We start from the raw sequence: 50,658 nt of genomic DNA on the forward strand, positions 1-50,658 counted from the left end.
ACGGCGAGGGTGGCCACGCCCACCAGCGCCAGAAAGGCGCCCAGGCCGGTGGCCACCGGCTGGCCGTAGCGCGCGACCAGGCCGGCAGTGGCCAACTGCGAGGCGTCGCCCCACTCGGCGGCGAAGAGCACCCCGAAGGAGATCCCGAAGACCCGTCGATCGCTGACATCCGGCTCGGACGGCCCGCCGGCGCCCAGCTGCTCGTCGCCGCCGGCCACGCTCTCTCTGAACAGCAGGACCGCCCCGACGGCGAACAGCAGCGCCACGGTGGCCTCGAGGATCCGGTGCGGCAACAGGTGCAGCAGGCCGCCGGCGGTGACGGCGAGCACGCACTGCACCCCGAACGCGGCGGCAGCGCCGGCCAGCACCGGACGCCGGCGGTACCGGGTCGACAGCACCAGCGTCGCGAGCATGGTCTTGTCGGGCAGCTCGACGAGCACGACCGCGGCGAAGGCGAGAGCGAACGCCCCGAGGAAGGAGGTCATCTTGACGTCCATTCTGCCTGCCGCCGGATCGGGGACGTGTCCCCTCCCCTCGCGGCTCGGCGGTGACGGAGAGTGTCGGCGCCCGCGGGGACCGGCCCACGTCATACCCTGACCAGCGATGAGTACCTGGCTGGCGGTCGGCGCCATGATCTTCGGACTGGCCGGTCTAGTGGCTGGCGTGCTGGCCCTGCGCACCCTCAGCAGGCTGCGGCGCTCGGTCGCGTTGCTCTCTCGCGGCGCCTCGGGTCGCGAGACCATCCTGGAGATCGCCGACAAGCACATGGCCGCCAGCGAGGCGGTGCGCAAGGACATCATGGAGTTGCAGCGCGACCTCGCCGCGGCCCAGCAGGAGCTGGCCTCCGGGGTGGCGGCCGAGCGGCAGGCCCTGGCCGAGACGGTGCAGAACTTGACCAGCTCGGTCGGCACGGTGCTACGGCGGGTCGCCCTGGTGCGCTTCGACGCCTTTGAAGACCTCGGTGGGCGGCTGTCGTTCTCGCTGGCGCTGCTCGATGACGGCGGCAACGGCATCACGCTGACCTCGATCGCCAGCACCTCCGACACCCGGCTTTACGCCAAGGCGCTGACTGCCGGCGTCGGCGCGCACGCGCTCTCCTCCGAGGAGGAGCAGGCCGTCAAGGCGGCGCTGGCACGCTAGCCGATCACCGATCGGGAGTCCGCCGACCGATCCGGCACTAAACTGCGCCTTGTGGCACCCGCGACCACCGCTGCGCACGGCCCGTACGGCTTTCTGGGCCCAGAAGGCAGCTTCGCCCACGTGGCCGCCCAGGCGCTGGCCGGCGACGCGGAGCTGGCGCCGCACGCCAGCGTCGTCGAAGCCGTCGACGCGGTGCGGGCGGGGACGGTCCTGGGCGCGGTGGTGCCGCTGGAGAACTCCGTCGAGGGGTCGGTGCCGGCCACCCTGGACGAGCTGGCCGAACTGGCTGGCGGCTCGCCACTGGTGATCGCCGCCGAGACCTACCTGCCGGTGGTGTTCGACCTGCTGGCGCGCCCCGGAACCCGGCCGGCCGACATCAGCGCCGTGGCCACCCACCCGCATGCCGCGGCGCAGGTGCGCAGGTACCTGCTGACCCAGCTGCCCGCGGCGAAGGTGATCCCGGTGGACTCGACCGCCGGCGGCGCCCAGGCGGTGGCGGACGGGCGCTACGACGCCGCGGTGGCCCCCGCTGCCGCGGGCCAGCGGTACGGCCTGGACAGCCTGGCCCACGACATCGCCGACAACCCGGGGGCGGTCACCCGGTTCGTCCTGCTCCGGCGGGCCGCCGAGCCGCCGCCGCCGACCGGCAACGACCGGACCACGGTGGTGGCCTACCCCCAGGACGACCACGTCGGCGCCCTGCTGGAGATCCTGACCGAGTTCGCCACCCGCGGGGTGAACCTGACCCGTATCGAGTCCCGGCCCACCAAGGGCCGGCTGGGCCAGTACTGCTTCTCGATCGACTGCGAGGGCCACGTCCGCGAAGCCCGGGTCGGCGATGCCCTGGCCGCGCTGCGCCGGATCTGCGCCGACGTTCGCTACCTGGGCTCCTACCCGCGCCGCGACGGCCGGCTCGGCGAGGTTCTGAGCGGGCGCGCCGACGAGGATTTCAGGCAGGCGGCCGGTTGGCTGGACCGCATCCGCGGCGCCGGGACCGGGTAGCCGGCCTTACAGGTACAGACCGGTGTTGGACTCGATCCGCTTGGCCGCGACCGCGTGGATGTCGCGCTCGCGCAGCAGCAGGTAGTCCTCGCCTGATATCTCCACCTCGTGCCGGTCCTCGGGGCTGAACAACACGTGGTCTGCCAGCTCGACCGAGCGGACGTGGTTGCCGACCGCCAGCACCTCGGCCCAGATCAGCCGCTTGGCGACCTGCGCGGTGGCCGGGATCAGGATGCCGCCGGAGGAGCGCCGCTCACCCTCCTCGACCGAGACCCTGACCAGCACACGGTCGTGCAGCATCTTGATCGGAAGCCGGTCTGACGTGGTCACGCCGTCAGCCTAGATCGCCGTGCGACCTCACTTGGCCAATACCGCCCACAGACCGACGGCAATCGCGGCGAGCACCACCAGCAGGCAGCCGGCGGCCAGCAGCCGGGCCACCGCGGCCGGCTGGCCGGGTTGCTCGTCGGCAGTGGTCATGGCTCGCACCGCGACCGAGAACATCACCGTGATGCCGATTCCGGCGACCAGAGCCACCAGGGCCACGTTGCGCAGGACCGCCAGGTCCAGGTAGCCGCTCATCGCGCTCAACCCGCCGCCTGCTCCAGCACCGGGCGCTCGATCGCGCTGATCCGGCCGAAGCTGTCAGGGGCCTCGTTGACGTTGCCGGCGCCGACCGGGTTGCGCCGGGACCAGAGCCAGAAGCCCAGGAGCACCGCCACGGCGGCCACCGAGATGAGCAGGATCTGCCCCGAGCCGCCGCCGACGACGATCAAGGCGATGCCGGCCGCGATCAGGCCTGCCGCCGGCAGCGTCAGCATCCAGGCGATGATCATCGAGCCAGCCACCCCCCAGCGGACACTGCCGCCTCGCCGGCCGAGGCCGGTGCCGAGCACCGACCCGGAGGTGATGTGGGTCGTCGACAGCGGCAGCCCGCCCTGGGTCGCGGTCAGCAGCACCGCGACGGAGGCGGTCTGGGCGGTGAAGCCCTGCGGCGCCTCGATGTGGGTGAGCCGGTGGCCCATGGTGCGGATCACCCGCCAGCCCCCGAAGTAGGTGCCTGCGGCCAGTGCCACCCCACAGCTGACGATGACCCACATCGGCGGGTTGGACCCGGGCTGGAGTTGGTTGCCGGCGATCAGCGCGAGGGTGATGACCCCCATGGTCTTCTGCGCGTCGTTGGTGCCGTGGGCCAGCGAGACCAGCGAGGCCGAGGCCAGCTGGCCGTAGCGGAAGTACCGGTGGCTGCGCGGCCGCTCGTCGGGTTTGGCGATCGAGTAGCTCAGCCGGGTCGCCAGCATCGCCACCAGGCCGGCCAGCACCGGCGCGAGCAGCGCCGGGATGATCACCTTGGCGACGATCGACTGGCCGTGGATCGAGGAGGTCCCGGCCGCCACCAGCGCCGCGCCGATGACCCCGCCGATCAGCGCGTGCGAGGACGAGGACGGCAGGCCGATGCTCCAGGTGATCATGTTCCACATGATCGCGCCGAGCAGGCCGGCGAACACGATCGGCAGGGTGATCGCGCCGGAGTCGACGATCCCGCTGGCGATGGTCGCGGCGACCTTGATGGACAGGAACGCGCCCACCAGGTTCAGCACGGCCGAGAGCGCCACGGCGGTCTTCGGTTTCAGCGCTCCGGTCGCGATCGACGTCGCCATGGCGTTGGCGGTGTCGTGGAAACCATTGGTGAAATCAAAGGTGAGCGCGGCTGTGACCACGATGAGCAACAGAACGAAATCGTTCACGTCAATGACGATTCACGTTCACCCCCCCTTATGCAAACCCTCACCGGGATTTAACACACGTGTGTCCGATTTGTGTTTCCAGCGCCGATCCCGGGGGTGTCGCCAGCGGTGCACGTAGGCTCTTTGGAGTGACCCGACCGCACCTCGTCCCCTCCTCGCGGACCCGTCCGCGCCGCTGGCCGAACCGATCGGCTAGGCCGTGATCAGGCTGCTGGCCAGCGATCTCGACGGGACCCTGCTACGCAGCGACAACACCGTCAGCCCGGAGACCCGGGACGCTCTACAGGCTGCCGAGCAAGCGGGGCTGATCATCGCCTTCGTCACCGGACGGCCACCGCGTTGGCTGCACGAGGTGGCCGAAGCGACCGGTCATCGGGGGGTCGCGGTGAGCGCCAACGGCGCGTTGACCTATGACCTGCACACCGAGACCGTCCTGGCCGAGCACCCGTTGCCGCCGGAGATGCTGGCCGAGATCACCGGCGTGCTGCGTGCCAAGATCCCGCAGGTCCGCTTCGCCCTGGAGTACGCCCAGGACTTCGCCTACGAGCCGGAGTACCGCCACGACTGGGGCATCATGCCCGAGGCCGACCGGTCCGGCCGGCGACTGCCCACCCCCGCCGCGGTGGAGCTGTCAGGGCTGCTGGACAAGCCGGCCGTGAAGCTGCTGGCCAGAGGCCGCGGACTGGAGCCGGATGAGTTCATGGATCTGGTGGAAGCGCTGGTGGGCGACCAGGTGACGGTGACCCGGTCAGGGCACTCGCCACTGGTGGAGATCTCGGCCACCGGCATCACCAAGGCGTTCGGGCTGGCCGCGCTGGCCGACTCACACGGCATCAGCCGCCGCCACGTGGCGGCGGTGGGCGACATGCCCAACGACGTGCCGATGCTGGAGTGGGCCGGCCAGTCCTACGCGGTGGCCAACGCCCACCCGTCGGCGCTGGCGGCGGCCGGAACCGTGCTGGCCGAGACCAACGACGAGGACGCGGTGGCCAAGCTGATCTGGGCGCTGCTGGAGTCCTGAGCAGGCTAGAGGTACTGCCCGGTGCCATGCTCGCCGTCAGGGCCCGGACGCTGTAGCCCGGGGATGCCCGGCACGGCGCCCGGCCCCACCTGTCCGGGCAACGCCCGCCCACGCATCTGCTCCAGCTGGGCACGGGCGGCCATCTGCTGGGCGAACAGCGCGGTCTGAATGCCGTGGAACAGCCCCTCGAGCCAGCCCACCAGCTGCGCCTGGGCGATCCGCAGCTCGGCCTCGCTGGGCACGTGATCATCGTCGAAGGGCAGCGTCAGCCGGTCCAGCTCCTCGCGCAGCTCAGGCGCCAGGCCCTCTTCGAGTTCCTTGATCGAGGACTGGTGGATCTCTCGGAGCCGGGACCGGCCGGCCTCGTCCAACGGCGCCGCCCGCACCTCCTCCAGCAGCTGCTTGATCATGGTGCCGATCCGCATCACCTTCGCCGGCTGCTCGACCTGAGACATCAGGTCCTGCTCGCGGCCCTCGGACTCCTCGCCCGAGGCCAGCACCACCACCTGATCGCCGCCGGGCTCCGACGCCGCAGTGGGCTGAGCGCCCCGGAGGTAGGAGCCCGTGTCGCCGTCAGTCATGAGCACGTCCTGTCCTTGAGAAGCTTGCAGAAATCGTGGTTCGAGACTCGATCCTAGAGGCGTCCCGGCTCACCCGGTCGCCAGCACCAGCTTGCCGATATGAGCGCTGCTCTCCACGATCCGGTGGGCGTCGGCGGCCTGGGCCAGCGCCAGCACCTGGTGCACCACCGGGCGGACCGTCCCGGCCTCGACCAGCGGCCAGACATGCGCCTCGGTTCCAGCCACGATCGCCGCCTTCTGCTCCAACGGCCGTGATCGCAGGGCGGCGGCGTGGACCGTGGCCCGCTTGGCCATCAGGGCGGCCAGGCTCAGGGTGCCCGAACTGCCGCCGAGCAGGCCGATGACCGCGATCCGGCCACCGGTGGCCAGCACGTCCAGGTTGCCCGGGAGGTACTTGGCGCCGATGGTGTCGAGCACCACGTCGACGCCGGCCCCCTCGGTGTGCGCGCGAATCACCTCGACGAAGTCGCTGTCGCGGTAGTTGATCGCAAGCTCGGCGCCAAGCTCGCGGCAGGCTGCCAGCTTCTCGGCGGAGCCGGCGGTGGTGAAGACCCGGCAACCCTGCGCGGCGGCCAGCTGGATCGCCATGGTTCCGATTCCGGAACTGCCGCCGTGCACCAGAAAGCTCTCACCCGGAACCAGCGCGGCCGCCGGCGCGGAGTCCAGGACCATCGACCAGACGGTGCAGGCGACCTCAGGCAGCGCGGCGGCGCTGATCAGGTCCAGACCGGCCGGCACCCGCATCAGCTGCACGGCGGCCACGCAGACCCGCTCGGCGTAACCACCGCCGGACAGCAGGGCGCACACCTCGTCACCGACCTGCCAGCCGGTGACGCCCTCGCCGAGCGCGGCGATCCGGCCGCTGCACTCCAGGCCAAGGATCGGTGAGGCCCCGGCCGGCGGGGGGTACTTGCCGGCACGCTGCAGCAGATCGGCCCGGTTCACCGCGGTCGCGGCCACGTCCAGCAGCACCTCGCCGGCAGCCGGCGACGGGTCAGGCGCCTCGCCCAGCGACAGGACGTCCGGACCGCCGGGTTCGCAGGCCAGCACCGCTTTCATGCCCTCGAACCTACCCGGCGCGAGAGCCTGGGCGAGAATGGCCGCATGACAACGGTGTCGGTGGGCTCAGGTCCCATCTCCGAAGCAGAACTGGTCTCGGTCGCCCGTGGCAGGGCTCCCATCGAGTTGAGCGAGGAGTCGCTGTCGGCGATGGCGGCCTCCCGCTCGATCGTGGAGGCGCTCGCCGACGACGTGGAGCCGCACTATGGCATCTCCACCGGCTTCGGCGCGCTGGCCACCAAGCACATCCCCCTCGATCGGCGGGCCCAGCTGCAGCGCTCGCTGGTGCGCTCCCATGCCGCCGGCTCGGGCCCCGAGATCGAGGGCGAGGTGGTCCGGGCGTTGATGCTGCTGCGGTTGTCGACCCTGGCCACCGGACGCACCGGCATCCGGGTCCAGACCGCGCAGACCCTGGCCGCGCTGCTCAACGCCCAGATCACGCCGGTGGTGCGCGAGTTCGGCTCGCTGGGCTGTTCCGGCGACCTGGCGCCGCTGGCCCACGTGGCACTGGCGCTGATGGGCGAGGGGGAGGTGCGCGACGCCTCCGGCCGGGTGCGACCGGCCGGTGAGGCACTGGCCGCGGCCGGCATCGCGCCGGTGACGCTGGCGGAGAAAGAAGGCCTGGCGCTGATCAACGGCACCGACGGGATGCTGGGGCAGCTGCTGCTGGCCTGCACCGACCTAGACCTGCTGCTGCGCACCGCCGACCTGACGGCGGCGATGTCGGTCGAGGCGCTGCTGGGCACCGACCGGGTGTTCGCCGCCGACCTGCAGGCGTTGCGGCCGCAGCCCGGTCAGGCGGTGGCCGCGGCCAACATGCGGGCGCTGCTGGCCGCCTCGCCGATCGTGGCCTCACACGCCGGCCCGGACTGCGTCTACGTCCAGGACGCGTACTCGATGCGCTGCGCGCCACAGGTGGCCGGCGCGGCCCGCGACACCCTGGCGCACGCCCGGATGGTGGCCGGCTACGAGCTGTCCTCGGCGGTGGACAACCCGGTGGTCACCTCCGACGGCCGGGTGGAGTCCAACGGCAACTTCCACGGCGCCCCGGTCGGCTACGTGCTGGACTTCCTGGCGATCCCGGCAGCCGACGTGGCCAGCATGTCCGAGCGGCGCACCGACCGGATGCTCGACGTCTCACGCTCGCGGGGGCTCAGCGCGTTCCTCACCGACGACGCCGGGGTGGACTCCGGGCACATGATCGCCCAGTACACCCAGGCCGCCATCGTCTCCGAGCTCAAGCGGCTGGCCGTGCCGGCCTCGGTGGACTCCATCCCGTCCAGCGCGATGCAGGAGGACCACGTCTCGATGGGCTGGTCAGCGGCTCGCAAGCTGCGCCGATCAGTGGACGGGCTGACCCAGGTCTTGGCCATCGAGCTGCTCAGCGCCGCCCGGGCGCTGGACCTGCGCCGGCCGCTGCTGCCGGGGCCGGCCACCGGCGCCGTGCTGGCGGCGCTGCGCGAGTCGGTGCCGGGCCCCGGGCCCGACCGGTACCTGGCGCCCGAGATCGAGGCCGCGGTGGAGTTCGTCCGGTCGGGCCGGGCGGTCCAGGCAGCCGACACGGCGCTGGCCGAGCCGCTGCGCTGAGCCGCCGTCGCTGAGCCGCCGCCGGGGACGGCCACTGCTCAGACGGCGGAGCTGAAGGCCTGGCCGCGCAGGCTGTCCAGGCCGGCCCCGAGTTCGGAGACCCGGGCCCAGTCGACCTGGCCGCCGCACCGGATGAGCCAGTTGGCCAGGATCCGGTGACCGCCCTGGGTCAGCACCGACTCGGGATGAAACTGCACGCCTTCGATGGGCAGCTCGCGATGCCGCACCGCCATCACCACCCCGGAGGCGGTCCGGGCGGTGACCTCGAGCTGCTCGGGCAGCGTGTCCTCGCGCACCGTCAGCGAGTGGTAGCGGGTCGCGGTGAACGGCGTCGGCAGGCCGGCCAGCACCCCGCCTCCGGTGTGCAGCACGTCGCTGGTCTTGCCGTGCAGCAGTTCCGGCGCCCGCTCCACCACGGCGCCGAACGCCACGCCGATGGCCTGGTGCCCCAGGCAGACTCCGAACACCGGCAGTCCGCTGTCCGCGGCGGCGCTCACCACGGCCATGCTGACACCGGCGTCCTCGGGAATGCCGGGGCCGGGCGAGATCAGGACGCCCTCGATGTCGAGCGCCACCACCTCCTCGGCGGTGATCTCGTCGTTGCGGCGGACCACCACCTCAGCGTCCAGCTGCGCCAGGTACTGCACCAGGTTGTAGACGAAGCTGTCGTAGTTGTCGATGACCAGGATGCGCGTCATGTCGACCAGTGTGCGCTCTGGGACTACTCGTCGACGGTGACGGGTCCGGTCAGCGGGTTGGCAGGCAGCCGGGGCTCGAGGTAGGGAAACACCACGAACAGCAACAGGGCGGACACCAGGACCACCAGCAGCAGCGCCTGGGCCACTCGCAGGGCGGTGCCGCCAGGCAGCCGCCGCCAGATCCAGCCGTACATCTAGATCGTTCCTCCGGGCAGCTCTCGGGGCAGGGACGAGCCGGAGCGAGGCGCCGCGCGGCTCAACTGGGCGTGCACGATCAGCCGCTGGTCGGCGGAGTACTTGGGATGGCAGGTGGTGAGGGTCAGCAGCGCCCGGGCCGGGGTGGCCAGCGGGTGATTGGGCACCGGGGCGATCACGTGCACGGCCTCCGGGCTGACGATCTCCCGGCCGCGGACCCCTTGGCTGTCCAGCGCCGCCAGCGCGGCGACCTCGGCCGCCTCCCGCTTGGCCGGATCGGCGATCCCGCCGGCCGCGAGGTAGGCCGGCCGGCTGCCCAGCACGGCGTAGACGTACCAGTTGGCGGCGGTCTGCACCACGATCTTGTCGCCGGGACGCAACTTGTCCAGGTTGAGGAACGGCTGGCCCTTGCCGACCCGGTGCCCGGCGAGGGCGAAGTTGCCCAACTGCCCGGGCAGTTGGCTGCTGACGTAGTGCCCCGGGCCTGCGTCGAGGTCGCGGTCGCTGGTGCCCTGCACGACGGTCCGGGCGAAGTCCTTGCCGAATGCCGGGATGTAGAGGTTGGCAAAGCCCTGGCCGGCGGGCAGCACCACCTGCTTGCCGATCGGCAGGTTCATCCGGTCCTCGCCCTTGAGCGGGTCCTGACCGCGCTGCCAGGCGGTGGTCAACTGCTCGCGCGCCTGGGCCTGCTTGCGGTCGGCGAACAGGTTCGAGACCCAGACCTCATAGCCGATGAACAGCAAGAGGACGACGCCGCAGGTCAGCAGCACCTCGCCCAAGCCGCGGGCCAACGCCAGGCCGCCGCTGTCGGCGCGGCCACCGCTGTCGGCGCGGCCACGGGCGCGGCCGCCGCTGTCGGGGCGGTCTCGGGCGCCCAGACTCCGGATGGCTGAGCCCGAGGTGTCCGGGCCGCGGTCATCGACGTCGACGTCAGCGTCGACGTGGTGCTTGCCAGTCATCGGTTGCGTGAATCCCCATTCTCCCCCGTCTCCGCTGGGCGGCTCAGCTCGTGGAGTGAGCGCTCAGCCCGTGCGTGTCACTGCCACCCGCCTGGCTACTTCGCGCGGGGTCAATCACCTACTTCGGCGTAGCGCAGCCCGATCGGAGCGTCGTAGGCCGGCACCTCGATCTTCTCGCGCTCACTCACCTCGTATCCCAGGCCGTAGGCGTCGGCGTCCTCGCGGTATTGCTGCAGGCTGATCGACTCGTTCAGGGCGATCCGCATCTGCGCGACCGGGCCGATCGCGGAGACGGTGAAGGGCGGGGAGTAGACCCGGCCGTTGAGCAACAGCGTGTTTCCGACGCAGCGGACCGCGCTGGTGGCCGACAACCGCTGGTTCATCACCATCACCGCCTCGGCGCCGCCGGCCCACAGCGCGTTCACCGCGGCCTGCAGGTCGGACTCGTGCACCACCAGGGCATTGGCCTTCACCGGGTCGCTCTCCGGCTCGGCCGGGTGGGCGTCGTCAAGGGTGACGCTGAGGCCTGGGCCGGTCATCGCGACCAGCCCGGCCGGCATCAGCAGCGGCTGCGCACGGGCCTTGATCGCCGCGATCCGCTCGTCGGCTTGGGCCAGCCGGTCGGTGGCCGCGGCGACCTCGGCCTGCAGTTGCCGCACCAGCCTGTTGTCCTGGGCGGCTCTGGCCTCGGTCTGGCGGATCAGGTCGGTGAGGTTGCTGCGGCCGGCCGAGCGCAGGTCGGTGCCGCGAGCGGTGCTGGCCGTGGTGGCGGCCAGCAGCCCCGCCAGCAGCGCTACCACCGGCACCAGCGCCCGCCACAGCCCCGGGTTGGCGGGCCGGGGCAACCGCGGGCGCCAGCCGGCGCGGTCGGCGGACCCGCCGACCGGTCGCTTCTCAGTGCCGCCCCTCATGTGCCTACTGTCGCATTTCTGGGACCGGCGCACACCTAGGCGTGCGCTGCCGGCTGTGCGGCGATTAGGCTAGCCGCACCGTTGCCGGCCGGTCGGCGGGGCCGGATTCGGCTGACACCCGCCGGTCCACCAGGTCATGAGGAGACGTACGTGCCGAAGTCGAAGGTTCGCAAGAAGTCGAGCTACCAGCCCTCGCCAGCGACCGGCGCGCGCGCTTCGGCCGGCGGCGACGCCAAGATGGTCAAGCCGAGCCCTCCCTGGTACCCAGCCGTGATGGCGGCATTCTTGCTGATCGGGCTGGCCTACATCGTCGTCTACTACATGGCGGCCGAGAGCATTCCGTTCATGAACAGCCTGGGCAGCTGGAACTTCGCGGTCGGCTTCGGCTTTCTGATCGTCGGCCTGGGACTGGCGGTTCGCTGGCGGTAAGCGCCCGCCAGCGTTATCCACAGGTTATTGCACCGCTGTGATTACACCGCTGTAGTTCTCCCCAGGTTCGTCCACTCCTGTGGATGAACCTGGACGCGTCAGGTGACCCGGGGTGTGTGAGACGGCCATGCTCGAGGCCCGCAAGCCGTCCAGCTCTGCGAACAGGTCGTCGCGGATCTGTTCGGTGCGCCAGAGCGCCAGAGCCATCAGCACCACCAGCAGTCCTGCCAGGCTGGCCACCTGGATGGCGCGTAACCGGTCGGTCAGCGGCCCCCGGCGGTTCATGGTCCAGCCCAGCAGCGCCAGGCTGGCCAGGCCGCCGAGCACGAAGCCGCCGATATGACCTAGCTTGGAGATGCCGGGCACCGAGAAGGTGAAGATGAAGTTGATCCCGATCGTGATCACCAGCGACCGGGTGTCGAATCCGACCACCCGGGACAGCACCAGCGCCGCCGCGAACAGCCCGAAGATCGCTCCGGAGGCGCCCACCACCGGCTGGCGGACGTCGCCCATCAGCATGATGGCCACCGAGCCGCCGAGCGCGCCGAGCAGGTAGACGGCCAGGAAGCGCCACCAGCCCATCACCCGTTCCAGCGGCGGGCCGATGACGTAGAGGGCGAACATGTTGAGCAGCAGGTGCAGCGGGCCCAGGTGCAGGAAGGCCGCCGTCACCAGCCGCAGGTAGTCACGCTGGAAGCCCACCACATTGGGCACCAGCTCCCAGTCCTGGAACAGCTCGGTGTTGGTGTTGTCGATCAGCGAGCTGCCCGGGCCCAGGCCGGTCAGCAGGTAGATCACCACGTTCAGCGCGATCAGCGCCCAGGTGATGTACGGGGTCTGCGAGCCGACCCGGGCGCCCAGCACCGTCCGCCCCTGGCGGACCGTGGCCGCGCCGGCCTTGACGTCGTCCGGGCACTGAAAGCCCACCGAGGCCGCCCGCTGGCAGTCAGGGCAGATAGGACGGTCGCAGCGGACGCACCGCACGCCGGTGAGCCGGTCCGGATGCCGGTAGCAACCGGCGAAGCCGGGGTACGGGTCCGGTCCAGCGGGCGGTTGCGTCGGCTGCATGTCCCTTGCTCTCGTATCGGCCGAGGGGCCTAGGCGTCGGTGATGGTGATGGAGTTGATGGTGATGTCGGTGACCGGGCGGTCCGCGGCGCCGGTGCGGGTCTTGCCGATGGCGTCCACCACCGCCCGGCTGTCGGCGTCGGCGACCTCGCCGAAGATGGTGTGCTTGCGGTTGAGGTGCGGGGTGGGGGTGGTGGTGATGAAGAACTGGCTGCCGTTGGTGCCCGGGCCGGCGTTGGCCATCGCGAGCAGGTACGGCCGGTCAAAGCTCAGCTCGGGGTGGAACTCGTCGCCGAAGTTGTAGCCCGGGCCGCCGGTGCCCCGGCCCAGCGGGTCGCCGCCCTGGATCATGAAGTTGTCGATGACCCGGTGAAAGACGGTGCCGTCGTAGAGGTTGGCGGTGGTCTTCTTGCCGGTCCGCGGGTCGGTCCACTCCTTGGCGCCGGTGGCCAGCTCGACGAAGTTGGCCACCGTCTTGGGGGCGTGGTTGCCGAACAGCTCAACGGTGATGTCACCGGCCGAGGTGTGCAGGGTGGCCTTCTGGGTTGCTGCGGTCACGGAACTGACTCCTGTCGTCACTTGATTTTCGGGGCTATCGCCCGCGCGAGATTAAAGGCGTTCAATGCAGGGTATGGCTGCCGGGTTCGCACGGTGACCACCGAGGCGCCTTTGGCGAAGACGCACTGCCAGCTCGGACTGCCCTGCAGCGGGGTGGTGAAGGCCACCGCGCCGGCCCCGATGCCAGGCTCGGACTGCACTTCCGGGTGCCCCTGCGCTGATCCGACCATCGCGTTGTAGGCCTGGGTGGCCGTCGGAAAGCGGGCCACGGTGATCTCTCCCACCACGACGGCGGGATCGAAGGCGAAGTAGAAGCGGCAACCCGCCGGCCGGCTCTGCAGCACGGTGACCTGCCCTACCCGGTCGCCCTCGAGCTGAGCGAAGTCAGCAGCGCTGATGTACGGGCAGCTGCCAGGCGCCTCCGCAACGGCGCCCGGGGTGCTCAAGGTCGGCCGGGGGGTGCTGAGCACCGTGCTGGCAGGGCCGGTCCGCTCGCCGCCGCCGCCGTCGGCGAGCCCGGTCGACGACGCGGCTTGGGTAGCCCGGGGGCTCGCCGGGCCACCGCTGCCGGCACCGGGCTGGCAGCCGGTCAGCGCCAGCGCCAGCGCGACGATGAGCGCTCCCGGCACAGCTCTGCTCACCGGGGCGGCTCTCACCGCCTGCTCACCTCGGACGCCGGCTCGCCACGTCCGCGGCCGCCAGGGCGAGGGTGTCGTCCAGCGGCTCGAGTTCGGTGTCCAGGCCCCGGCGCGTGAGCGCCCGGCGAAGCAGCTCGTCGGCGAACTGCGGGCTCTTGGCCAGCACCGGGCCGTGCAAGTAGGTGCCGAAGACATTGCCGCGCACCGCGCCCTCGGTCTGGTCCCGGCCGTTGTTGCCGCGGCCGGCGACCGTCCGGCCGAGCGGCTGGACCTCGGGTCCGAGATCGGTGAGCCCGCTGTGGTTCTCGAAGCCGACCAGCCGTCCCCAGTCGGTGTCGATGTGGTTGTTGCCGATCAGTCGCTGGTCAGAGCCGGTGGTGCTGACGTCCAGCACCCCGACCCCGTCGATCGTGCGGCCGTCCTTGGTGAGGAAGTGGTGGCCCAGCAGCTGGTAGCTGCCGCAGATCGTCAGCATCACCACGCCGTCGTCGGCCATCGCCCGCAGCTCGGCGCCACGGCTGACGAAGTCCTGGCCGATGTCGCCCTGGGCCGCGTCCTGGCCACCGCCGCCGAGCAGGATGTCGGTGTCGGCAGGTAGCCGATCGCCCACCTGCACGCCGACGACGTCGGCGTCCAGGCCCCGCCACTGCAGGCGCTTGCGCAGCACCAGGACATTGCCGGTGTCGCCGTAGATGTTCATCTCGCGCGGGTACAGGTGTGCCAGCGTCAGCTTGCTCATCGGCTCATCCCCAGGCTCTTCGCGCGAGCGCGCATGGTCGACGCCCGCCTCATCGGACAGCCACCCCGGTCAGCTTGGCCAGCACCTGGTGCAGCTGCCACATCGCGGTGTACGTCGAGAACACCACGACCGTGTCACCCGGCGCGACCGCGGCGGTGGCCTGCTGGACGGCGCGGCCGAGGTCGGGGTCGACCTGCTCGACCGTCAGGCCGTCGTAATGCAGCCGCACCGCCATGTCGGCAGCCCGGGTTCCCGAGGTCACCAGCCGGCCGGAGATGTCCTGCAGCGCCGAGGCGAACTCCACGTCCCACAGCCACGACATGTCGCGGCCGTCGGCGTAGTCGTCGTTGATCGCGATCACCGTCGCGGCCGGACGCAGCCCGGTCACGGTGCGCAGGGACTGCCGGAAACCTGCCGGGTTCTTCACCAGCTGCAGCACCACCCGGCGGCCGGCGAGGTCGAAGGACTGGCCGCGGCCGAAGGCCGGCTGCACCGCGCGAAGGCCGGCCGCGATGGCGCCGGCGTCCAGGCCGAAGGTCAGCGCCAGGGCCGCCGCCCCGGCCGCGTTCTGGGCGTTGTGGGCGCCCTCGGCCAGCAGGGTGATGACCTCCTCGGCGTCACCGATCCGCAGCGTGAGCTCGGTGCTGACGCCCAGGTCCAGGCTCAGCAGCTCGACGGCCGCCTTCAGCTCCGAGATCTCCACCTGGCCGCCGTACATCTCCTCGTCGGTGGGGAACTGCTCCCGCAACGCCGGCGCCACCCCGAAATAGCTGACCTCGGCCGCCAGCCCGGCAGCCACCCTGACCAGCCGGGGGTCGTCCCGGTTGACCACCACGTGCCTCGTGGTCCGGGCCGCCACCTTGGCCAGCAGTTGGGCGGTGGTGTCGATCTCGCCGAATCGGTCGAGCTGGTCGCGCAGCACGTTGAGCAGCAGCAGCCGCTCGGGTTGGTGGACCTGGCAGAACCGGACCGCGTGCGCCTCGTCCAGCTCGAGCACCGCGACGTCGGCCGGTGTGCGGCCGAGCCAGGACGACTGCTGCACGACAGAGGTCAGCACGCCTCGGACGAAGTTGCCGCCGGTGTCGTTGGTCAGCACCCGGTGCCGCTGGCCGAGCACGGTGGCGACCATCTTGGTGGTGGTGGTCTTGCCGTTGGTGCCGGTGATGACCACCACGCCGAGCGGCAGCCGGGCCAGCCGGCGCGCCAGGAAGCGCGGGAACACCTTCTCCACCACCAGGCCGGGTAGCGCGGTGCCGCGCCGGCCGACGGCCCGCAGTGCCAGCAACGTCAGTTTGCCGAGCCAGATCGCGAGGATGTCCATGGTGCTGCCCAGGCTACCGACCGCCGACCACCGACCGAGCGACTAGCGCGTTCGACGCGAGCCCAGCTGGGCATTCTCGGCGAGGCCACGACTCGCCGCCGCGACCAAGCTGAACATCACCTAGGTCTCACGCGATGCTGTCACACTGAGTAACGATCTATTAGTATTAATGCCCTTAACCCCAGCCCTGAAAACACAGGGAGTCACCGATGGTTAGTCCACGTCCCTATCAGCTCAACACCGTCAGCCCGGTCGGCGGTCGAACATGGCGGTGATCCGGCACGTCGTCCAGGTCGTCGGCGGGACCATCCGCAATGACCTCTGGTGCGATGAGTGCCAGACCAGCGGCGGGTTCGAGATCGACATGCACGCGATGAGCAACCGCGGCATGCAGCCGATCGGCACCGTCAAGCAGTGCGTGCGCTGCGACTACGAAGAGCCGGCCAGCACCGAGGGTTAGATCCGCCCAGCGCCCGAAAGCTCAGCGGGTAGGCGGCGGCTGCGCGGTGCTTACCGGGACTGGCTGATGCCGCCGAGGATCCCCCCGCCGGCGATGGGGTCGGTGTCGCGGTTGTCGCCGGGATCCTCAGCCTCGGAGTTGTCCCGTCCGGCCTCGGCTGCCGCGTCGATGTTCTCGGTCTCGGGCAGCGGGCCGTCCTGGGCGGCCTCTTCGAGGCTGTCAGCGCCCTGCGAGCCCTGCGAGCCCTGCTTGCCGGAAGTGCTGTGCCCAGTGGGGTTCGAGTCGGTCATGGTGATCCCTCGTACCTGCTGAGGCGGTTCGGGTCTGAACTCGCCGGCTGCGTGAGCAGCTTCCTTCATCGTGCCCATCGCCTTCACGGACCGCAACACAGCTTGTCCGATGCTACATCTCTTACGTAAGGGTTTTACGCCCACGACAATGTGGGTAGTGGGACCCGGGCCCGCCTGCATATCTATCTTGACGGGATCGAGCTGGGTGATGAGGATGTGAAGTCCGCAGGTGGCTACCTGTACTTCTACCTCTACGCGGTGGGAAGCCGGATCGTGCTCCAATCCACTGATCCGAACCGGTCCTACGGCGAGGAGACCGTCGTGCAACAAATCTTTATCTCGAACCAGGATTATCAGGTCTGACCGGGTGGCGCGCCCAGGGGGAGACCGCTGTGGCCGTCGCCTGTATGGAAAGTCATGAGCTGAGTGATTTTGAGATGCGAAAACCTTCCTGGGCGGAGCGGACTGCCTTGGCGCGCCGCTCCACACCAGGAGGTCTTCGTACTCGAGCTAGGCCGAGCGGCCGTCAGTAGCGGAGTGCCACGCCACCTGCGTCTGGGTGGAGACGAGGGGAATCGAACCCCTAACCCCTGCCTTGCAAAGGCAGTGCTCTGCCAATTGAGCTACGTCCCCGGACAGGACCCGCGAGCAGCGGATCCCGAGCGCCTACCGATCCTAGCCGCCGGTCCAGCGGCAGCCGGCGGGCCGACCGTTGCGCTAGCGGGTGGCCTGCTTCCAGACGTCGCGGCTGTCCTTGCCCTTCTTGCGCTTCACGGCGTATTGCACGGCAGCCGCGGCGGCGAGCATCAGCAACTTCTTCACGGGCTTCTCCCTCGCTGCACACGGGCCGGGCGGGTCCGTGAAACGGCTGCAGAGTGGGCCTAGGAGGACTTGAACCTCCGGCCTCATCCTTATCAGGGATGCGCTCTAACCATCTGAGCTATAGGCCCGCTGCACGCTGACGCGCGAGGAGTGACTTTACCGGTTGGCCTGAGCGGCCCCAAACCGCCCCCCGCATCGGGCCGCCGGCCTACCAGCCGCCAGCCGACAAGCCGTCAGGGCCACCGTCTGAACAGCTACTCACGCTCAGACAGCGTGACCTCGGCGCCGCCCACCAGGTCGGCGCACAGGTTGTAGATCATCGCCCCGATCGTGCTCAACGCGATGAACAGCACGATGTTGACCGCGCCGATGATGATCGCGGCGCCGAAGACCAGCGAGCCGGTCACCACGTCGCCGCTCTTCTCGTCGCCGGAGATGGTCTGCACCGTCTCGTTCACCTTGCTGAACACCCCGGCCACATCGAGGATGCCGTACAGCACGCCCACCATGATCAGCCAGACGAAGAACAACGCGATCGCCAGCACGCACGAGAACTTGAAGACCGAGTAGACGTTGATGTGGCTCAGGGTCAGCCGGGCCCGCCGGGGCTGCCGTACGCCGCGACCCGAGCGGCCACGGGCGGCCCGCGTCTCGGCCTCGCTCGCGGCTGTCTTCATCGCGCCCTTGGCCGAAGAGGCCGCCGAGGTCGCGGTGGCCGCCGCGGCAGAGGCCTTGGACGCCAGCTTCGCCCCGAAACCGTTGCCCGACGAGCCGTCGTCGGGGCCCGAACCCGAACCGGGACCGGAGTTGACCGGTGGGCTGGACCAGCCCCCGGACTGCTGGCTCGGCGGCTGCTGGGACGTTCCCACCTTCGGCAGGGTCGCGGTGTCCTGGTCAGCGCCGGCGTTGCTGCCCCGAGCAGGCGGCGGATAGCCCTGAGTCATATCCCTGCTACTCCTGCTCCTCGGGTTCGTCGGCATTGCGAGCGATCGAGACCAGATTGACGCCGTCGGGAAGGTTGATCAACCGCACGCCCATTGTCTGACGCGACGTTCGCCGCACCTCGGCCACAGATGTCCGGATCACCACGCCGTCGGAGGTGATCGCGTAGATCTCATCCTCGGGCCGAACGGTCATCGCGCCAACCAAGGCACCACGCGTGGAAACTATACGCGCGGTCAGAACGCCCTTCCCGCCTCGACCTTGGACCGGGTACTCGGCCACCTTGGTGCGCTTGGCGAAGCCGCCGTCGGTCGCGATCAGGATCTCCATGTCGTCCTGGACGACCTCCATGGCCAGCAGCTCGTCCTGGCCGGAGAACCGCATGCCGATCACACCGGAGGTGGCCCGGCCCATCGGGCGCAGCGTCTCGTCGTCGGCCTTGAACCGGATGGACTGCGCCTTCTTGCTCACCAGCAACAGGTCATCGGTCGGCGAGATGAGGGCGGCGTCGATCAGCTCGTCCTCCTCGCGCAGGTTGATGGCCACGATGCCGCCGGAGCGGTTGGAGTCGAAATCGGACAGCTTGGTCTTCTTGATCAGTCCGGCCTTGGTGGCCAGCACCAGGTAGGGCGAGGCCTCGTAATTCTTGATGGTGATCACCTCGGCGATCACCTCGTCCGGCTGGAAGGCCAGCAGGTTGGCCACATGCTGGCCGCGGGCGTTGCGGTTGGCCTCGGGCAGGTCATAGGTCTTGGTGCGATAGACCCGGCCCTTGTTGGTGAAGAACAGGATCCAGTCGTGCGTGGAGCACACGAAGAAATGCGCCACCAGGTCATCGGTCTTCAGTGCCGCGCCCTGCACGCCCTTGCCGCCGCGGCGCTGGGCCCGGTAGAGGTCGGTCTTGGTCCGCTTGGCGTAGCCGGTGCGGGTGATGGTCACCACCACGTCCTCGGCGGCGATCAGGTCCTCCATCGACATGTCGCCGTCGTAAGGGATCAGCCGGGTGCGCCGCTCGTTGCCGTACTTGTCGACGATCTCGTTCAGCTCGTCGCGGATGATCTGGCGCTGCCGGCCGGGCTTGTCGAGGATGTCCTTGAAGTCGGCGATCTTGGCCTCGATCTCGGCGGCCTCCTCCTGGATCCGCAGCCGTTCCAGGGCGGCCAGCCGGCGCAGTTGCAGGTCCAGGATCGCCACGGCCTGGATCTCGTCGATCTCCAACAGTTGCATCAGCCCGGTCCGGGCGGCGTCGGCCGAGGGAGAGCTGCGGATCAACGCGATCACAGCGTCCAGCGCGTCCAGGGCCTTGAGGTAGGCGCGCAGGATGTGCGCGCGCTCCTCGGCCTTGCGCAACCGGTAGCGGGTGCGCCGCTGGATGACCTCGACCTGATGATCGACGTAGTAGCTGACCATCTGGTCCAGTCGCAGGGTGCGCGGCACCCCGTCCACGATCGAGAGCATCGTGACGCCGAAGGTGGTCTGCAGCTGGGTGTGCTTGTAGAGGTTGTTCAGCACCACCTTGGCCACCGCGTCACGCTTGAGGGTGACCACGATGCGCATGCCGATCCGGTCCGAGGACTCGTCGTTGATGTCGGCGATGCCCCCGACCTTGCCCTCGCGGGCCAGGCCCGCGATGTTCTCGACCAGGTTGTCGGGGTTGACCTGATAGGGCAGCTCGGTGACCACCAGGATCGCGCGTCCCCGGCTGTCCTCCTCGACGGTCACCACGGCCCGCATCCGGATCGAGCCCCGGCCGGTGCGGTAAGCCTCTTCGATCCCGTCCCGGCCGACGATCAGCGCCTTGGTCGGGAAGTCCGGGCCGGGGATCTCGCGCATCAACTGCTCGAGCAGCTCGTCCGGGGTGGCGTCGGGGTGATCCAGGGCCCAGGTGACGCCCGCGGCCACCTCGCGCAGGTTGTGCGGCGGCAGGTTGGTCGCCATGCCGACCGCGATGCCACCGCCGCCGTTGACCAGCAGGTTCGGGATGCGGGACGGCAGCACCACCGGTTCCTGGGACCGGCCGTCATAGTTCGGCTTGAAGTCGACGGTGTCCTCGTCGATGTCGCGCAGCATCTCCATGGCCAGCGGCGACAGCCGGGCCTCGGTGTTGTGCGAGACGAAGCCGTTGGTGAGAAACGCGTGGTCTGCCGAGTCGACCCGCAGCGAGTAGACCGCCTCGACGCCGGCCGGTGAGACCGAGCTGACCGGCGCCAGGGTGAACTGGCGCGGGTCGCCGCCGTCGTCGGGCAGGTGCCGGGCCTGGCCGTTGCGGTAGACCGCGCTCAGGTCCGGCAGCAGCGGCATCGTCTTGGCCCAGCTCTGGCCGCTGAACTCCGACGAGCGCAGCACCAGGACGTCGGCGTCGGTGATCTCGCCCATCAGCTTCCACATCAGGGTGGGGACGTTCTGAACCCGGCCGATCACCAGCAGCGGGTGGTTGGCGGTGCCGGTCACCGACCGGCCGCCGGCCGACACGGTGAGCACCGGGTGCTCACCGGAGTGGTGGAACGCGCTGACCCGCACCGGCGCGCCGTCGCGCCCGATCACCTTGAAGTCGACCTCGGTGGTCGAGTTCGGCTCGGCCCCGGGCAGCAGGTCGGCGATCGCCACGTCGCCGTCGGGGGTGGCGATCATCGTCTGGCCGGTGACGCAGTACCGCATCGCGGCCGCCGGGTCGTTGCCCGGTGAGCCGAAGTTGCCCTGGCCGTCGATCAGCGGCGCCCGCATCGACCACGGCTGGGACAGCCGCACGAGGGTGTCATAGATCGACATGTCGCCATGCGGGTGATAGTTGCCCATCACGTCGCCGACCACCCGCGAGCACTTGACGTGGCCGCGGTCGGGCCGGTAGCCGCTGTCATACATCGCGTAGAGCACCCGCCGGTGCACTGGCTTGAGGCCGTCCCGGACGTCGGGCAGCGCGCGGGCCACGATCACGCTCATCGCGTAGTCCAGGAAGCTGCGCTGCATCTCCAGCTGGATGTCCACCGGTTCGATCCGGTCAGTCGTCGCCGGCGGCGGGATCTCAGTCATGACGGCCTTTCGTTAAGAGCAGATGCAGGGCGGCGCAGACCCGACGGGCCCGCTTGCCTTCCGGCCCGTCGAGCCGGGTCTAGCTCAGAGCCTTTAGATGTCTAGGAACCGGACGTCCTTGGCGTTGCGGACGATGAAGGACCGGCGAGCCTCGACGTCATCGCCCATCAGCACCGAGAACAGCTCATCGGCGGTCGCGGCGTCGTCGAGGGTGACCCGCAGCAGCACCCGGGTGGCCGGGTCCATGGTGGTCTCCCACAGCTCGGTGGCGTTCATCTCGCCCAGGCCCTTGTACCGCTGGATCGAGTCGCCAGCCGCGCGCCGCCGGCCGGCCGCCTCGCCCTGGGAGATCAGGCCGTCACGCTCGCGGTCTGAGTAGGCGAAGTCCGGGTCGCCCTTGGACCACTTGATCTTGTACAGCGGCGGCTGGGACAGGAAGACGTGGCCGTGCTCGATGAGCGGTCGCATGAAGCGGAACAGCAGGGTCAGCAGCAGTGTGGTGATGTGCTGGCCGTCGACGTCGGCGTCGGCCATCAGCACCACCTTGTGGTAGCGCAGCTTGGCCAGATCGAAGTCGTCGTGGATGCCGGTGCCCAGCGCGGTGATCAGCGACTGGACCTCGGTGTTCTTCAGCACCCGGTCTATCCGGGCCTTCTCGACGTTGATGATCTTGCCTCGGATCGGCAGGATCGCCTGGTACATCGAGTCCCGGCCGGACTTGGCCGAACCGCCGGCCGAGTCGCCCTCGACGATGTAAAGCTCGCTCTTGCCGGGGTCGGTGGAGCGGCAGTCGGCCAGTTTGCCGGGCAACCCCATGGTGTCCAGGGCGTTCTTGCGAGCCAGCTTGCGCGCCTGCTGCGCGGCTTTGCGGGCCCGCGCCGCCGAGGTGGCCTTGGTGATGATCATCCGGCCCTCGGTGGGATTGCGCTCGAACCAGTCGGCCAGCCACTCGTTGCACACCTTCTGGATGAAGGACTTGGCCTCGGAGTTGCCCAGCTTGGTCTTGGTCTGGCCCTCGAACTGCGGTTCGGCCAGCTTGATCGAGATGATCGCCGCCAGACCCTCGCGGATGTCGTCGCCGGTCAGCTTCTCGTCGTTGGGCTTGAAGATCTTCTTGTCGGTCGCCCACCGGTTGACCACCGAGGTCAGGGCGCTGCGGAAGCCCTCCTCGTGGGTGCCGCCCTCGTGGGTGTTGATGGTGTTGGCGAAGGTGTAGACCGACTCGGAGTAGGACTCGTTCCACTGCAGAGCCACCTCGGCCGACAGCCGCAGCTCCTTGTCCTCGGCCTCGAAGTAGACCACCGACTTGTGGATCGGGGACTTGGTGGCGTTGAGGTGCTTGACGAAGTCAGCGATGCCGCCGGCGTAGTGGTAGTCCACCCGGCGCAACTCGTGGTCACCGCCCCGCTCGTCGCACACCGTGATGGTCAGGCCCTTGTTCAGGAAGGCCATCTCCTGCAGCCGGCGGATGATCGTCTCGTAGGAGAACTCGATCGACTCGAAGATCTGGTCGTCGGGCCAGAAGGTGACGGTGGTGCCGGTCTCTTTGCTGGGCTCGCCCTTGTGCAGCGGCGCGGCCGGCTTCTGGTCGACGTAGGGCTGGCGCCAGACGTGGCCCTCACGCTTGATCTCGACCTCAAGCCGGGAGGACAGCGCGTTCACCACCGAGATGCCGACCCCGTGCAGGCCGCCGGAGACCGCGTAGGAGTCGCTGTCGAACTTGCCGCCGGCATGCAGGATGGTCAGGATCACCTCGACCGCGGGCTTCTTCTGGGCGGTGTTCATGCCGACCGGCATGCCACGGCCGTTGTCGACGACCCGGACGCCACCGTTGGGCAGCAGGGTGACCTCGATCCGGTCGCAGTGACCGGCCAGTGCCTCGTCGACGGAGTTGTCAACCACTTCCCAGACCAGGTGGTGCAGGCCTCGCTCACCGGTGGAGCCGATGTACATGCCCGGTCTTTTGCGGACAGCTTCGAGCCCCTCAAGGACGGTGATCGAATCTGCTCCGTATTCAGACGCAGCCTTAGCCGGCACTCGGTGCTCCTTCATCTGGACTGCTCTTCACAAGCCGTGCTGCGCCTTCGCGCGACAGGGCCTATCAGTGGGGACCCACCAGCGGGGGGTCAACCTCACCAGTCTACGGGGTGGCAAGGCCACCATGCCGCTTGCAACACCGCTGATCGTTCCACTGAGCGATTTTGTGGCCACTGGTGAATCGGGATACGCGCCATCGGCCGTCAGCTCGGCAGCGTCTGCCGATCAGCCGTAGGTGTCGCGCGCTCCCCGGCCGCCGTGCATCGACCAGGGACCATGCTTCCAGGACGGCGCCGAGGGGCCGGTGATGATCAGCTTGGTGACCAGCCCGGCCGGCAGCTCCCGGGCGATCCTGGCCAGGATCTGCGGCGCCATCAACCGCAGCTGGGTCGCCCACGCGGTGGACTCGGCCGACACTTTGAGCTCACCGTCGGCCAGGCTGACCGGCTGGCAGCGGGCGGCGATGTCTGAGCCCACCACGCTGGCCCACTGGCCCATCAACCTGGCCTGGGCCAGCGGGGCGACCCAGCCGAGCTCGGCCATCGACCGACCCACGATGGCGCCGATCGGGGCCGGGTCGCGTTCGTCCGGGCGGGCGCCGCTGTACCCGCCGCCGGCTGAGCGCCGCCGGCTGAGCCGCGCCGGCCGGCCGGCGCCCCGGCCTGCCGCGATCGACCGGGCCGAGCGAAGCGCGCCGGCCGCCAGATCAGGAGAGGGCAGGTCATCACCCTCAGTGTCGGGCACAGCGGTGGGACCATTTGGGGATAACTGGTGAGGTTCTGTGGACAACTGGCGATCACCCTCGACAAACCGGCCACGTGCGCGGTGGATATCCACTTTGGCGTCGGAATCCTCACGCACGGCGAACCTCACCCTCAGCGACCGAGTACTGCGCACCGGTCAATGCCGGCGGCACGTCACCCAGCACCGCCGCTGAGATCAGCACCTGCTCGGCCTTGCCCGCGATGCCGGCCAGCTGATCACGGCGAGCCGTGTCCAGCTCGGCGAAGACGTCATCGAGGATGAGCACCGGTTCAGCGCCGTCTGCCGAGAGCAGCTGAAAACACGCCAGTCGCAGCGCCAGCGCCGCCGACCAGCCCTCGCCATGACTGGCATAGCCGCGAAGCGGCAGCTCGTTGAGCCGGAGTTCCAGATCATCGCGGTGAGGACCCACCAGGCTCACGCCGCGCTCGATCTCTTGCTGCCGGACCTTGGCCAGTTCGGCGAGCAAGGCCTGGGACAAGGACTCCACGCTTGGTATTACACCGGTGTCATTACCTGCTGGATCCACAACTGAGCTGACATAACTGAGTGACAGCCGGCCGCTGGCCGGCGCCAGTTCGGCATAGGCCTCGACCGCATAGGGACGAAGCGCGGCCACCAGCTCCAACCGGGCGGCCAGCAGCTGCGCGCCGTGGGTGGCCAGGTGCCCGTCCCACACCTCCAAGGTGCGCAGATCCCCGGCGCCGCCGGCTCGCCGAGCCGCGCCGGCGGTCTTGAGAAGCGCGGCCCGCTGCTTGAGGACCCGCTCGTAGTCGGCGCGCACGCCTGCCAGCCGGGGTGTCAACTGCACCAACACGTCATCGAGGAAGCGCCTGCGCTCGGACGGGTCACCGCGAACGATCGCCAGGTCCTCGGGCGCGAACAGCACGGTCCGCAGCCCGCCCAGGATGTCACGCGGGCGTGTCACCGGTGACCGGTTCAGCTTGGCCCGGTTGGCCCGGCCGGCGGTGATCTCGACTTCGAGGACCAGCTGCCGCCCGGCCGACACCACCGCGGCCTGCACCACCGCCCGATCCGCGCCCGCCCGGATCAAGGGGGCGTCGGTGGCCACCCGGTGACTGCCCAACGTGGCCAGATACCCGATCGCCTCGAGCAGGTTGGTCTTGCCCTGGCCGTTCGGCCCGATCAACACGCTGGCACCGGGATCGAAGCTGACATCGGCTCGGGGCCAGCTCCGGAAATCGGCGACGCTGAGGTGCTGGACGTACATCGAGGCCGACGGCGCAGGCTCTAGGAGGCGCCAGGCGAGATGGCCTGCGAGGCCGTCACGCTGCCGACTGCCTCGACGGCATGGCCGCCGAACTGGTTGCGCAGTGCGGCCACCATCTTCATCGCAGGCGAGTCATCCTGGCGGGAGGCGAACCGGGCGAACAGCGCCGCGGTGATCACCGGCATCGGAACGGCGTTGTCGATAGCCGCCTCGACGGTCCACCGGCCCTCTCCGGAGTCCTGGGCGTAGCCGCGCAGCTTGCTCAGGCCAGGGTCCTCATCGAGGGCCAGCACCGCCAGGTCCAGCAGCCAGGACCGGATGACGGTGCCCTGCTGCCAGGACTTGAACGTCTCGGCGACGTTGTCCAGCAGCGGTGAGGCCGCCATCAACTCGTAGCCCTCGGCATAGGCCTGCATCATGCCGTACTCGATGCCGTTGTGGACCATCTTGGCGAAGTGACCGGCGCCCACGGCGCTTCCGGCGTGCACGAAGCCACCCTCGCCCTGGGGCTTGAGCGCGTCGAAGATCGGCTGGGCCCTTGCGACGTCGTCGGCCGCGCCCCCGATCATCAGCGCATAACCGTTCTTCAGGCCCCAAACACCCCCGGAGACGCCGGCGTCGAGGAAGGAGATGCCCTTGGCGGCGAGCAGCTCGGCATGCCGGGCGTCGTCGGTGTACTTGGAGTTGCCGCCGTCGATGACGAGGTCGCCCTCGCTGAGCAGCTCACTCAGTGCCAGGACCGTCTCCTCGGTGGCGGCGCCGGCGGGAACCATGATCCACACGGTGCGGGGCGCGGCCAGCGTGCTCACCAGCTCCTCAAGCGAGGCGACATCGCGCGCCGCTTCCGGTGACCGGTCGAAGCCCACGACGGTGTGGCCGCCCCCGCGGATCCGTTCGGCCATGTTGCCGCCCATCTTGCCCAGCCCGATGAGACCGATCTCCATGCCTGCCTCCAGCTCTGTCGCCCTGCTTGGCCGCTCGCGGATCTGAGTTTTCACCGTAGTCGTCCAGCCCGCACGCAGGCAGCCCGCCCCGGTCCGTACACAGCAGTGATAGGTAGTTCTTGTCTTTCTGATCAGAGTTAAGTAATCGTCGTCATAAGGCCTGTGGGCTCTGTGGATAACCAGTGTTTTCCCTGATCAGCCGCCATCTGGGGTGTGTGCCAGGGGTGGCACAACCTGAGAGGCCAGGCACCCTCGAGGTGGAGGAGCGCAACCTCGAAGTGGTCCTCCACAGCGGCGGAAGGCGCTGTCCACACGGCTACCCACACTGTGTGCAAGCACTCGATTACCGCGGTCGCCACTGCTGGCGACCGCGAGAACAGGGGGCTAGGGACCGACGGGCGCCGCTCAGGAGCGGGCGCGGGTCCTGATCCGGCTGGTCAGCTCGGTGATCTGGTTGTACACATTGCGGCGCTCGGTCATCAGGGACCGGATCTTGCGCTCGGCGTGCATCACCGTGGTGTGGTCGCGGCCGCCGAAGGTCTGGCCGATCTTGGGCAGCGACAGCTCGGTCAGCTCCCGGCACAGGTACATCGCGATCTGCCGGGCCGAGACCAGCACCCTGGTGCGCGAGCTGCCGGTCAGGTCTTCCAGGCTGATCCCGAAGTACTCAGCCGTCACAGCCATGATCGTCGAGGCGGTGATGTCGGGCCGGTCGGACTCTGAGATCAGGTCCTTGAGCACGATCTCGGCGAGTTTGAGGTCGATGTCCTGCTTGTTCAGGCTGCCGAAGGCCACCACCCGGATCAGCGCGCCCTCGAGCTCACGGATGTTGCTCTGGATCTTGGAGGCGATGAATTCCATGACACCGGGCTGCAGCGTCATCCCGTCCTTGGCGGCCTTCTTGCGCAGGATCGCGATCCGCAGCTCCAGATCCGGCGCCTGCACGTCGGTGATCAGCCCCGACTTGAATCGGGTGACCAGCCGGTTCTGCAGCCCGGACAGCTGCTCGGGCTTGCGGTCACACGAGATCACGATCTGCTTGTTCGCCAGCTGCAGGGTGTTGAACGTGTGGAAGAACGCTTCCTGAGTCTGCTCGGCCCGCTCCAGGAACTGGATGTCGTCGATCAGCAGCAGGTCCACATCGCGGTAGCGGCGCTGGAAGGACTGGACGTCATTGACCCGGACCGAGTTGATGAAGTCGTTGGTGAACTCCTCGCTGGAGACGTAGCGGACCCGCATGGTCGGTTCCAGCCGGCGGCCGTAGGTGCCGATGGCGTGCAGCAGATGGGTCTTGCCCAACCCGGACTCGCCGTAGATGAACAGCGGGTTGTAGGCCTTGGCCGGGGCCTCGGCGACCGCCACTGCCGCGGCGTGGGCGAACCGGTTGGACGAGCCGGGGACGAAGGTCTCGAAGGTGTACTTCGGATTGAGCCGGGCCTCGTGGTCGATCCGCACCATCGCCGGCGTAGGCACGCCACCGTAGGCCCCTCGGCCCAGCCGGTTCGCCGCGCCGTCGATCCGGCCGTTGGCGCGACCGTCGACCAGGGCCTCGACCCGCTCGTCCTGGCCGTCGGATAAGCCGTCAGAGAACCGGTCGTAGGTGTCGATCTCGAGGTCTTCGACCTCTTCGACCTCGACTGAGGCGCTCGGCCGGTCGCCGGGCTCCATGGGCTGGATCGTGACGGCGACGTTGATGTCGCGGCCGAGGGCCTGGCTAAGGGTCGCGGTGATCAGCGGTCGCAGGTTGTTCTCGAGGTAGTCCTTGGCGTAGGTGTTGGGCGCGGCCAGCAGCGCGGTGTCCTCCAGCAGTCCGATCGGCCGGGTCAGGCTGAGCCAGGCGCGCTGATGCGGCCGGACCGAGGGGTCGTCGAGCTGGTTGATCGCGCGGTGCCAGACGTCCGCAAGATCGGCGAGCTCGTCCGCCACTTGGGTCACTCCCTCGGTCTTGCGCTTATGCACCGCACCGCACCGCGGCCTGCCTGACCGGATGAACTGCCACCGGAGGCACCGCTGAGTACCGGAGGTCTATCCACAGAATTATCCACAGCCTGTGGAGGGGTGCCGAAACAGCCCCGGCCTTCTTGGCCGAAGTGCTCGCTCAATGCCGCAGCGATTGGGTTCGAGCCGACAACTTAACAGCGCAGCCGGTCAACTCACAATGCCGAGCAGCCACATCGGACACACCTCGGGCGTGTCGCCACGCCTCGGGCCGACGCGCCCTCTCCGCCTGCCTCAACCATGGATGACCCTGTGACCGAGGCGGCGCCGGCAGCCTCGGTCGAGCGCCGGTTTGACCTCGGCAGGGGTCGATCCGTACCGTTGAGACCTCGTGTGCCGTCTCTTTTCCGGCGGCCACTTCCTGTGCCGTTCCACCGAGGTCACGACCGATTCCGGGCGCGACCTCGGCAACCCAGCCGAGTGCGCCAGCTAGGCGTCCCCAGGCGCAAAGATTGCGATGGAGCCAGACCGTGAGCAAGCGGACCTTCCAGCCGAATAACCGCCGCCGGGCCAAGACCCACGGCTTCCGTCTGCGGATGCGGACCCGTGCCGGTCGCGCCATCCTGCAGGCTCGCCGGCGCAAGGGCCGTGGCGAACTGTCCGCCTGAGCCGGTCGCCCCAGGTGTTGCCCGCCGCTCACCGTCTTCGGTCGGCTGCTGATTTCACCGCCGTGACCAGGCGGGGACGGCGGGTACGCAGCGGCTCGGTCGTGGTCTACCTTCTCACCGACCCGGCTGAGCCCGCCGCCAGCCGAGTCGGGCTGGTGGTGGGAAAAGCGGTAGGCGCCAGCGTGGTGCGGCACCAGGTCTCACGCCGGTTACGTGCTCAACTACAAGATCGGCTGGATCGCATTCCGAGCGGAGCCAAGCTGGTGGTACGCGCCCTTCCCGAGACCGCGAAGGCCAGCTCGGCGGTGCTCGGGCATGACCTGAGCCGCGCTCTGGACAAGTTGGGCGCTCACCCCGCTCACCGCTCGGGCGCAGTCAGCGCCCCGACCAGCAAGCTCTCCCACAGCCCCGGATGGAGCGGATCCAGCCGATGACGGACCGTCCTGGACCGGCAGCGCGCGCGGCCATCACGGCAATCGCCGTCTATCAGGGCGCCTGGAGCTGCCGCCGGCCTCCGGCCTGCCGGTTCACGCCCAGCTGTAGCGCCTACACCGTCACCGCTATCTCCCGTTTTGGGCTGATCAAGGGCGGCATGCTCGGCCTTCGGCGCATCGGCCGGTGTCAGCCGTTCCGGCCGGGTGGCTATGACCCGGTTCCGCCGCTGAGCGACTCCGCGCCAGCGACGCGTGAGGGAACCGATACCGGCACCGACTCGTCGGATGAGAAGACTCTCCTAGAACAGGCTGGTTGATGCTGGATTTCCTTTACACCTCCATCTCGTGGGTGCTGCTGCGCTGGTACCAGCTGTTCACGTTCCTGGGCATGGACGAGAAGAGCGGCCTGACCTGGGCCTTCTCGATCATCATGCTGGTGGTGACCGCCCGGTTGCTGATGTTCCGGTTCTTCGTCAAGCAGGTGCACTACCAGCGCCGCATGCAGGAGATGCAGCCGAAGATCAAGAAGCTGCAGGAGAAGCACAAGGGCGACAAGGCGAGCCTGCAGCGAGAGATGATGGCGCTGCAGCAGTCCGAAGGCTTCAACCCGATCTCGGGCTGTTTGCCGATGCTGCTGCAGATCCCGATCTTCATCTCGCTGTTCCACGTGCTCAAGCACATCTCGAACTCGGTCGGGTTGCCGCCCGGAGCGCGCGGCCTGACGCTCTACAGCTTCACCGAGCAGCAGACCACCGACGCCGCGGCCGCCAGGCTCTTCAACAATGCCCCCTTGGCTGCCTCACTGCGCGACTCCGCGGACAAGATCGAGAACCAACTCCACGGAGACCTCAGCACCACCCGGATCGTGACCATAGTGCTGGTGATCGTCAGCGCTCTGGCCACCTACCTGACGCAGCGGGCGGTGATCGCCAACCAGACCACTCCCCCGGAGGGTCAGGCCGCGATGATCCAGCGGCTGATGCTGGTCGGCATCCCGGTGTCTGTCCTGGTCTCGGGCTTCATCTTCCCGATCGGGGTGCTGCTGTACTGGTTCACCAGCAACCTGTGGACGATGGGCCAGCAGTACTACATCTTCAGGTACCACCCGCACACTCCCGGCGCCACGACGGGCGCCGCGGACGTGCCGACCGGCCAGACAGGTAAAGCGCTGGCTCCCAAGGTCGGACAGAAGCCGATCAGCGCCAAGGGCACCCGGCCCGGCGCCGCGCCCCGAGCAGCCGCTGCGGGTCGAAGCGGCGCGAGCACCGCGACGGCCGACGGAGCAGCCAAGAGCGCGGGAACGACGAAGGCCGGCGCCACGTCCAACGTCAACCTGTCCAAGTCCGAGCCGGCGGTCAGCCAGCCGGCCGACAACACCGCCGGCGCCGCCCCGGCCGGGCCTGCTCAGGCCCACCGCGGCCAGCGACCCTCGGGCAACCGGCCCGGCAACAAGCGCTCTCCGAGTAAGAAACGCCGTTAACTTCCGAGTACGCGCTCTCCTCCATAGCACTGCAAGCCGCGCAGTGAGAACAAGGGACTGATGATGACCGACACCGCCTCCACGGACACCGCCCCCACCTCGACCGACGCCGCGCTGGACGCCGCGGAGAAGGACTCCCCGCCGCTGCTGGTCCAGGAGGGCGACATCGCCGCCGACTACCTTGAGCGCCTGCTCGACATCGTCGACTACGACGGAGACATAGACCTCGACGTCGAGAACGGCAGGGCCATGGTGGCGATCGTGGGCTCGGAGCTGCAGCCCCTGATCGGGCCGGCGGGCGCCACCCTCGACGCCCTGCAGGAACTGACGCGGCTGGCGGTGCAGCAACAGACCGGGATTCGCAGCCGGCTGATGCTCGACGTGTCCGGACACCGTCGGGCTCGCCGGAATGAGTTGACCGCGCTGGCCAAGCAGACCGCTGAAGAGGTGTTGAGTTCCGGCGACGCCGTCCGATTGTCGCCTATGAACCCATTTGAGCGCAAAGTGGTGCACGACGCCATCTCCGCGACCGAGGGCGTCATCAGCGAGTCCGAGGGTGAAGAGCCGAACCGGCGGGTTGTGGTCCTGCCGGCCACATGACCGGCAGCGGCCCCGCCGCTTCGACGCCTGCCCACGGTGAGCCGCCAGTCCTGGGCGAGCCGGCAGCACCCGCTCCACCCCAGGTGGTCTTTCAACGTTTCGGCGCGGGCGCTGAGCTGCTGGTGCGTTACGCCGAGTGGCTGGCCGGTCCAGGGACCTCGCGCGGACTGCTCGGTCCCCGGGAAACCCCCCGGTTATGGGATCGCCACCTGCTGAACTCGGTGGCGGTCGCGGAGCTGATCCCCCCGAACGCTCGGTTGGTGGATATCGGCGCCGGCGCCGGCCTGCCCGGTCTGGCGGTGGCGTGCGTCCGCCCGGATCTGACGGTCGACCTGGTGGAGTCCTTGCTGCGCCGCACTGACTTTCTCACCGAAGTGGTGACCGCGCTGGAACTGACCGATCGTGTTCGGGTCATCCGGGGCAGGGCAGAGGACAGCGCTGTGCTCAACACGGTAGGTTCAGCGGAGTTCGTGACAGCACGGGCGGTGGCGCCACTGGACCGCCTGGTCCGATGGAGCTTTCCGCTACTTCGACCAGGTGGCAGCCTGCTCGCCCTCAAGGGAGCCGGCGCTGAGGGCGAAGTGCGCGAGCATCAGCAGTTCCTGACCCGGATGCGGGCCGAGGTAAGAGGGGTCATCGAATGCGGCGCCGAGCTGGTCGACCCGCCGACTCGGGTAGTGCACCTCATTCGCCGGTAGCACCCGAGTGCATTCGCCCCGATCGTGTGATGTGACCCAATTCCAGGACCAGATTTATCCGTAGGTGAGCTGACCAGAGCCCACGCGGCCCACGCAGTTGACCAGCGCTCGAGTAGCCAGCTCAACCGACACAGGCAATGAGGTGACATCCGGGATGCCGGACGAGTTCGACCCCGCTTCCACCACCCGTACTGCCGTGCCTCCGTTAAATCCTGGTGAGCTAAAGCCCGCCGAGGCCGAGGGCTCACTCCGCAGCGCCACCCCTGCTGACACTCAGCACCACGAAGTGACGCGCGACGACGATGTTTCACGTGAAACATCGCACGGCTCAGACCTCTATGAAGCCCTGCAGGCTGACCTGGCGCATGAGGCACTGAACCCAGGACAACCACATGTTTCACGTGAAACAACACTCAGCGACACCCCCATCGCTCGGGAAGCGATGCAGGCCGTTCACGTGCGTAACGTTCGCCAGCAGTCCTGGAACGCGCCTCCTGCACGCCGGATCATCACCGTCGCGAATCAGAAGGGCGGGGTCGGTAAGACCACCTCCGCAGTCAACCTTGCGGTGGCACTGGCGTTGCACGGATTGCATGTCCTGCTCGTGGACCTCGATCCGCAAGGTAATGCCAGTACCGCTCTGGGAGTGCCGCACACCGCTGGGACAGCGTCGGTCTATGACGTCCTCCTAGGAGATATGTCCCTCGCGGAGGTGGCGGTTCAGGTCGAGGCCGCGCCGCTGCTGCGGTGCGCCCCGGCCACCATCGACCTGGCCGGGGCTGACATCGAGCTTGCCTCGCAGGTCGCCCGTGAGCACCGGCTGCGACGGGCTGTGGCGAGTTACACCGACAAAGTCGACTACATCATCATCGACTGCCCGCCGGCGCTGGGCCTGCTCACCTTGAACGCCCTGGTGGCAGCCCAGGAGATCCTGATCCCGATCCAGTGCGAGTACTACGCCCTGGAAGGCCTGGCGCAACTGCTGAACACCGTGCAGCTGGTGAAAACCCAGCTGAACGAGACCCTTGAAGTGTCGACCGTGCTGCTGACCATGTACGACAGCCGTACTCGCCTGGCCGATCAGGTGGCCGATGAGGTGCGCCAGCACTTCGGTGACAAGGTGATTCGGTCCGTCATCCCCCGTAATGTCCGGGTCTCTGAGGCTCCTGGGTACGGTCAGACTGTGATCACCTATGATCCCGGCTCGCGAGGAGCGGTCAGTTACCTTGAGGCCGCCCGCGAGTTGGCCGAGCGCGGGTCCGCGCTGCCGGAGCACGACGAGCAAGCACGGGAGGCGCGGCAGTGAGCAAACCCCCACGGCGTGGTGGTCTCGGTCGGGGCTTGGGAGCCCTCATCCCGACCGCCGCTTCACCGGCTGACACCGGCTCTGATTCCGACGGCCCTGCCGGCTCCGAGCAGGGCGGGCCCGTTGACCAGCAAGCGGCCGACGCCGGCCCGGAAGCCACCCCGGCGGCGGTGAACCCGTCAGGCGTCGTCAAGGTAGTTAATCGGGTGCCGTCGCTGTCGTCGCTGTCAGCCTCTTCAGCCACCGATTTCTACTTCGACCCGTCTCCGGTGCCGGGAACGACACTGCGCCACCTTCGCCCGGACCAAATCACCACCAATCCGAGGCAACCGAGGCAGGTCTTCGACGAAGAGGCGCTGACCGAGTTAAGCCACTCGATCAAAGAGTTCGGGGTCCTGCAGCCGATAGTGGTGCGGGCTCAGGGCGCCGGCTTCGAACTGGTGATGGGCGAGCGCCGGCTCCGTGCCGCCATCGCCGCGGGCCTGAGCACGATCCCGGCCATTGTGCGCGAGACCGCCGACGATGCGATGTTGCGGGACGCGCTGCTGGAGAACATCCACCGCGCACAGCTGAACCCTCTGGAAGAAGCGGCTGCTTACCAGCAGTTGTTGCAGGAGTTCGGCGTGACGCATGAGGAGCTCGCCAGCAAGATCGGCCGTAGCCGTTCGCAGGTGAGCAACACGATCCGGCTGCTGAACCTGTCGGTCCCGGTTCAACGCCGGGTGGCTGCCGGAGTGCTGTCGGCCGGCCACGCCCGGGCGCTGCTCGGCCTGGAAGACCGTGACCAGCAGGATGAGTTGGCGAGCCGGATCGTCGCCGAGGGGTTGTCGGTTCGAGCGACGGAGGAGCTGGTCACCCTCGCCGCCGCGGGCACGAGCGTCAAGAGCAGGGCCACACCAACCCGCCGGCCGACCGCGCCGGCCCTTAGTGAGCTGGCGAACAAGCTGTCGGACACCTTGGAGACCAGGGTGAAGGTCGAATTGGGGCGCCGTAAAGGAAAGATCACCGTGGAGTTCGGCTCGATCGATGACCTGGAGCGGATCGTCGCCGTGATCGCCCCGCACTTGGCCACAGCGTCGGCCCCGGAGGCTCTCGGCCCGCGGGTCGACACCGGCGGCTCGACTGGGTGACCAAGCCCGCCGAGCTGACTAGCTCTCGGGCTCCCCCGGGTGTGGCGCAGGCTGCATCCGCCCATATGAGACCACCTCGGCCACTGGCCGCCGACCGCGTTTCAGTGACGGCGACTTGCGGTCTGGCGCCGGGTGGCCGAGGCTGATCACCCCGACGATCGCCAGCCGCTCTGGCACCCCGAAAGCCTGCTTCACCTGCGCGTGCCGCTCGGCGGGCACTCCGAAGAAGCAACTGCCGAGCCCGTGGTCGACAGCCCCGAGCAGGATGAGCAGGCTGGCCATACCGGTGTCGATATCCCAGTACGGCACCGGCCACCGGGTCTCATCGCGGTCGGCCCAGCCCTTGTCAGGAGCCGCGTACCGGTCTAAATACGCTATTTTGTCCGACATTGCGATGATTAGCGCGGGGGCTGAGCGCATGCCTCGCAGCCAAGAGTCAGGCTCAGCTGCCGGGTCCTCCGTGCTGGCCTGCCAGAACGCCTCGCGAGTCTCAACAGTGTCCAGCACCAGAAAGTGCCAGCCCTGGCTGAACCCGGCCGACGGGGCCCGGATCGCCAGTTCGAGCAGGTCGTTCAGCACCGCCCGGGCAACCGGACGGTCCGGATCGTAGGCGCGGACCATCCGGCGCTTGCGCACCACCTCGGTGTATTCCATGACAGGTGTCTATCACGGGGCCAGAGCCGGATGGCCCTTAATCACCTTTGTGTGCAACGCTCTCGGCCATGGATCTGACGCAGTCGAACAAGCTCGCCGAGGTGTGCTACGACATCCGCGGGCCGGTGCTGGACGAGGCTAAGCGGCTGGAAGCCCAGGGGCATTCGATCCTGAAGTTGAACATAGGAAATCCGGCGCCATTCGGTTTCACGGCGCCGGAGGAGATCCTGGTGGACGTCATTCGCAATCTCCGCGACTCGGAAGGGTATTCCGACTCCCAGGGGGTGCTGTCGGCGCGCACCGCCGTGGTGCAGCACTACCAGGAACGTGGCCTGGACCCCACGGTCACCGTCGATGACGTCTGGTTGGGCAACGGGGTCAGCGAGCTGATCGTGATGTCGCTGCAGGCCATGCTCAACGACGGCGATGAGGTGCTGATCCCGTCCCCGGACTATCCGCTGTGGACGGCGGCAACCTCGCTGGCCGGTGGCCGGCCGGTGCATTACCGCTGCGAGGAGTCAGCGGGCTGGCAGCCGGACCTGGCGGACCTGCGCGCCAAGATCAGCCAGCGCACCAAGGCGATCGTGCTGATCAACCCCAACAATCCGACTGGCGCGGTCTACTCGGAGCAGGTCCTGCAGGAGTTCGCTGAGCTGGCTCGCGCGCACAGCCTGGTGGTGCTGGCCGATGAGATCTATGACAAGGTGCTCTACGACGACGCCACCCACACACCGTTCGCGGTGCTGGCGCCGGACGTGTTCACGCTGACCTTCAACGGCCTGTCCAAGGCCTACCGGCTGGCAGGCTTCCGGTCGGGCTGGATGATGGCCTCGGGCCCCAAGCAGCACGCCGCCAGCTACCTCGAAGGCTTGACGATCCTGGCCAACATGCGGCTGTGCGCCAACGTGCCGGCCCAGCACGCCATCCAGGCCGCCCTCGGCGGCCGGCAGAGCATCCGAGACCTGGTGCTGCCTGGTGGCCGGCTGCTCGAGCAGCGCGACGCGGCTGTCACTGCGCTGCGAGCCATTCCCGGCGTCAGCTGCGTCGAGCCGAAGGGGGCGCTCTATGTGTTCCCCCGCCTGGACCCCGAGCGGTACCCGATCACCGACGACCAGCGCTTCGTGTTGGACTTCCTGCGCGACCAGCACGTCCTGCTGGTGCAGGGGACGGGGTTCAACTGGCCTGATCCAGACCATCTACGCATCGTCACACTGCCGCGGGCCGACGTCCTGACGGAGGCGATCGGACGGCTGGCGGTGTTCCTGGACAGCTATGACCCGAGTCAGCTTAGCTAGTCAGCATGTCGGTGTCTCGTCGGGTGGTCGGACTCACGCTGGACAACCTCGAGGACCTGCCCGGCGCCTGCCGGACCTGCCTGTTCTGGGAGCTCGGCCCGCTCGCCGATCCTCAGCCGATGCCGCCGGAGGAGGCGAAGCTGGCCAAGGAGTCCTGGCTGTCGGCGACGCTGCTGGACTGGGGCAGCTGCGGCAAGGTGGCCTACGCCGCCCACGAGCCGGTGGGATACGCCTTGTTCGCGCCGCCAGGATTCGTCCCCCGCGCCCTGTCGTTTCCGACGTCGCCGGTGTCCGGTGACGCGGTGCTGCTGCTGAACGCCTATGTGGCGCCGCACTGGCGCTCGGCGGGGGTCGGCCGGATGCTGGCGCAGGCGGTGGCCGCCGAGCTGGTGCCCAGGGGCGTGAAGGCGGTGGAGGCCTTCGGCTCCACCGGACCGCTGTCGCGCGGGTGCCTGATGCCGGTGGACTACCTCCGCTCGGTGGGCTTTAAGACCGTGCGCCCGCACCCGGCCTACCCGCGGCTGCGGATGGAGCTGAGGTCGACCGTGTCATGGCGTTATGACGTCGAGTACGCCCTGGAGCGGATCTTCGGCACGACCGTCGGCTCGCTCACCCCGGCGCGCTGAGTCAGGCTCGGCGCGCCGGCGCGCCGGGGGCCAGGGAAGCCACGCTGGGGCTAGTGCCCAGCACCTGTTCTCACTCCGAGTACTCAGGCAGGGCGTCGCGCTGGGGCAGCAGGCTTTCCACCTTCTGCGGCGGCGGCTTCACTTGTCCAGACAGCCGTGCGCCGGGCCAGCCGGAGGGCTGACCCGGCGGGAGCGGGGCCTTAGACGCGGGACCTCAAGCCGTGCTGCTCTGATCAGGAGCAGCACACCTGATCAGGAGATGTAGGCGGCCAGGTCGTTGAGCAGCGCGGCCTTCGGCTTGGCGCCCACGATGGTCTTGACGACCTTGCCGCCCTGGAACACCGACATGGTCGGGATCGACATGATCTGGTAGTCGCGGGCGATCTGCGGGTTCTCGTCGATGTTGAGCTTGACGATCTGCAGCTTCTCGCCGTGCTGGCTGGCGATCTCTTCGAGCACCGGGGCGACCAGCCGGCACGGCCCGCACCACTCGGCCCAGAAGTCGACCAGCACAGGCTTGTCCGACTGCAGGACGTCCTTGGCAAAGCTCGCGTCAGTGACGGCGGGGGTGTTGGCACCCATAACGGCGACTCCTTCTAGCTTGAGTGATGTGCTGTGGACTGAACACGGGACGGGCCGCAACCCTTCCCGCCGAACGATAAGCGGCTCTCGGGCCCTCAGCTTTCCATGGCTGCGAGCTGGACGTCTCCGACGGCGTCCAGCGCCGTCAGGAACCGCTCGGCGTCCAGGGCTGCCTGGCAGCCGGTGCCGGCCGCGGTGATCGCCTGCCGGTACACGTGGTCGACCACGTCGCCGGCGGCGAACACGCCGGCCAGGTTGGTCCGGGTGGAGCGGCCCTCGGTGAGGATGTAACCCTCGTCATCGAGCTCGACCTGGCCCTTGACCAGCTCCGAGCGTGGATCGTGGCCGACCGCTATGAACAGCCCGGTGGCCTCGATCTCGCGGATCTCACCCGAGCGCGTGTCGCGCAGGGTCAGGCCCGTGACCTTGTTCTCGCCGTGGATCTCGGCGACCTCGGAGTTCCAGGCCCACCGGATCTTGGGGTTGGCGTGCGCCCGCTCGGCCATGATCCGCGAGGCCCGCAACGTGTCGCGGCGGTGCACGACGGTCACCGACTCGGCGAACCGAGTCAGGAAGCCGGCCTCCTCCATCGCGGTGTCACCGCCGCCGACCACCACGATGTGCTGGTCGCGGAAGAAGAAGCCGTCACAGGTGGCGCACCAGGACACCCCATGGCCGGACAGCTCGTCCTCGCGCGGCACACCCAGCTTCTTGTAGGCCGAGCCCATCGCCAGGACCACCGCGTCGGCGGTGAACTCACCCGACAGGGTCCGCACGGTCTTGACCGGTGACTCCAGCTCTACCGACACGACGTCGTCACTGACCAGTTCAGCGCCGAACTTCTCGGCCTGGGCACGGAGCTGAGCCATCAACTCCGGGCCCATGATCCCGGTGGGGAACCCCGGGTAGTTCTCGACCTCAGTGGTGTTCATCAGGGCGCCGCCGTACTGGCTGCCCTCGAAGACCAGCGGCCGCAGGTCGGCTCGCGCCAGGTACAGGGCTGCGGTGTAACCAGCAGGTCCCGAGCCGACCACGATCACCCTGCGGTGGTTCTCGCTCACAGCTACCTCGATCTCAGCTGACTTCTCCGCCGATCGGCGGAGCCCCGTCAAGAACCAGTTTAGGCCGAACGCTATTCCGCGCTCGCGTCCGCGCCGGCGCCCGTGCTCGCGCCCGGCCCGGCCGTCGGGACGGCGGTCTCGCGCCCGGCCCGACCACGCACCGCCGAAGCGATCTGCCCCACTTCGGGCAGCGGCAGACGCAACGCCAGCAGCACCAGGACGATGCCGGCAAGGGCGCCGCCGACCACCAATTCGGCCAGCGCGGCGAGCCGTCCGCCACCGAGCACCGCGTTGCCGGCCAGCACCACCAGCAGGCCCACCACGCCCGCGGCGGCCGCGGCCGCGGCGATCCAACCGATGGTCCGGGCCACCGGCGCGAACCCCACCTGGCCGAACCGGCGGCGCAGCAGCTGATGCCCGACCATGCATCCCACCACGTAGGACGCCGACGTGGAGACGGTCAGGCAGATGATGACCGCCCGGCCGTCCAACAGGACGCTGCCGGCCAGCACCAGGGCCACCTTGGTGGCCACCATGGCGACATTGATGAAGGTGGGCGTCCTGGCGTCGCGCATCGCGTAGAAGACCCGTTGCTGCAGCATCACCACGGCGAAGGGCACCAGCCCGAACGCGCCGGCGGCCAGCGCGAGGCCGGTCAGCTGGGCGTTGCTCTGGCTGTAGCGCCCGAGCAGGATCACGCTGGTGAACGCCGGTCCGAAGATCATCAGACCCACCGAGATCGGCACCAGCGCCACCGCCGAGAGCCGCGAGCCCAGCTCCAGGTCCGCCAGCACCGCCGAGGTGTCCCCCCGCGCCGCCGAGCGGCTCATCCGCGGCATCAGGGCGGTCAGCAGCGACACCCCGAGAATGCCGTAGGGCACCATGAACAGCAGGTCGGCGAAGGCGAAGATCTGCACGCCGCCGTTCTGGTTGGCCACCCGGTTGATCACGACCACGCCGATCTGGCTGACCACCACGTAGCCGAGCACCCAGAGGGTCAGGGTCCGGAACTCGGCCATCCGGCCTGCCTCGTTCGGCGAGGCCCGGAACCGCCACTGCCAGACGAACCCGCTGCGGCGCAGCGGCACCAGCAGCACCAGAGCCTGCGCGGCGATGCCCAGGGTGGTGCCGATGCCCAGCACCAGAATCTGGGTGGTGGTGATGGTGCCGGTGCTGAGCTTGGCCGGGCCGGGAACCAGCAGGAACAGCAGCGCCGCGCCGATGGTGATCAGGTTGTTCATCACCGGGGCCCAGGCCGGCCAGCCGTAGATGTTGCGGGAGTTCAAGATCGCCGCGATCATCGCCCCGAGGCCGTAGAAGAAGATCTCGGGCAGCAGCAGGGTGGCCCACAGCGCGGCCACCGAGCGGTACTGAGGCGGCCCGCCGAAGACGCCGATCAGCCAGGGCGCTGCCAGCACCGCCAGCAGGGTGGCGCCGGCCAGCCCGAAGGTGGCGATCGACAGCAACCGCTGGGTGTAGGCCAGGCCGCGGTCCTGGTCGTCCTGCTGGGCCTTGACCAAGACCGGGATGAGGACGCTGGTCAGCACGCCGCCGAGCAGCAGCTCATAGACCATGTTGGGCAGCGTGTTGGCCAGGCCGTAGGCGTCCCCGACGCTGTAGAGGCCCGCGCCGACCGCCGCCCCGATGGCGATGCTGCGCAAGAAGCCGGTGATCCGGCTGACCAGGCTGGCGATCGCCATGGTCCGGCTGCTGGCCATCAGGCTGGGTGCGACCGGCTCGTCCTCGTCCGGTGCTTGCGCGTCCGGTGCTTGCGCGTCCGGTGCTTGCGTGGCCGGGGTTTGCGCGTCCGGGTCGGCAGGACGGGACGGGCCTGCCCGGTCATCGGCTGCCGGGTCGCTGCTGGCAGCCGGCGCGTCAGGTTCGGCTCGGGGCGGGGCGGTGGTGGCTGACCCTTGCGAGGCGAGCGCTGTGGCGCCGGCCGGCTGCTCGAACGAGCGGGGTCGGCGCCGGCGCGGGCCGTGATAGATCGGCGCGCTCCAGGCGTCGCCGGTGTCGGGCTGGGCAGTCTCGACGGCCAGCGCCGAGCCGTCTCCGGGCAGCGGGATCGGCGTGCCGTAGATCCGCGGCGGTGACCAGTCCTCAGTCATGACGCGTTGTTCCGGTCATGACGCGTTGTTCCGGTCATGACGCGGCGCCGGCGGGCGCCTTGCCGGATCCGCGGCGGATCCGCTGCACCAGCCGCCGCAGCAGCGCCAGCACCAGCACGCTCACCGCGACGATCGTGATCGCCTTGGTGACCGTCCCGATCGCGGTCGCCCGCAGGTTGAGGGTGACGCCGGCCCCGAGTTGCCGGCCGTCCGGCGTGCTGAGCACTGCCACGACTCGGAACTTACCCAGCCGGTCGACGTGTGTGGGGATGCGGATGGTGGCGATGCTGCGAGCCGGAATGGTCTGCCGCTGCGCCGGCGGCGCTCGGAAGCCGACCACCCCGTTGGCAGGCGACACCGACACCTGAACGGTCACCGCCCGGGGCAGTTGGTTGGAGACCGTCACCACCACCGGTGAGTCCGAGGAGGACAGGCTGTAGGTGCCGACTGCCGGCTGCACCAGGTGCACCGCGGAGGTCAGCTGGTTGATCCGGGTCTGCAGGCTGCGGGTCACCGCGGCGCCGGTGACGCGATCGCGTCGCCACGCGCTCGACTCGGCCCTCTTGATGCCATTGTTGAAGCCGCCCAGCAACTCCGCCGCGGCGTCGTTGTCGTGCAGCGCCTCGTTCATCGACGCCACCTGCTGCTCGATCCGGCGCAGCGCCGCCATGTCGGACGGGCGCACTTCGGCGGCGGCGCTCTCGGCGTCGGTGCGCAGCGCGCCCCGGTTGACCGGAGTGACCGTCCGCAGCGCGGACCGCAGGGCGATCGGGCGGCTCCAGCTGGCGCCGTTGGCGGCCAGGATGGTCTGCGAGGCCGTCACCGGGCTGGCATTGACGTAGCGATCGGGCGCGATCACCACGAAGTGGCTGCGCTCGGGCCCCTGCGCGGCTCGGATCGCCAGCTGCGCCAGCAACGTCTGCTGGTCATTGGCGGCTGCCGAGCCGAGCCGCAGCGCCCGCGCCACGGTTGCCTGGATACCGGTGTCGGTGACCAGGGCCAGCGCTTTGCCGGCTGCCGAGGGCAGTGGCGACAGCGCGTCGGGTCGCGGCTCGGTGTCGTTGTGCCCCGGCAGCGCCGCGTCGCTGAGCAGCACCGTCGAGGCCCCGCTGCCCACCAGGGCGTCCAGCGCCTTGCCGCTCAGCGCGCTGCCGGCGGGCCAGGTGAGCAGGTCGGAGGAGAAGTCACCGTTGAGGGTGGGGGCGATCCGCGCCTGGACCTGCGGCTCCAGAGCGGTGGAGAACTTCAGGCCGGCCCTGGAGACGGCGTTGACGTCCGGATCGGCGTAGGCGGTGAGCACGATGTCGTGCTTGGCCTGCAGCAGCGTGAGCCGGGCCAGCCAGTCGGTGGCCAGCTTGCCGCCGGTGCCGGGCGCCGTCCCCGTTCCGGCCCGCACCCGGTACCCGGCCGGCGCGGCCATCACCGCCAGGCTGTCCAGCAGGTCCGGGTCGACGAGCAGTGTCAGCCGCGCCTTGCCGGCGACCAGTTCGGCGGTGCTGAGCGCCCGGTCCAGCCGCCCGCCCGGCCCGACCGAGCCGGCCAGCTGCTCGTCGAGGAAGACGTTCTCATCGACCGAGCGGTGCGGCGCCTCGAGCAGGGGCCAGACCCAACCGACGAGGACCGGCTGGGGCGCGTTCAGAAAGGACGGCACGAACACCTGCAGCCGGCCGAGCTCGACCGAGCCGACGCTGGGGTCGCTGACTGCCTGGATGACAAGGGCATAGGGGTAGACCCCGTCGAAGCAGAGGCACAGGTCGTTGCTGGTGGTGCGATAGCTGACGTTCAGGCTCTGCCGTGGCAACAGCTGGGTGTCCAGCCGCAGCGGCTGGGGCACCTGGTAATCGGTGTCGGGCGGCTGCTTGATCGCCTGGTCCAGCAACGCCTGGCGTCCGATCGGCAAGCCGCGGCGCAGGCCCAGTACCACGTCGGAGTAGGTGTTGTCGGTGTTGTTGGAGATCGTCACGGCGAAGACGACCGGCTGGCTGGGCTTGTTCGGGTCCGGGCTGCGCGGGCTCACCGAGTTCAGCACCACCGAGACCGGGGTCGCGCCGGCCTGCGCGGCCGTGCGCGGCCGACCGGTCGCGCCACCGGCCGGCGCCAGCAGCACGCTGAGCACGCTGAGCAGGCTGAGGGTGGCAGCGACGGTCAGAGCCGAGAGCCGGCGGGTCAGCGTTCGATGGTGGGGGCGCCGGCTCACGCGGAGTCCCGCAGCAACCGGCAGGCCTCGGCGAGCAGTCCGCGCTCATCGGAGTAGGCCAGCCGGTCGGCGATGCGCGGCAGCGGCACCCAGGCCACCTCGGTGACCTCGACGTCCTGGTCGGAGAGCTCGCCGCTGACCGCGCGCATCAGGTAATGATGGACGGTCTTGTGCACCCGCCGGCCGTCGACCACGAACCAGAAGTCGATGGCGCCCAGGCTGCCGATGATGTCGCCGGTGATGCCGGTCTCTTCGGCGACCTCGCGGACGGCCGCCTCTTCCAGGGTCTCACCGGCTTCCAGATGGCCCTTGGGCAGCGACCAGAGCAGGCGTCCCCGCCGGTTGGTGCGCCCGATCAGCGCACCCTGCGGCACCGGCCCGGACAGGTCGAGCACCAGTCCGCCGGCGCTGGTCTCGTCCACCCGGGGAAGCCGCGGACGCCGGTGGTTCGACGCACGGGACATGAACCGATGCTACTTGGCGGTTCAGTAGGGTCTGTCAACGTGAGTGAGCATCGCAGCGATTCGGGAGCCCCGGCTCTGCGTGAGGGAGGCGGAGCGAGCAGCGACCCCGTGAGTGAGCATCGCAGCGACGAAGGAGCGAGGAGCGGAGCGAGCAGCGACCCCGTGAGTGAGCATCGCAGCGATTCGGCAGCGCCGGCCGCGGTCGGCGACCCCGGTGAGCTGGTGCCGATCCCGCCCGCGGCTGCTCGGCTGGGCGAGCTGTTCGCCGCGGCCGGCCATCAGCTCTTCCTGGTCGGCGGGCCGGTGCGCGACGCGTTGATGGGCCGGGAGGTCAACGATCTCGACTTCACCACCGACGCCCGGCCCGAGCAGGTGTTGCAGCTGGTGGCGGGTGTGGCGTCAGGCACCTGGACCACCGGCATCGACTTCGGGACCGTCGGCGCTCAGATCGGTGGCCAGCCGTGTGAGATCACGACGTTTCGCGCCGACAGCTACGACCGGGTCAGCCGTAATCCAGTGGTCGCGTTCGGCACTGACATCGCCGAGGACCTGCGCCGGCGGGACTTCACCATGAACGCGATGGCGGTCTCGGTGACCGACCGGCGTTTGATCGACCCGCACGGTGGCCTGGCCGACCTGGCGCGGGGCGTGCTGCGCACCCCGGCCACCCCACAGGAGTCCTTCGGCGATGACCCGCTGCGGATGCTGCGCGCTGCCCGGTTCGTGGCCCAGTTGGGGGTCACTCCGGCCGAGCCGGTGATCGAGGCGATTTCCCAGATGTCCGGGGAGCTGTCCCGGATCACCGCCGAGCGGGTGCAGGCCGAGCTGAACAAGCTGATCGCCGGGCCCTTTCCGCGCCGGGGCCTGGAGGTGCTGGTCGACACCGGCCTGGCCGACGTGGTGCTGCCTGAGCTGCCCGCTCTGCGGATGGCCGCCGACGAGCACGGCCAGCACAAGGACGTCTACGCCCACACCCTGCAGGTGCTCGACCAGGCGATCGAGCTCGAGCAACGCGAGCCCGGCGCCCAGCCGGACCTGGTGCTGCGCTGGGCTGCGCTGCTGCACGACATCGGAAAGCCCGACACCCGGCGGTTCGTCGACGGTCCGGGCCAGGCCAAGCAGGTCACCTTTCACCATCACGAGGTGGTCGGCGCCCGGCTTGCCAAGGCCCGGCTGAAGGCGTTGAAGTTTCCGAAGGACCAGACCGAGGACATCGTGCGGCTGGTGTTTCTGCATCTGCGCTTTTACGGCTACGGGCGGGGTGAGTGGACCGACTCGGCGGTCCGGCGCTACGTCGCCGACGCCGGGCCGCTGCTGGAGCGGCTGCACAAGCTGGTGCGCTCGGACACCACCACCCGTAACAAGCGCAAGGCCGCGATGCTGGCCGCGACCTATGACGCCCTGGAGGAGCGGATCGCCCGGCTGCGCGAGCAGGAGGAGTTGGACGCCATCCGGCCCGATCTCGACGGCACCGAGATCATGGCGATCCTGAGGGTCAAGCCCGGCCCGTTGGTGGGCAAGGCGTACAAGCACCTGCTGGAACTGCGGATGGAGCACGGGCCGCTGACCCACGAGCAGGCCGTCCAGGCGCTGCGGGCCTGGCACGCCGACCAGCAGTCCTGACCAGCGTCATGACCAGCAGTCCTGACCAGCAGTCCCGACCAGCGTCATGCTGTGCGGTTGCTATAGCGGCCTGACAGCATCACGGTCGGCGACCCGTTCAGCGCTGGCAGGGGCGGCGTTCGGCACCGCAGACGGCAGAGCGCTCGGCGTCCGGCCGACCGGAGCGAATGGGTCGGTGTCCCGGGCGAACAGGTACACCGCCCCGGTGATGAGGTAGGCGACTCCGATCACCGTCACCGCGGTGGTGGACTTGCCGTTCTCGGGCAGGGCAAGCGCGGTGAGCACCCCGGCCGACACGAAGATCACGTTGAACAGGGTGTCGTAGAGCGAGAACACCCGGCCCCGGTAGTCATCGGCCACCCGCTGCGCGATCAGGGTGTCGACGCAGATCTTCACCCCCTGAGCGGCCAGGCCCAGCAGGGCGGCGGCCGGCAGGAAGGTCTGCAGCTTGAAGGGCAGCCCGAGCGTCAACTCCACGACCCCGGCGAGCATCAGCAACGCCGCCGGCCACCGGGTGTAGCCGATCCGGCGGGCCGCGATCGGGGTCAGCAGGGCGGCCAGGCCGCCGCCGAGCGCGATCGCGGCCACCACCTGGCCCAGGCCCGGCAGTCCCGCCCGGAACACCCCGGCGTCGGAGAAGTAGTTACGAAAGAGCAGCAGGGTGCTGATCGCGGTGACCCCGTAGGCGAAGCGGTGCACGCCGATCACCGCGAAGGCGCGCAGCACCGACGGGTGCGAGCGGATGTGCCGGGCCCCGTCGGCCAGCCCGGTGAGCACGTTGCTCACCGACTCCGAGTGCTCGCGGGTGTCGGCGTCCGGGCCGAGCTGCAGGAGGCGAAAGCCCGACGCGCGCCAGCCGGCCAGCGCGTAGGACGCCGCGGCCCCCAGCGCCACCAGGGCGTAACCGACGTTGCCGCCGCCCAGCAGCGCGCGCAGCGTGATCGCCAGGGCCCCGCCGGTCGCGGCCACCACGGCGCCGGTGGTGGTGGACACCGCGTTGGCGGTGATCAGCCGTTCAGGCTCGACCACGTGCGGCTGGGAAGCCGACAGCGCCGACAGCACGAACCGGTTCACCGAGATGACCACCAGCGCGCTGAGGTAGAACGGCAAGCCGTGCACGCCCAGGGCCATCTCGGCGGCCACCCCGCAGACCAGCAGCGTCCGGATCAGGTTGGCGCCGAGCAGCACGCGCTGGCGTGACCAGCGGTCCAACAGCACGCCGGCGAACGGGCCCAGCACCGAATAGGGCAGCAGCAGCACCGCGAAACCGGCCGCGATGTCGGCGGCGTGCGCCTGGCGCTCGGGGTTGAACAGGATGGTTCCGGCCAGTGAGGCCTGGAACACCCCGTCGGCGAACTGGCCGAACAGCCGCACCGACAGCAGTCGACGGAAGTCCAGCCGGGCCAGCAGGGGCTGGACCGGGCGCGGGGGTACGTCCAGGGATGTCAACTATTCGCCTTCTTCTCGAGCTGCCGCAGCCGCTCGTCCTTACTCCGTTCGACGCATGAGCCCTCGACGTTAGCCCGCGGAGAGCGGTATTGGTGCAGGATGTAACGGTGCCCGCCGAACCAAGCTGGCAGTTGCCGCCCGCTGCCCACCGCCTGCTGATAGCCGCGCCGTCGCTGGCCGATCCGGAGTTCTTCCGCACCGTGGTGTTCCTGATCGAGCACGACGACACCGGCACCGTGGGGGTGATCATCAACCGGCCCTCGCACACCCCGGTCGGTCACATCCTGCCCAACTGGGAGGAAGTGATGAGCGAGCCATCGGTGGTCTTCAACGGCGGCCCCGTTCAGCGCGACGGCGCCCTGGGCCTGGGCCGGCTGTCCAGCTCGACCGACGCCGGAAACGGCCTGCGGGCGGTCAGCGGCGGCCTGGCCCTGGTCGACCTCGACGCCGAGCCGGCCGAGGTCGCGCTCGGCGCGCAGAGCCTGCGGGTGTTCGCCGGCCACGCCGGCTGGGGGGTAGGCCAACTGCAGGCCGAGATCGCCGCCGGCGGTTGGTTCGTGGTCGCCGGCGGCCTGGACGACGTGTTCTCCCAGAATCCGGGCGTCCTGTGGCGCACGGTGCTGCGCCGCCAGCCGGCGCCGCTGTCACTGCTGTCGACGTTTCCGGTGGACGTCGGCCTGAACTAGCGCGGGCCTGAACTAGCGCCTGCTCGGCATGCGCCCGGCCGCCGCCCGTTCGAGGTCGCCGTTGCCTGATCGCAATGTATGAGCGATGCAACCGACAGCGCTGCTCCGCGTCCACTCTTCAGTGCGGCAAAGCCGACCATCCGGTCAGGCACCGCATCCCTTAAGGAGTGGTGCCATGCGCACTGTCGTGCGTCTTCTCATCGGCTGCTCACTGGTGGCCGGGCTCTGCGTCACGGCGCCGGCGGTCTCAGCCGCGCCGGTCAGTCCAGCGGCGGCCCCGAATCTGGCAGGCAGCTTCGAGCCGGTCGCTGCCAAGCGGGTGCTCGACACCCGATCCGGCCTCGGCGGCTTCAAAGGATTGGTGGCTCCGGGTCAGACCGTGACCGTCAACCTGTCCCAGGCCCGCCCGAACGCGAACCCGGTGTCGGCGGCGGTCATCGACGTCACGGTGCCCACGCCCGCGCCGGCCGGCTCGCTGTCGGTGTTCCCCGGCGGCACGTCCTGGGACGGCCGGGTGACGATGTCACTGACCGGCGGCGGCACCATCCAGCAGCAGTTGACGGTGCGGCTCGGCGCTGACGGGGCCGTGACGATCCGCAGCAACGCAGTCCGCTCCACCCACATCCTGGTCGACGCCCTGGGCTTCTACGTCGCCGGCACACCCAGTCAGCCCGGCATGCTCGACACCAGCAAGAACCTGCGGGTGCTCGACACCCGTGCCGGAAACCCGCTGCTTCCGGGCGGCAGGATCACCCTGGCCATGCTCGGGCGCCCCCTGCCCGCCAGCGGCGCCAGCGCCGTGGTGCTGAACATCGCCGTGCTGTCGGCACGCACGACCGGCATGCTGAGCATCACCGACAGCGGCGGTGGCCAGGCCACCAAGCATCTGCGGTTCCTCGGAAACTCGGGCACGCCGCAGACGATGCAGACCCAACGCGTGGTCAAGCTCGGCAGCGACGGCAAGCTCACCTTCACCCAGTCGAGCAGCTCCGGCGTGCACCTGGTCATCGACTTCGCCGGGTACTTCCTGCCGGGCCCGGTGGCCGACGAGGGTGGCTATGTCGCCCTGAGCCCGCGATCGCTCTACGGCGGCCAGCGGATCGTGCTTCACCACCGCACGCCGACCAACGTGGCGGTGACGCCGGCCTTGGCCTCGCAGGCCTCGGCGTACAACATCGTGGTCTCCACCGACCGGCCGGGACAGCCGAGCCTGCTCGGGCTCTATAACGCAGACGCCCCCTGGAGCGGCTCGGCCACGGTCTCGTCCTCACCGGCACTGCAGCCCAGCGAGCTGACCGTGGCCGCGGGCGCACACGGCACCATCGCCTTGCGCAACCTCTACGACGCCCCGGAAACCTGGTTGCACGCCTACGTCACCGGCTATTACTACAAGCTCCCAGCGACCGCCTGACCCTGCTGACCGTGCGGTAGTCCTCTAGGAAACGCATTGTGCGGCCCGAATCCGCGTTGAGATGGCCTCAGCGCGCGGATTCGGGTCGCACAATGACGTCTTGAACGGGGCATCGTGAACGGCGCAGGGCAACCTTGGGAGGTCTCAGACGTCTAAGTAGTGAGGGTCACATCGGCCTTCGCCTCGCACGCACCTGAGGAGTGCCGCCATGGGCAAGATCTCGCGACTTGCGATGGGCTGCTCGCTGATCGTCGGACTGCTGACGAGTCCACCGGTCTCAGCCGCCTCCCAGACGTCCGCCTCCCAGACGGCCGCCTCCCAGACGTCCGCGCCGATCGCCTCCGCCGCCCCCGTCAGCCCGCTGGCCGGGTCGGGTACCGCCGGGGCGTACCACCAGGTCGCCGCCACCCGGGTGCTGGACACCCGTTCCGGCCTGGGCGGCTACCGGGGCCTGGTGAGCCCTGGCCGCACCGTGACCTTCAAGGCGGGGTCCACGAACTCATGGCAGGCGGCGGTCCTCGACGTCACGGTGCCCACCCCCGCGCCGGCCGGCTCGCTGTCGGTGTACCCGAGCGGCACGTCCTGGGACGGCCGGGTGACGATGACGCTGACCGGCGGCGGCAACATCCAGCAGCAGTTGACGGTCCGCCTGGGCTCCGACGGCGGCGTGACGATCCGCAGCAACGCCCGCTACCCCACGCACATCCTGGTCGACGTCCTGGGCTACTACTGGGCCGGAACCGCCACCCTGGAGGGCATGTTCGCTCCCGCGAACGGCCGGGTGCTCGACACCCGCAACGGGATCGGCGCGCCCAGGGCAGCCGTCGGAGCGGGCAAGAAGGTCACCGTCGCCCTTCCCGGGCGCGGCGGCATCCCGGCCGGCGGAGCCATCGCCGTGATCGCGAATGTGGCGGTGCTGGCGCCGCGCAGCACCGGGCAGTTGGTGGTCACCGACGGCGATGGCAGCCTGGCGACCCCCCGGCTGCGCTTCGTGGGACATCAGACAACCCCGCAGACCATGCAGACCCAGCGGATCGTGAACCTCGGCAGCGACGGCGCCCTCACTTTCACCAACAGCAGCGCCAGCAGCGTCCAGCTGGTCGTCGACGTGTTCGGCTACTTCGTGCGCGACAGCGCTGAAGGGGCTTCCGGCGACGGTTTAGGCTCCTACGTCCCGCTGTCCCCGCAGCCGGTGACGGCCTTGGTGCTGCACGGCCGCGCACCCGGCGGGCTCTACCTGCCGGCTGGGGACAGGGCTCTGGCGATCAACCTTGTGGTGACCACCGACCGGCCGGGGCAATCCGTCGCACTCGGCATTCACGCCCCGCACCACCCGTGGACCGGGTCGCCGGTGGTCTCGTCCTCGGCGTGGCTGCAGCCCACCGAGCTAACGGTCGACGCGAGCGCGGGGAGCGTCCTGATCCGCAGCCTGATCGACACCGACGTCGCTCTGCATTGCTACATCACCGGCCTTTACTGGCTCCCGCACGGCGTCTAGCCCGGGAAACGCATTGTGCGGCCCGAATCCGCGTTGAGATGGCCTCAGCGCGCGGATTCAGGCCGCACAATGGCGTGCCTGGCTAGGACAGCCGACTAGCGCTCGATGTCGCCGCGGATGAAGGCCTCGACCTTGTCGCGAGCGGTGTCGTCGTCGTACTGCTCCGGCGGGGACTTCATGAAGTAGGACGACGCCGACAGGATCGGGCCGCCGATGCCCCGGTCCTTGGCGATCTTGGCCGCGCGCAGCGCGTCGATGATGATGCCGGCCGAGTTCGGGGAGTCCCAGACCTCGAGCTTGTACTCCAGGTTCAGCGGCACCTCGCCGAAGGCGCGGCCCTCGAGCCGGACGTAGGCCCACTTGCGGTCATCGAGCCACTGGACGTAGTCCGACGGGCCGATGTGGACGTTGCGGGCGCCGAGGTCGTGCTTCATGTTCGAGGTGACGGCCTGGGTCTTGGAGATCTTCTTCGACTCCAGCCGGTCGCGCTCGAGCATGTTCTTGAAGTCCATGTTGCCGCCGACGTTGAGCTGGTAGGTGCGGTCGAGCACCACGCCCCGGTCCTCGAACAGCTTGGCC

Annotated in this window: 53 protein-coding genes and 2 tRNA genes (1 of these 55 running past the window's edge); 21 read left to right on the forward strand and 34 right to left on the reverse strand. The window is 69.2% G+C overall.

Going from position 1 to position 50,658, the window contains the following annotated elements; translation table 11 throughout:
• On the reverse strand, window positions 1–485 hold the 5' portion of the coding sequence (locus VGB75_06465; GenBank protein ID HEY0166670.1) for a TMEM165/GDT1 family protein. It extends 115 nt beyond the left edge of the window; only the first 485 of its 600 coding nucleotides appear in the window; it begins with the start codon at window positions 483–485; its stop codon lies beyond the left edge, outside the window.
• A gap of 118 nt (window positions 486–603) precedes the next feature.
• On the opposite strand from VGB75_06465, the gene VGB75_06470 reads away from it, so the two are divergent.
• Together VGB75_06470 and pheA are read left to right on the forward strand one after the other, a co-directional pair.
• Window positions 604–1,140, forward strand: coding sequence for a DUF4446 family protein (locus tag VGB75_06470; GenBank protein ID HEY0166671.1), 537 nt, complete (start codon window positions 604–606; stop codon window positions 1,138–1,140).
• Between the two features lie 51 nt (window positions 1,141–1,191).
• A complete protein-coding gene (pheA, locus tag VGB75_06475; GenBank protein ID HEY0166672.1) occupies window positions 1,192–2,142 on the forward strand; it encodes a prephenate dehydratase in 951 nt (316 codons plus the stop codon).
• Between the two features lie 6 nt (window positions 2,143–2,148).
• Here pheA and VGB75_06480 read toward each other — a convergent pair whose 3' ends face one another.
• Genes VGB75_06480 through VGB75_06490 form a run of 3 tightly spaced genes read right to left on the reverse strand, consistent with a single transcriptional unit; the run spans window position 2,149 to window position 3,890 of the window.
• Complete coding sequence (locus VGB75_06480; protein HEY0166673.1) at window positions 2,149–2,472, reverse strand: co-chaperone GroES; 324 nt, start codon at window positions 2,470–2,472, stop codon at window positions 2,149–2,151.
• Window positions 2,473–2,499: 27 nt separating this feature from the next.
• Window positions 2,500–2,733, reverse strand: coding sequence for a hypothetical protein (locus tag VGB75_06485; GenBank protein ID HEY0166674.1), 234 nt, complete (start codon window positions 2,731–2,733; stop codon window positions 2,500–2,502).
• The gene (locus VGB75_06490; GenBank protein ID HEY0166675.1) at window positions 2,730–3,890 is read right to left on the reverse strand and encodes an anion permease; all 1,161 of its coding nucleotides are present in this window, start codon (window positions 3,888–3,890) and stop codon (window positions 2,730–2,732) included. The genes VGB75_06485 and VGB75_06490 overlap by 4 nt, the downstream gene beginning before the upstream one ends.
• Before the next feature lie 199 nt (window positions 3,891–4,089).
• Here VGB75_06490 and VGB75_06495 point away from each other — a divergent pair, with 199 nt between their 5' ends.
• A complete protein-coding gene (locus tag VGB75_06495; GenBank protein ID HEY0166676.1) occupies window positions 4,090–4,911 on the forward strand; it encodes an HAD family hydrolase in 822 nt (273 codons plus the stop codon).
• A gap of 5 nt (window positions 4,912–4,916) precedes the next feature.
• Here the strand turns inward: VGB75_06495 and VGB75_06500 are convergent, their stop codons facing one another.
• On the reverse strand, window positions 4,917–5,492 hold the full coding sequence (locus VGB75_06500) for a bacterial proteasome activator family protein (GenBank protein HEY0166677.1): 576 nt from the start codon (window positions 5,490–5,492) through the stop codon (window positions 4,917–4,919).
• A 69-nt stretch (window positions 5,493–5,561) separates the two neighbouring features.
• Window positions 5,562–6,551, reverse strand: a complete 990-nt coding sequence (locus VGB75_06505) for an NAD(P)H-quinone oxidoreductase (protein ID HEY0166678.1) — start codon at window positions 6,549–6,551, stop codon at window positions 5,562–5,564.
• Between the two features lie 45 nt (window positions 6,552–6,596).
• Between VGB75_06505 and hutH the strand changes: the two genes are divergently transcribed.
• Window positions 6,597–8,138, forward strand: coding sequence for a histidine ammonia-lyase (hutH, locus tag VGB75_06510; protein HEY0166679.1), 1,542 nt, complete (start codon window positions 6,597–6,599; stop codon window positions 8,136–8,138).
• Window positions 8,139–8,176: 38 nt separating this feature from the next.
• On the opposite strand, the gene VGB75_06515 is transcribed toward hutH, so the two are convergent.
• The 4 genes from VGB75_06515 to VGB75_06530 form a co-directional block, all read right to left on the reverse strand.
• Window positions 8,177–8,836, reverse strand: coding sequence for an aminodeoxychorismate/anthranilate synthase component II (locus tag VGB75_06515; protein HEY0166680.1), 660 nt, complete (start codon window positions 8,834–8,836; stop codon window positions 8,177–8,179).
• 23 nt (window positions 8,837–8,859) lie between these two features.
• Window positions 8,860–9,030, reverse strand: a complete 171-nt coding sequence (locus VGB75_06520; protein HEY0166681.1) for a hypothetical protein — start codon at window positions 9,028–9,030, stop codon at window positions 8,860–8,862.
• Window positions 9,031–9,990 carry a class E sortase gene (locus tag VGB75_06525; GenBank protein HEY0166682.1) on the reverse strand — a complete coding sequence of 320 codons (960 nt, stop codon included), beginning with the start codon at window positions 9,988–9,990 and terminating at the stop codon, window positions 9,031–9,033.
• Between the two features lie 110 nt (window positions 9,991–10,100).
• A complete protein-coding gene (locus VGB75_06530; protein ID HEY0166683.1) occupies window positions 10,101–10,901 on the reverse strand; it encodes a DUF881 domain-containing protein in 801 nt (266 codons plus the stop codon).
• Between the two features lie 150 nt (window positions 10,902–11,051).
• Here VGB75_06530 and VGB75_06535 point away from each other — a divergent pair, with 150 nt between their 5' ends.
• On the forward strand, window positions 11,052–11,330 hold the full coding sequence (locus VGB75_06535) for a cell division protein CrgA (GenBank protein ID HEY0166684.1): 279 nt from the start codon (window positions 11,052–11,054) through the stop codon (window positions 11,328–11,330).
• A 24-nt stretch (window positions 11,331–11,354) separates the two neighbouring features.
• Here VGB75_06535 and VGB75_06540 read toward each other — a convergent pair whose 3' ends face one another.
• The 5 genes from VGB75_06540 to VGB75_06560 are packed head-to-tail and all read right to left on the reverse strand — an operon-like array spanning window position 11,355 to window position 15,653.
• The gene (locus VGB75_06540; protein HEY0166685.1) at window positions 11,355–12,398 is read right to left on the reverse strand and encodes a rhomboid family intramembrane serine protease; all 1,044 of its coding nucleotides are present in this window, start codon (window positions 12,396–12,398) and stop codon (window positions 11,355–11,357) included.
• A 29-nt stretch (window positions 12,399–12,427) separates the two neighbouring features.
• Window positions 12,428–12,955 carry a peptidylprolyl isomerase gene (locus VGB75_06545; protein HEY0166686.1) on the reverse strand — a complete coding sequence of 176 codons (528 nt, stop codon included), beginning with the start codon at window positions 12,953–12,955 and terminating at the stop codon, window positions 12,428–12,430.
• A 17-nt stretch (window positions 12,956–12,972) separates the two neighbouring features.
• A complete protein-coding gene (locus VGB75_06550; GenBank protein HEY0166687.1) occupies window positions 12,973–13,596 on the reverse strand; it encodes a hypothetical protein in 624 nt (207 codons plus the stop codon).
• Window positions 13,597–13,618: 22 nt separating this feature from the next.
• Window positions 13,619–14,332, reverse strand: coding sequence for a glutamine amidotransferase (locus VGB75_06555; GenBank protein HEY0166688.1), 714 nt, complete (start codon window positions 14,330–14,332; stop codon window positions 13,619–13,621).
• Window positions 14,333–14,381: 49 nt separating this feature from the next.
• A complete protein-coding gene (locus tag VGB75_06560) occupies window positions 14,382–15,653 on the reverse strand; it encodes a MurT ligase domain-containing protein (protein HEY0166689.1) in 1,272 nt (423 codons plus the stop codon).
• A 265-nt stretch (window positions 15,654–15,918) separates the two neighbouring features.
• On the opposite strand from VGB75_06560, the gene VGB75_06565 reads away from it, so the two are divergent.
• A complete protein-coding gene (locus VGB75_06565; GenBank protein HEY0166690.1) occupies window positions 15,919–16,113 on the forward strand; it encodes a hypothetical protein in 195 nt (64 codons plus the stop codon).
• Between the two features lie 50 nt (window positions 16,114–16,163).
• Here VGB75_06565 and VGB75_06570 read toward each other — a convergent pair whose 3' ends face one another.
• Window positions 16,164–16,403: a hypothetical protein gene (locus tag VGB75_06570; protein ID HEY0166691.1), complete on the reverse strand. Its 240-nt coding sequence runs from the start codon at window positions 16,401–16,403 to the stop codon at window positions 16,164–16,166.
• A 216-nt stretch (window positions 16,404–16,619) separates the two neighbouring features.
• On the opposite strand from VGB75_06570, the gene VGB75_06575 reads away from it, so the two are divergent.
• A complete protein-coding gene (locus tag VGB75_06575) occupies window positions 16,620–16,766 on the forward strand; it encodes a hypothetical protein (protein HEY0166692.1) in 147 nt (48 codons plus the stop codon).
• 197 nt (window positions 16,767–16,963) lie between these two features.
• Here the strand turns inward: VGB75_06575 and VGB75_06580 are convergent.
• From VGB75_06580 to dnaA, 10 genes are all read right to left on the reverse strand, one after another.
• Window positions 16,964–17,036: transfer RNA gene (locus tag VGB75_06580), tRNA-Ala, on the reverse strand.
• Window positions 17,037–17,120: 84 nt separating this feature from the next.
• Window positions 17,121–17,225 carry a DLW-39 family protein gene (locus VGB75_06585; protein HEY0166693.1) on the reverse strand — a complete coding sequence of 35 codons (105 nt, stop codon included), beginning with the start codon at window positions 17,223–17,225 and terminating at the stop codon, window positions 17,121–17,123.
• A 54-nt stretch (window positions 17,226–17,279) separates the two neighbouring features.
• Window positions 17,280–17,353: transfer RNA gene (locus VGB75_06590), tRNA-Ile, on the reverse strand.
• Between the two features lie 126 nt (window positions 17,354–17,479).
• Window positions 17,480–18,169, reverse strand: coding sequence for a DUF3566 domain-containing protein (locus tag VGB75_06595; GenBank protein ID HEY0166694.1), 690 nt, complete (start codon window positions 18,167–18,169; stop codon window positions 17,480–17,482).
• 7 nt (window positions 18,170–18,176) lie between these two features.
• A complete protein-coding gene (gene gyrA, locus VGB75_06600) occupies window positions 18,177–21,197 on the reverse strand; it encodes a DNA gyrase subunit A (GenBank protein HEY0166695.1) in 3,021 nt (1,006 codons plus the stop codon).
• Window positions 21,198–21,290: 93 nt separating this feature from the next.
• Window positions 21,291–23,249 carry a DNA topoisomerase (ATP-hydrolyzing) subunit B gene (gyrB, locus tag VGB75_06605; protein HEY0166696.1) on the reverse strand — a complete coding sequence of 653 codons (1,959 nt, stop codon included), beginning with the start codon at window positions 23,247–23,249 and terminating at the stop codon, window positions 21,291–21,293.
• Between the two features lie 210 nt (window positions 23,250–23,459).
• Entirely contained in the window at window positions 23,460–23,978 is a 519-nt protein-coding gene (locus tag VGB75_06610) for a DciA family protein (GenBank protein ID HEY0166697.1), read from the reverse strand.
• Window positions 23,979–24,087: 109 nt separating this feature from the next.
• A complete protein-coding gene (gene recF, locus VGB75_06615) occupies window positions 24,088–25,227 on the reverse strand; it encodes a DNA replication/repair protein RecF (GenBank protein HEY0166698.1) in 1,140 nt (379 codons plus the stop codon).
• A 20-nt stretch (window positions 25,228–25,247) separates the two neighbouring features.
• Window positions 25,248–26,225 carry a decarboxylating 6-phosphogluconate dehydrogenase gene (gene gnd / locus VGB75_06620; GenBank protein HEY0166699.1) on the reverse strand — a complete coding sequence of 326 codons (978 nt, stop codon included), beginning with the start codon at window positions 26,223–26,225 and terminating at the stop codon, window positions 25,248–25,250.
• Between the two features lie 351 nt (window positions 26,226–26,576).
• Window positions 26,577–28,106, reverse strand: a complete 1,530-nt coding sequence (gene dnaA / locus VGB75_06625; protein HEY0166700.1) for a chromosomal replication initiator protein DnaA — start codon at window positions 28,104–28,106, stop codon at window positions 26,577–26,579.
• Between the two features lie 533 nt (window positions 28,107–28,639).
• On the opposite strand from dnaA, the gene rpmH reads away from it, so the two are divergent.
• From rpmH to VGB75_06665, 8 genes are all read left to right on the forward strand, one after another.
• Complete coding sequence (gene rpmH / locus VGB75_06630) at window positions 28,640–28,777, forward strand: 50S ribosomal protein L34 (protein ID HEY0166701.1); 138 nt, start codon at window positions 28,640–28,642, stop codon at window positions 28,775–28,777.
• Window positions 28,778–28,791: 14 nt separating this feature from the next.
• Window positions 28,792–29,211, forward strand: coding sequence for a ribonuclease P protein component (gene rnpA / locus VGB75_06635; protein HEY0166702.1), 420 nt, complete (start codon window positions 28,792–28,794; stop codon window positions 29,209–29,211).
• Window positions 29,208–29,528 (forward strand): membrane protein insertion efficiency factor YidD, encoded by a 321-nt coding sequence (yidD, locus tag VGB75_06640; GenBank protein HEY0166703.1) that lies wholly within the window; start codon window positions 29,208–29,210, stop codon window positions 29,526–29,528. The genes rnpA and yidD overlap by 4 nt, the downstream gene beginning before the upstream one ends.
• The gene (gene yidC / locus VGB75_06645; GenBank protein ID HEY0166704.1) at window positions 29,528–30,691 is read left to right on the forward strand and encodes a membrane protein insertase YidC; all 1,164 of its coding nucleotides are present in this window, start codon (window positions 29,528–29,530) and stop codon (window positions 30,689–30,691) included. The genes yidD and yidC overlap by 1 nt, the downstream gene beginning before the upstream one ends.
• A gap of 63 nt (window positions 30,692–30,754) precedes the next feature.
• A complete protein-coding gene (locus VGB75_06650; protein HEY0166705.1) occupies window positions 30,755–31,291 on the forward strand; it encodes a R3H domain-containing nucleic acid-binding protein in 537 nt (178 codons plus the stop codon).
• 83 nt (window positions 31,292–31,374) lie between these two features.
• Complete coding sequence (rsmG, locus tag VGB75_06655; GenBank protein ID HEY0166706.1) at window positions 31,375–31,989, forward strand: 16S rRNA (guanine(527)-N(7))-methyltransferase RsmG; 615 nt, start codon at window positions 31,375–31,377, stop codon at window positions 31,987–31,989.
• Between the two features lie 154 nt (window positions 31,990–32,143).
• A complete protein-coding gene (locus VGB75_06660; GenBank protein HEY0166707.1) occupies window positions 32,144–33,295 on the forward strand; it encodes a ParA family protein in 1,152 nt (383 codons plus the stop codon).
• Window positions 33,292–34,425: a ParB/RepB/Spo0J family partition protein gene (locus VGB75_06665; protein ID HEY0166708.1), complete on the forward strand. Its 1,134-nt coding sequence runs from the start codon at window positions 33,292–33,294 to the stop codon at window positions 34,423–34,425. Before VGB75_06660 ends, VGB75_06665 begins: the two co-directional genes overlap by 4 nt.
• Before the next feature lie 18 nt (window positions 34,426–34,443).
• Here VGB75_06665 and VGB75_06670 read toward each other — a convergent pair whose 3' ends face one another.
• Complete coding sequence (locus VGB75_06670) at window positions 34,444–35,079, reverse strand: nitroreductase family protein (GenBank protein ID HEY0166709.1); 636 nt, start codon at window positions 35,077–35,079, stop codon at window positions 34,444–34,446.
• Between the two features lie 68 nt (window positions 35,080–35,147).
• On the opposite strand from VGB75_06670, the gene VGB75_06675 reads away from it, so the two are divergent.
• Entirely contained in the window at window positions 35,148–36,374 is a 1,227-nt protein-coding gene (locus VGB75_06675) for a pyridoxal phosphate-dependent aminotransferase (GenBank protein HEY0166710.1), read from the forward strand.
• 5 nt (window positions 36,375–36,379) lie between these two features.
• Entirely contained in the window at window positions 36,380–37,000 is a 621-nt protein-coding gene (locus tag VGB75_06680) for a GNAT family N-acetyltransferase (protein HEY0166711.1), read from the forward strand.
• 252 nt (window positions 37,001–37,252) lie between these two features.
• Here VGB75_06680 and trxA read toward each other — a convergent pair whose 3' ends face one another.
• The 5 genes from trxA to VGB75_06705 all read right to left on the reverse strand — a co-directional run bounded on the left by trxA (window position 37,253) and on the right by VGB75_06705 (window position 43,412).
• Complete coding sequence (trxA, locus tag VGB75_06685) at window positions 37,253–37,582, reverse strand: thioredoxin (protein ID HEY0166712.1); 330 nt, start codon at window positions 37,580–37,582, stop codon at window positions 37,253–37,255.
• Between the two features lie 95 nt (window positions 37,583–37,677).
• Window positions 37,678–38,643, reverse strand: a complete 966-nt coding sequence (gene trxB / locus VGB75_06690; GenBank protein ID HEY0166713.1) for a thioredoxin-disulfide reductase — start codon at window positions 38,641–38,643, stop codon at window positions 37,678–37,680.
• Between the two features lie 71 nt (window positions 38,644–38,714).
• Window positions 38,715–40,751, reverse strand: coding sequence for a murein biosynthesis integral membrane protein MurJ (gene murJ / locus VGB75_06695; protein HEY0166714.1), 2,037 nt, complete (start codon window positions 40,749–40,751; stop codon window positions 38,715–38,717).
• Between the two features lie 34 nt (window positions 40,752–40,785).
• Window positions 40,786–42,948, reverse strand: a complete 2,163-nt coding sequence (locus VGB75_06700) for a hypothetical protein (protein HEY0166715.1) — start codon at window positions 42,946–42,948, stop codon at window positions 40,786–40,788.
• Window positions 42,945–43,412 (reverse strand): NUDIX hydrolase, encoded by a 468-nt coding sequence (locus tag VGB75_06705; GenBank protein ID HEY0166716.1) that lies wholly within the window; start codon window positions 43,410–43,412, stop codon window positions 42,945–42,947. The genes VGB75_06700 and VGB75_06705 overlap by 4 nt, the downstream gene beginning before the upstream one ends.
• A gap of 162 nt (window positions 43,413–43,574) precedes the next feature.
• On the opposite strand from VGB75_06705, the gene VGB75_06710 reads away from it, so the two are divergent.
• Window positions 43,575–45,035 (forward strand): CCA tRNA nucleotidyltransferase, encoded by a 1,461-nt coding sequence (locus VGB75_06710; GenBank protein HEY0166717.1) that lies wholly within the window; start codon window positions 43,575–43,577, stop codon window positions 45,033–45,035.
• Between the two features lie 60 nt (window positions 45,036–45,095).
• On the opposite strand, the gene VGB75_06715 is transcribed toward VGB75_06710, so the two are convergent.
• Window positions 45,096–46,484, reverse strand: a complete 1,389-nt coding sequence (locus tag VGB75_06715; GenBank protein HEY0166718.1) for an MFS transporter — start codon at window positions 46,482–46,484, stop codon at window positions 45,096–45,098.
• Between the two features lie 107 nt (window positions 46,485–46,591).
• Here VGB75_06715 and VGB75_06720 point away from each other — a divergent pair, with 107 nt between their 5' ends.
• The 3 genes from VGB75_06720 to VGB75_06730 all read left to right on the forward strand — a co-directional run bounded on the left by VGB75_06720 (window position 46,592) and on the right by VGB75_06730 (window position 50,079).
• Window positions 46,592–47,170 (forward strand): YqgE/AlgH family protein, encoded by a 579-nt coding sequence (locus VGB75_06720; protein HEY0166719.1) that lies wholly within the window; start codon window positions 46,592–46,594, stop codon window positions 47,168–47,170.
• A 175-nt stretch (window positions 47,171–47,345) separates the two neighbouring features.
• Complete coding sequence (locus VGB75_06725; protein ID HEY0166720.1) at window positions 47,346–48,581, forward strand: hypothetical protein; 1,236 nt, start codon at window positions 47,346–47,348, stop codon at window positions 48,579–48,581.
• Between the two features lie 208 nt (window positions 48,582–48,789).
• On the forward strand, window positions 48,790–50,079 hold the full coding sequence (locus tag VGB75_06730) for a hypothetical protein (GenBank protein ID HEY0166721.1): 1,290 nt from the start codon (window positions 48,790–48,792) through the stop codon (window positions 50,077–50,079).
• 95 nt (window positions 50,080–50,174) lie between these two features.
• Here VGB75_06730 and VGB75_06735 read toward each other — a convergent pair.
• A partial coding sequence (locus VGB75_06735; GenBank protein ID HEY0166722.1) for an inositol-3-phosphate synthase occupies window positions 50,175–50,658 on the reverse strand: 484 nt, incomplete at its 5' end.

Origin of the sequence: Jatrophihabitans sp. (assembly GCA_036399055.1) — a bacterium.
Lineage (GTDB): Bacteria > Actinomycetota > Actinomycetes > Mycobacteriales > Jatrophihabitantaceae > Jatrophihabitans_A.

Excerpts from the sequence above, each read along its gene's own strand:
- VGB75_06525 (HEY0166682.1), bottom strand. The coding sequence starts at position 9,990 with ATGACTGGCAAGCACCACGTCGACGCTGACGTCGACGTCGATGACCGC.
- trxA (HEY0166712.1), bottom strand. The coding sequence starts at position 37,582 with ATGGGTGCCAACACCCCCGCCGTCACTGACGCGAGCTTTGCCAAGGAC.
- VGB75_06725 (HEY0166720.1), top strand. The coding sequence starts at position 47,346 with ATGCGCACTGTCGTGCGTCTTCTCATCGGCTGCTCACTGGTGGCCGGG.
- yidD (HEY0166703.1), top strand. The coding sequence starts at position 29,208 with ATGACGGACCGTCCTGGACCGGCAGCGCGCGCGGCCATCACGGCAATC.
- VGB75_06650 (HEY0166705.1), top strand. The coding sequence starts at position 30,755 with ATGACCGACACCGCCTCCACGGACACCGCCCCCACCTCGACCGACGCC.
- VGB75_06565 (HEY0166690.1), top strand. The coding sequence starts at position 15,919 with ATGGCGGTGATCCGGCACGTCGTCCAGGTCGTCGGCGGGACCATCCGC.
- VGB75_06570 (HEY0166691.1), bottom strand. The coding sequence starts at position 16,403 with ATGACCGACTCGAACCCCACTGGGCACAGCACTTCCGGCAAGCAGGGC.
- VGB75_06595 (HEY0166694.1), bottom strand. The coding sequence starts at position 18,169 with ATGACTCAGGGCTATCCGCCGCCTGCTCGGGGCAGCAACGCCGGCGCT.
- VGB75_06520 (HEY0166681.1), bottom strand. The coding sequence starts at position 9,030 with ATGTACGGCTGGATCTGGCGGCGGCTGCCTGGCGGCACCGCCCTGCGA.
- VGB75_06670 (HEY0166709.1), bottom strand. The coding sequence starts at position 35,079 with ATGGAATACACCGAGGTGGTGCGCAAGCGCCGGATGGTCCGCGCCTAC.
- recF (HEY0166698.1), bottom strand. The coding sequence starts at position 25,227 with ATGTACGTCCAGCACCTCAGCGTCGCCGATTTCCGGAGCTGGCCCCGA.
- gyrA (HEY0166695.1), bottom strand. The coding sequence starts at position 21,197 with ATGACTGAGATCCCGCCGCCGGCGACGACTGACCGGATCGAACCGGTG.
- hutH (HEY0166679.1), top strand. The coding sequence starts at position 6,597 with ATGACAACGGTGTCGGTGGGCTCAGGTCCCATCTCCGAAGCAGAACTG.
- gyrB (HEY0166696.1), bottom strand. The coding sequence starts at position 23,249 with ATGAAGGAGCACCGAGTGCCGGCTAAGGCTGCGTCTGAATACGGAGCA.
- VGB75_06505 (HEY0166678.1), bottom strand. The coding sequence starts at position 6,551 with ATGAAAGCGGTGCTGGCCTGCGAACCCGGCGGTCCGGACGTCCTGTCG.
- VGB75_06705 (HEY0166716.1), bottom strand. The coding sequence starts at position 43,412 with ATGTCCCGTGCGTCGAACCACCGGCGTCCGCGGCTTCCCCGGGTGGAC.
- VGB75_06515 (HEY0166680.1), bottom strand. The coding sequence starts at position 8,836 with ATGACGCGCATCCTGGTCATCGACAACTACGACAGCTTCGTCTACAAC.
- VGB75_06680 (HEY0166711.1), top strand. The coding sequence starts at position 36,380 with ATGTCGGTGTCTCGTCGGGTGGTCGGACTCACGCTGGACAACCTCGAG.
- VGB75_06530 (HEY0166683.1), bottom strand. The coding sequence starts at position 10,901 with ATGAGGGGCGGCACTGAGAAGCGACCGGTCGGCGGGTCCGCCGACCGC.
- VGB75_06675 (HEY0166710.1), top strand. The coding sequence starts at position 35,148 with ATGGATCTGACGCAGTCGAACAAGCTCGCCGAGGTGTGCTACGACATC.
- VGB75_06500 (HEY0166677.1), bottom strand. The coding sequence starts at position 5,492 with ATGACTGACGGCGACACGGGCTCCTACCTCCGGGGCGCTCAGCCCACT.
- VGB75_06660 (HEY0166707.1), top strand. The coding sequence starts at position 32,144 with ATGCCGGACGAGTTCGACCCCGCTTCCACCACCCGTACTGCCGTGCCT.
- VGB75_06470 (HEY0166671.1), top strand. The coding sequence starts at position 604 with ATGAGTACCTGGCTGGCGGTCGGCGCCATGATCTTCGGACTGGCCGGT.
- VGB75_06555 (HEY0166688.1), bottom strand. The coding sequence starts at position 14,332 with ATGAGCAAGCTGACGCTGGCACACCTGTACCCGCGCGAGATGAACATC.
- VGB75_06540 (HEY0166685.1), bottom strand. The coding sequence starts at position 12,398 with ATGCAGCCGACGCAACCGCCCGCTGGACCGGACCCGTACCCCGGCTTC.
- VGB75_06730 (HEY0166721.1), top strand. The coding sequence starts at position 48,790 with ATGGGCAAGATCTCGCGACTTGCGATGGGCTGCTCGCTGATCGTCGGA.
- yidC (HEY0166704.1), top strand. The coding sequence starts at position 29,528 with ATGCTGGATTTCCTTTACACCTCCATCTCGTGGGTGCTGCTGCGCTGG.
- VGB75_06560 (HEY0166689.1), bottom strand. The coding sequence starts at position 15,653 with ATGGACATCCTCGCGATCTGGCTCGGCAAACTGACGTTGCTGGCACTG.
- murJ (HEY0166714.1), bottom strand. The coding sequence starts at position 40,751 with ATGACTGAGGACTGGTCACCGCCGCGGATCTACGGCACGCCGATCCCG.